Annotated in this window: 52 protein-coding genes and 1 rRNA gene (1 of these 53 running past the window's edge); 50 read left to right on the forward strand and 3 right to left on the reverse strand. The window is 39.4% G+C overall.

The genetic code is table 11. The features are described 5' to 3' along the window. From rrf to VCHSUH03_RS08560, 8 genes are all read left to right on the forward strand, one after another. Positions 1-94: ribosomal RNA gene (gene rrf / locus VCHSUH03_RS08525) — 5S ribosomal RNA — on the forward strand; the annotation flags it as partial. A 673-nt stretch (positions 95-767) separates the two neighbouring features. Next, the gene (locus VCHSUH03_RS08530) at positions 768-1,628 is read left to right on the forward strand and encodes a polysaccharide deacetylase family protein (RefSeq protein ID WP_105094732.1); all 861 of its coding nucleotides are present in this window, start codon (positions 768-770) and stop codon (positions 1,626-1,628) included. An 8-nt stretch (positions 1,629-1,636) separates the two neighbouring features. Next, positions 1,637-2,131 (forward strand): MogA/MoaB family molybdenum cofactor biosynthesis protein, encoded by a 495-nt coding sequence (locus VCHSUH03_RS08535; protein ID WP_105094733.1) that lies wholly within the window; start codon positions 1,637-1,639, stop codon positions 2,129-2,131. A gap of 221 nt (positions 2,132-2,352) precedes the next feature. Continuing rightward, positions 2,353-2,805: an RrF2 family transcriptional regulator gene (locus VCHSUH03_RS08540; RefSeq protein WP_105094734.1), complete on the forward strand. Its 453-nt coding sequence runs from the start codon at positions 2,353-2,355 to the stop codon at positions 2,803-2,805. A gap of 63 nt (positions 2,806-2,868) precedes the next feature. Then, positions 2,869-4,257, forward strand: a complete 1,389-nt coding sequence (locus tag VCHSUH03_RS08545; RefSeq protein WP_005387190.1) for a cytochrome ubiquinol oxidase subunit I — start codon at positions 2,869-2,871, stop codon at positions 4,255-4,257. Further along, positions 4,248-5,267 carry a cytochrome d ubiquinol oxidase subunit II gene (cydB, locus tag VCHSUH03_RS08550; protein WP_005387191.1) on the forward strand — a complete coding sequence of 340 codons (1,020 nt, stop codon included), beginning with the start codon at positions 4,248-4,250 and terminating at the stop codon, positions 5,265-5,267. The genes VCHSUH03_RS08545 and cydB overlap by 10 nt, the downstream gene beginning before the upstream one ends. Before the next feature lie 189 nt (positions 5,268-5,456). Next, positions 5,457-9,041: a thiol reductant ABC exporter subunit CydD gene (gene cydD / locus VCHSUH03_RS08555; protein ID WP_105094735.1), complete on the forward strand. Its 3,585-nt coding sequence runs from the start codon at positions 5,457-5,459 to the stop codon at positions 9,039-9,041. Positions 9,042-9,253: 212 nt separating this feature from the next. Further along, positions 9,254-10,426: a hypothetical protein gene (locus tag VCHSUH03_RS08560; protein WP_105094736.1), complete on the forward strand. Its 1,173-nt coding sequence runs from the start codon at positions 9,254-9,256 to the stop codon at positions 10,424-10,426. 93 nt (positions 10,427-10,519) lie between these two features. Here the strand turns inward: VCHSUH03_RS08560 and VCHSUH03_RS08565 are convergent, their stop codons facing one another. Together VCHSUH03_RS08565 and VCHSUH03_RS08570 are read right to left on the reverse strand one after the other, a co-directional pair. Continuing rightward, complete coding sequence (locus VCHSUH03_RS08565) at positions 10,520-11,104, reverse strand: DUF805 domain-containing protein (RefSeq protein WP_105090270.1); 585 nt, start codon at positions 11,102-11,104, stop codon at positions 10,520-10,522. Positions 11,105-11,125: 21 nt separating this feature from the next. Beyond that, positions 11,126-11,959, reverse strand: coding sequence for a pyridoxamine kinase (locus VCHSUH03_RS08570; protein WP_005387198.1), 834 nt, complete (start codon positions 11,957-11,959; stop codon positions 11,126-11,128). A 135-nt stretch (positions 11,960-12,094) separates the two neighbouring features. On the opposite strand from VCHSUH03_RS08570, the gene VCHSUH03_RS08575 reads away from it, so the two are divergent. The 22 genes from VCHSUH03_RS08575 to ftsH all read left to right on the forward strand — a co-directional run bounded on the left by VCHSUH03_RS08575 (position 12,095) and on the right by ftsH (position 32,327). Beyond that, on the forward strand, positions 12,095-13,027 hold the full coding sequence (locus VCHSUH03_RS08575; RefSeq protein ID WP_105094737.1) for an ABC transporter permease: 933 nt from the start codon (positions 12,095-12,097) through the stop codon (positions 13,025-13,027). Beyond that, the gene (locus tag VCHSUH03_RS08580) at positions 13,020-13,919 is read left to right on the forward strand and encodes an ABC transporter permease (RefSeq protein ID WP_005387203.1); all 900 of its coding nucleotides are present in this window, start codon (positions 13,020-13,022) and stop codon (positions 13,917-13,919) included. Before VCHSUH03_RS08575 ends, VCHSUH03_RS08580 begins: the two co-directional genes overlap by 8 nt. After that, positions 13,919-14,899 carry an ABC transporter ATP-binding protein gene (locus VCHSUH03_RS08585; RefSeq protein WP_105094738.1) on the forward strand — a complete coding sequence of 327 codons (981 nt, stop codon included), beginning with the start codon at positions 13,919-13,921 and terminating at the stop codon, positions 14,897-14,899. Before VCHSUH03_RS08580 ends, VCHSUH03_RS08585 begins: the two co-directional genes overlap by 1 nt. Then, positions 14,899-15,846 carry an ABC transporter ATP-binding protein gene (locus VCHSUH03_RS08590; RefSeq protein ID WP_105086142.1) on the forward strand — a complete coding sequence of 316 codons (948 nt, stop codon included), beginning with the start codon at positions 14,899-14,901 and terminating at the stop codon, positions 15,844-15,846. Before VCHSUH03_RS08585 ends, VCHSUH03_RS08590 begins: the two co-directional genes overlap by 1 nt. 12 nt (positions 15,847-15,858) lie before the next feature. Then, a complete protein-coding gene (locus tag VCHSUH03_RS08595) occupies positions 15,859-16,677 on the forward strand; it encodes a serine hydrolase (protein WP_105094739.1) in 819 nt (272 codons plus the stop codon). Then, positions 16,674-18,275: a peptide ABC transporter substrate-binding protein gene (locus tag VCHSUH03_RS08600; RefSeq protein ID WP_105094740.1), complete on the forward strand. Its 1,602-nt coding sequence runs from the start codon at positions 16,674-16,676 to the stop codon at positions 18,273-18,275. Before VCHSUH03_RS08595 ends, VCHSUH03_RS08600 begins: the two co-directional genes overlap by 4 nt. Positions 18,276-18,331: 56 nt before the next feature. Beyond that, entirely contained in the window at positions 18,332-19,270 is a 939-nt protein-coding gene (locus tag VCHSUH03_RS08605) for a S66 peptidase family protein (protein WP_105094741.1), read from the forward strand. 104 nt (positions 19,271-19,374) lie between these two features. Then, on the forward strand, positions 19,375-20,514 hold the full coding sequence (locus VCHSUH03_RS08610) for an amidohydrolase (RefSeq protein ID WP_105094742.1): 1,140 nt from the start codon (positions 19,375-19,377) through the stop codon (positions 20,512-20,514). Between the two features lie 111 nt (positions 20,515-20,625). Continuing rightward, positions 20,626-22,182, forward strand: a complete 1,557-nt coding sequence (locus VCHSUH03_RS08615; RefSeq protein WP_105094743.1) for an ABC-F family ATP-binding cassette domain-containing protein — start codon at positions 20,626-20,628, stop codon at positions 22,180-22,182. 8 nt (positions 22,183-22,190) lie between these two features. Further along, positions 22,191-22,760: a GTP cyclohydrolase I gene (gene folE, locus VCHSUH03_RS08620; RefSeq protein ID WP_105094744.1), complete on the forward strand. Its 570-nt coding sequence runs from the start codon at positions 22,191-22,193 to the stop codon at positions 22,758-22,760. Continuing rightward, positions 22,753-23,589: a dihydropteroate synthase gene (gene folP / locus VCHSUH03_RS08625; RefSeq protein ID WP_105086148.1), complete on the forward strand. Its 837-nt coding sequence runs from the start codon at positions 22,753-22,755 to the stop codon at positions 23,587-23,589. Before folE ends, folP begins: the two co-directional genes overlap by 8 nt. Then, positions 23,589-23,951 (forward strand): dihydroneopterin aldolase, encoded by a 363-nt coding sequence (gene folB / locus VCHSUH03_RS08630; RefSeq protein ID WP_105086149.1) that lies wholly within the window; start codon positions 23,589-23,591, stop codon positions 23,949-23,951. The genes folP and folB overlap by 1 nt, the downstream gene beginning before the upstream one ends. Next, positions 23,951-24,424 (forward strand): 2-amino-4-hydroxy-6-hydroxymethyldihydropteridine diphosphokinase, encoded by a 474-nt coding sequence (folK, locus tag VCHSUH03_RS08635; protein ID WP_105086150.1) that lies wholly within the window; start codon positions 23,951-23,953, stop codon positions 24,422-24,424. The genes folB and folK overlap by 1 nt, the downstream gene beginning before the upstream one ends. Positions 24,425-24,547: 123 nt before the next feature. Then, positions 24,548-25,354 carry a hypothetical protein gene (locus VCHSUH03_RS08640; RefSeq protein ID WP_005387227.1) on the forward strand — a complete coding sequence of 269 codons (807 nt, stop codon included), beginning with the start codon at positions 24,548-24,550 and terminating at the stop codon, positions 25,352-25,354. A gap of 10 nt (positions 25,355-25,364) precedes the next feature. Further along, positions 25,365-25,601, forward strand: a complete 237-nt coding sequence (locus tag VCHSUH03_RS08645; RefSeq protein ID WP_005387228.1) for a GlsB/YeaQ/YmgE family stress response membrane protein — start codon at positions 25,365-25,367, stop codon at positions 25,599-25,601. A 232-nt stretch (positions 25,602-25,833) separates the two neighbouring features. Beyond that, positions 25,834-26,781, forward strand: a complete 948-nt coding sequence (locus tag VCHSUH03_RS08650; protein ID WP_105094745.1) for an L-lactate dehydrogenase — start codon at positions 25,834-25,836, stop codon at positions 26,779-26,781. Positions 26,782-26,979: 198 nt separating this feature from the next. Next, positions 26,980-27,312, forward strand: coding sequence for an FtsB family cell division protein (locus VCHSUH03_RS08655; RefSeq protein ID WP_005387230.1), 333 nt, complete (start codon positions 26,980-26,982; stop codon positions 27,310-27,312). Positions 27,313-27,381: 69 nt separating this feature from the next. Then, a complete protein-coding gene (locus VCHSUH03_RS08660) occupies positions 27,382-27,783 on the forward strand; it encodes a S1 RNA-binding domain-containing protein (RefSeq protein ID WP_105094746.1) in 402 nt (133 codons plus the stop codon). Between the two features lie 94 nt (positions 27,784-27,877). Beyond that, on the forward strand, positions 27,878-28,774 hold the full coding sequence (locus VCHSUH03_RS08665) for a Ppx/GppA phosphatase family protein (RefSeq protein WP_105094747.1): 897 nt from the start codon (positions 27,878-27,880) through the stop codon (positions 28,772-28,774). After that, positions 28,743-29,741 carry a tRNA lysidine(34) synthetase TilS gene (tilS, locus tag VCHSUH03_RS08670; RefSeq protein WP_105094748.1) on the forward strand — a complete coding sequence of 333 codons (999 nt, stop codon included), beginning with the start codon at positions 28,743-28,745 and terminating at the stop codon, positions 29,739-29,741. The genes VCHSUH03_RS08665 and tilS overlap by 32 nt, the downstream gene beginning before the upstream one ends. Positions 29,742-29,764: 23 nt before the next feature. Next, positions 29,765-30,310 carry a hypoxanthine phosphoribosyltransferase gene (gene hpt / locus VCHSUH03_RS08675; RefSeq protein ID WP_105086156.1) on the forward strand — a complete coding sequence of 182 codons (546 nt, stop codon included), beginning with the start codon at positions 29,765-29,767 and terminating at the stop codon, positions 30,308-30,310. Between the two features lie 88 nt (positions 30,311-30,398). Next, positions 30,399-32,327, forward strand: a complete 1,929-nt coding sequence (gene ftsH / locus VCHSUH03_RS08680) for an ATP-dependent zinc metalloprotease FtsH (protein ID WP_105094749.1) — start codon at positions 30,399-30,401, stop codon at positions 32,325-32,327. A 145-nt stretch (positions 32,328-32,472) separates the two neighbouring features. Here ftsH and VCHSUH03_RS08685 read toward each other — a convergent pair whose 3' ends face one another. Next, complete coding sequence (locus VCHSUH03_RS08685) at positions 32,473-33,816, reverse strand: threonine/serine exporter family protein (protein ID WP_105094750.1); 1,344 nt, start codon at positions 33,814-33,816, stop codon at positions 32,473-32,475. A 171-nt stretch (positions 33,817-33,987) separates the two neighbouring features. Here VCHSUH03_RS08685 and VCHSUH03_RS08690 point away from each other — a divergent pair, with 171 nt between their 5' ends. The 20 genes from VCHSUH03_RS08690 to VCHSUH03_RS08785 form a co-directional block, all read left to right on the forward strand. Continuing rightward, positions 33,988-34,962 carry a biotin--[acetyl-CoA-carboxylase] ligase gene (locus tag VCHSUH03_RS08690; protein ID WP_105094751.1) on the forward strand — a complete coding sequence of 325 codons (975 nt, stop codon included), beginning with the start codon at positions 33,988-33,990 and terminating at the stop codon, positions 34,960-34,962. A 9-nt stretch (positions 34,963-34,971) separates the two neighbouring features. Continuing rightward, a complete protein-coding gene (locus VCHSUH03_RS08695) occupies positions 34,972-35,739 on the forward strand; it encodes a type III pantothenate kinase (protein ID WP_105094752.1) in 768 nt (255 codons plus the stop codon). An 88-nt stretch (positions 35,740-35,827) separates the two neighbouring features. Then, positions 35,828-36,814 carry a tRNA dihydrouridine synthase DusB gene (dusB, locus tag VCHSUH03_RS08700; RefSeq protein ID WP_105094753.1) on the forward strand — a complete coding sequence of 329 codons (987 nt, stop codon included), beginning with the start codon at positions 35,828-35,830 and terminating at the stop codon, positions 36,812-36,814. 126 nt (positions 36,815-36,940) lie between these two features. Further along, entirely contained in the window at positions 36,941-37,414 is a 474-nt protein-coding gene (gene greA / locus VCHSUH03_RS08705; RefSeq protein ID WP_105090289.1) for a transcription elongation factor GreA, read from the forward strand. A 29-nt stretch (positions 37,415-37,443) separates the two neighbouring features. Continuing rightward, on the forward strand, positions 37,444-38,967 hold the full coding sequence (gene lysS, locus VCHSUH03_RS08710; RefSeq protein ID WP_105086163.1) for a lysine--tRNA ligase: 1,524 nt from the start codon (positions 37,444-37,446) through the stop codon (positions 38,965-38,967). A 168-nt stretch (positions 38,968-39,135) separates the two neighbouring features. Further along, the gene (gene speC / locus VCHSUH03_RS08715) at positions 39,136-41,304 is read left to right on the forward strand and encodes an ornithine decarboxylase (RefSeq protein WP_105094754.1); all 2,169 of its coding nucleotides are present in this window, start codon (positions 39,136-39,138) and stop codon (positions 41,302-41,304) included. 62 nt (positions 41,305-41,366) lie between these two features. Continuing rightward, on the forward strand, positions 41,367-42,650 hold the full coding sequence (guaD, locus tag VCHSUH03_RS08720) for a guanine deaminase (RefSeq protein WP_105094755.1): 1,284 nt from the start codon (positions 41,367-41,369) through the stop codon (positions 42,648-42,650). Positions 42,651-42,823: 173 nt separating this feature from the next. Further along, positions 42,824-43,777 carry a cation diffusion facilitator family transporter gene (locus VCHSUH03_RS08725; RefSeq protein WP_105086166.1) on the forward strand — a complete coding sequence of 318 codons (954 nt, stop codon included), beginning with the start codon at positions 42,824-42,826 and terminating at the stop codon, positions 43,775-43,777. Between the two features lie 124 nt (positions 43,778-43,901). Beyond that, a complete protein-coding gene (serS, locus tag VCHSUH03_RS08730) occupies positions 43,902-45,182 on the forward strand; it encodes a serine--tRNA ligase (RefSeq protein WP_105094756.1) in 1,281 nt (426 codons plus the stop codon). Between the two features lie 13 nt (positions 45,183-45,195). Continuing rightward, complete coding sequence (gene fsa / locus VCHSUH03_RS08735) at positions 45,196-45,840, forward strand: fructose-6-phosphate aldolase (protein WP_005387248.1); 645 nt, start codon at positions 45,196-45,198, stop codon at positions 45,838-45,840. 66 nt (positions 45,841-45,906) lie between these two features. After that, complete coding sequence (gene glpX, locus VCHSUH03_RS08740; protein ID WP_005387249.1) at positions 45,907-46,869, forward strand: class II fructose-bisphosphatase; 963 nt, start codon at positions 45,907-45,909, stop codon at positions 46,867-46,869. 219 nt (positions 46,870-47,088) lie between these two features. Continuing rightward, the gene (murA, locus tag VCHSUH03_RS08745) at positions 47,089-48,354 is read left to right on the forward strand and encodes a UDP-N-acetylglucosamine 1-carboxyvinyltransferase (protein WP_105094757.1); all 1,266 of its coding nucleotides are present in this window, start codon (positions 47,089-47,091) and stop codon (positions 48,352-48,354) included. Further along, on the forward strand, positions 48,335-49,720 hold the full coding sequence (mreB, locus tag VCHSUH03_RS08750; RefSeq protein WP_105090296.1) for a rod shape-determining protein: 1,386 nt from the start codon (positions 48,335-48,337) through the stop codon (positions 49,718-49,720). Before murA ends, mreB begins: the two co-directional genes overlap by 20 nt. Positions 49,721-49,934: 214 nt before the next feature. Beyond that, positions 49,935-51,278, forward strand: a complete 1,344-nt coding sequence (locus VCHSUH03_RS08755; protein WP_105094758.1) for a phosphodiester glycosidase family protein — start codon at positions 49,935-49,937, stop codon at positions 51,276-51,278. Positions 51,279-51,366: 88 nt separating this feature from the next. Then, positions 51,367-51,651, forward strand: a complete 285-nt coding sequence (locus tag VCHSUH03_RS08760; protein WP_005387253.1) for a biotin/lipoyl-containing protein — start codon at positions 51,367-51,369, stop codon at positions 51,649-51,651. A 12-nt stretch (positions 51,652-51,663) separates the two neighbouring features. Continuing rightward, entirely contained in the window at positions 51,664-53,646 is a 1,983-nt protein-coding gene (locus VCHSUH03_RS08765; RefSeq protein WP_105094759.1) for a SpoIVB peptidase S55 domain-containing protein, read from the forward strand. 31 nt (positions 53,647-53,677) lie between these two features. Next, on the forward strand, positions 53,678-54,439 hold the full coding sequence (locus tag VCHSUH03_RS08770; RefSeq protein ID WP_105086174.1) for an MlaE family ABC transporter permease: 762 nt from the start codon (positions 53,678-53,680) through the stop codon (positions 54,437-54,439). Between the two features lie 20 nt (positions 54,440-54,459). Next, positions 54,460-55,218: an ABC transporter ATP-binding protein gene (locus VCHSUH03_RS08775; RefSeq protein ID WP_105086175.1), complete on the forward strand. Its 759-nt coding sequence runs from the start codon at positions 54,460-54,462 to the stop codon at positions 55,216-55,218. Beyond that, positions 55,218-56,477 (forward strand): MlaD family protein, encoded by a 1,260-nt coding sequence (locus tag VCHSUH03_RS08780; protein ID WP_105094760.1) that lies wholly within the window; start codon positions 55,218-55,220, stop codon positions 56,475-56,477. The genes VCHSUH03_RS08775 and VCHSUH03_RS08780 overlap by 1 nt, the downstream gene beginning before the upstream one ends. Positions 56,478-56,519: 42 nt before the next feature. Beyond that, positions 56,520-57,671, forward strand: the 5' portion of a protein-coding gene (locus VCHSUH03_RS08785) for a TolC family protein (protein ID WP_105094761.1). 309 nt of this gene lie beyond the right edge of the window; only the first 1,152 of its 1,461 coding nucleotides appear in the window; the start codon lies at positions 56,520-56,522; its stop codon lies beyond the right edge, outside the window.

Consider the following 57,671-nt stretch of genomic DNA (forward strand, 5'->3'; position numbering starts at 1 on the left):
TCCACCTGTTCCCATCTCGAACACAGTAGTTAAGCTCATAAACGCCGAAAGTACTTGGCTGGAGACGGCCTGGGAGGATAGGAAGCCGCTGATTAACGAAAAGAAAAAGGTCTACCTAAAGGTAGGCCTTTTTCTTTTTGCTAGTCTTCGACTAGCTAACCCTACTAGAGTCGTCTCTAGCCAAGGTTGTAGAGGTTGTATCTATGTACGTGTCCATGTAAGACGGCCCTGGGAAAAGCAGGGCAGTAGAAGATGGAGGAGTGAAACGACGACAGATTCACTGCATCGCTTTCTTCCGAACGTAAGATTTACCGAACTGCGGAGCAGAGAAGGGAAATCCACAGTGAGGAAGCAAGTAGGGCAACCGAAGAGGACTTAGAACTAAGCGACGCAAATGACCCATATGAGTGCTTCCGAACGTAAGATTTACCGAGCTGCGGAGCAGAGAAGGGAAATCCACAGTGAGGATTGATAGGAAGCCGCGGCTAGTGGTAGTATCCAACTCTATCCATACGGTAACGCGGCACAACGTGCCAATGTTACCGAACCGTAAAGCCGCTGTATAACTTTAAATATATGTAAATAACGATCCCTATACTCTTGATCTCCAAGTTTATAGGGCTTTTTTATGTCTATTTTTGCATATTACTAATAAATATTTTCATTCATAGATTAATATGAATATCTTGTGAGGGATTTTCTTGATAATACTAGGTATGTGTGATATTCTCATTATATGCTTAAGTGGATTGGAGTGATTAGTTTATATGTATAAATATGGCAAGAGCTGTATTAAAAAATTATTATGTTTTCTCGCAATATGTATTGCAATTTTAGCTATCTCTTTTGGTGTTATGTGGGGGCTGTCTACTGATTATAAAATCTATGGTGTACCAGTTCTTAATTACCATCAAGTAAACGATGAAAAGCATTCAGCTTTGACTCTTCATGTTGATCAGTTTAGAGAGCAGATGGAGTATTTACATAATCAGGGATACAACACGATTACATTAGATCAATTATATGATTATTTAGAAAATGGTACTGAATTACCGAATAAGCCAATTGTTATTACCTTTGATGATGGCTATGTTGATAACTATAATAATGCATTGCCTATTTTAAAGGAATACAATATGAAGGCTACCTTGTTTATGATTAGTGATGCTGCTAATACGCCTGGTTTTGTTTCTACAGAACAAATGCATAAAATGGAAGCAGGTGGCTTTGATATTCAAGGTCATACTAATCATCATAAGATCTTAACAAAAATTGACCCTACTGAGTTGCCAGATGCTCTGCTTGGAGGGAAGACTTCATTAGAGGGGATTTTAGGTGAGCCCATTGAATATTTAGCATATCCTGGTGGGTTTAACGATATGCTCGTTCAATATGTAACTAAACAGTCTGGTTATAAAATGGCTTTCACAGTACAACCAGGTACAGTACAGCCAGGAGATAATCTATATGCCTTAAATCGATTGGCTATATTCCAAGGTGATACACCATATCTATCGTTCTGGATGCGCCTACATTGTGCACCATTTATTCACTACACATGGGGATTACGTGATTTTTTACGCGATAATGGATGGCCGAGATTAGCATCTATTATTCCGTTATTCTAGGAGGAACTATGTCTTACGAAGTTGTAGCAAGACCTTTACGCGTTGCTGTTTTAACAGTTTCTGATACTCGTACCTTTGAAACCGATAAAGGCGGTAATAAAGTACAAGAGTTTTTAGAACAAGCAGACCATATTGTGGCAGATCGTAAAATTGTTATTGATGATTACGATGAAATTAGAAATGCTATGATCCCATGGTGTAATGATGAAAATATTGATGTTATCATTTCTACAGGTGGCACTGGCATTGCTAAGCGAGATGTGACAATTGAAGCTGCGAATAGCCTCTATGAGAAACATATTCCTGGATTTGGTGAAATCTTTAGATATTTGTCCTATACAGAGGATATTGGTACTAAGGCGATGGCGTCTCGTGCTGAAGCAGGGGTCAACAATAACACCTTGATGTTCTCTGTGCCAGGCTCTGTAGGTGCCGTTACATTAGCTATGAGTAAACTTATCATTCCTGAAATAGCCCATCTCGTTCGAGAAATTACAAAATAATATATTTAGACTGCTCATTCGTGGGCAGTCTTTTTTTGATAATAGAATTCATAATGCTATTTAAGGGACATAAAAATATTCAGATAATACCTTATTAATGGGTATAAAATCTATATATGCTAATTCTCAATATATAAAACAATACCATTGCAGTATTGTTTTATTTCGATTATACTAGATTTAGTAATACGTTTGTCCGAGTGCACGAGAAAGGAGACCTTATGAAGTTAAATCAGGCCACGGATTATGCATTTCGCATGGTCTTGCATATGGCGCTATTACCTTCGGGAATGAAGATAACTGGCTCTGTATTGGCTGAGCAGGAATTGATTCCAGAACGATTTTTGCTTAAGATTATGCGTAGTCTCATTGCAGCTGGGATTATGAAATCCTTTCGCGGTGTAGATGGTGGGTTTGCCCTCAATCGAGATCCTCAAGAGATTTCATTGCTCGATGTAATTAGAGCGGTAGAAGGGGATGCGTATTTACAACGGTGTTTATATGATGTAGGTTCTTGCTCTAAGTCTTGTATGGGGCATTGTGCTATCAATGAGGCTATGGGGACGATTCAGGACCAATTAATTAATCAGTTGGAGCAGGTTAACTTTAAAACGCTTGCTCAACGTGAACAGTTGATTGAGGCTGAAGCGTTGCCATATTCACAAGCGCAATGATACAAGGTTTTTAGTAAAAGCTCATCAAGTGATGTAGGTATTTAATTCTAAGGAGGAAAACACATGTTTGAAGCTGTAGATTTAGCTCGATTACAATTTGCGCTAACATCTATCTATCACTGGTTGTTTGTGCCGTTCACACTAGGCATGACAGTGACTGTAGCTATCTTAGAGTGGACATATGTGTCTACAGGTAAAGAAGTTTACAAAAAAATGGCAAAATTCTGGGGCAAATTGTTCCTAATTAACTTTGCTATGGGTGTGGTAACTGGTATTGTTCAGGAATTCCATTTCGGTATGAACTGGGCAGAATATTCTCGTTTTATGGGTGACATTTTCGGCGCTCCATTGGCCCTTGAAGCATTAATGGCATTTTTCTTGGAATCTACATTCATGGGTGTATGGATCTTCGGCTGGGATCGTTTAAATAAAACTGTTCATGCCCTTGTAGCTACGTTGGTAGCATTAGGTACAAACCTATCTGCATTCTGGATTCTCGTAGCGAACTCCTTCATGCAACATCCTGTAGGTTATGTAATTCGCAATGGCCGTGCAGAAATGGACAATTTCTTAACAATTGTTCAAAACGGCTATGTACCAGGTCAATTCTTCCATATCGTGTTGAATGGTTTATTAACAGCAGGCGTAATTATCATGGCTATCAGTGCATGGCACTTATTGCGCAACAATGCGACAGACTTCTACCGTCGTTCCGCTAAATGGGGCATGGTTATTGCTCTTGTATTTGGTACTTTAGGTGCTTTGGCAGGTCATCATCAAGGTCAATACATTACAAAAGTACAACCTATGAAAATGGCTGCTATGGAAGCATTGTGGGAAACACAAGATCCAGCTCCATTCTCTTTGGTAGCTAATATTGATACTAAAGCTCAAAAGAACACTGGTGCACTTGAAATCCCTGGTGGTTTGTCCTTCTTGACTCAAAACTCCTTTACTTCTGGTAAAGTAGAAGGTATCAAAGATCTTCAAGCTAAATCCGAGGCTCAATATGGTCCTGGTAACTATATTCCAGATGTTCCAGCAATCTTCTGGACATTCCGTATCATGGTTGCAGCTGGTTCCATTATGTTACTTGTTGCATTCGTAGGTCTTATCCTTAATGCAAAAGACAAATTAGTTGGCAATCGCACATTCTTGAAAATTATGTTCTGGACATTGCCATTGCCATTTATCGCTCATTCCACAGGTTGGTTTGTAGCAGAAGCAGGCCGTCAACCATGGCTTGTATATGGCTTGCAATTAACTGCAGACGGTGCTTCTAAAGCCGTTACAGCTCCAGAAATTATGACTACTATCATCGGCTTTACAGTTGTGTACATCGTAGCAGCTATTGCAGCTCTCTACCTTGCTGTAGAACACATCAAAAAAGGTCCAGATGGCAATCCATCTCACGATGTAGTTGAAAAAGAGGAGGCGAGATTATGGAATTAATTTTTAATAACCTTGAAGTGGTATGGTTTATTTTAATTACTGTACTATTCGCTGGCTTCTTCTTATTAGAAGGTTTTGACTATGGTACTGGTATTTTATTACCATTCATCGGTAAAACTGACGTTGAACGTCGTCAAATGATTAATGCCTTGGGTCCTGTTTGGGATGGTAACGAGGTATGGATGATTACCGCAGGTGGTGCATTATTTGCATCCTTCCCTCATGTATATGCTACATTGTTTAGTGGTTTCTATTTAGCGTTATTCTTAATGCTTGCGGCTCTTATTATCCGCGGTGTATCTTTTGAATTCCGCTCCAAGAGCCCTAACTTGTTATGGCGTAAAACTTTTGACTACTGCATCTTCTTCGGTTCCTTGATTCCTGCATTATTGTGGGGCGTTACAGTTGGTAACTTGATTCAAGGTACTCCAATCGATGCAAGCATGACATATGTAGGCACATTCTTTGATTTATTAAGCCCATACACAGTACTTTGCGGTATTGCGTTTATCTTGGTATTCACATATCATGGTGGCTTGTTCACTTCTATTAAAACAGCTGGTGCTGTTTCTGAACGCGCTCGTGCAGCTTCTTTGGTAGTTGGTGTTCCTACTGCAATCGGTGCTTTAGTATTGGTTGCTGCTACATATGTATGTACAGATTTGTTCAACTCTGTATTAGCAATCGTGTGCTTCGCATTAGCAATCGTGTTCTTCCTCATTTCTTGGGGTGCTGCACGTACTCGTAATACAAAATGGGGCTTTGTATTTAGCTCCTTAACTGTTATTTCTGTAACAGCTGCTTACTTTGCAGGTTTGTTCCCTCGCATCATGGTTTCTTCTTTGAATCCTGACTGGAGCTTAACTATTGCAAATGCAGGTAACTCTACTTACACATTGACGTTGATGACTTGTGTAGCCTTCGTATTTGTGCCAATCGTATTGGCTTACCAAATCTGGGTATACTGGACATTCCGTCATCGTGTATCTGAAAAAGACTTACACTATTAATAGAATAGCTTTATAACTCTAGTGAGTTATAAAATTTAGGTCTCAATGTGAGGCGTGTCGTAGCGGCACGCCTCTTTTTTGTGGTAAGATGAATATAATATTGATAAATTTAGATTCATTTGATCGTATATATTGGATTCTAAATTCATATGATTTTTTATATTAACTATATTTACCATAGGGGATACTATGATACAGCGTACCGCCTTTAAAGCGTTGCTAGAACATAAAGGTCAGCTTTTATTACTAGGTTTAACTTGTTTAGTTGAAAGTCTATCCATTGTTGGGCAAGCTTGGTTCTTTGGAACCTTAATTAATAATTTTATATTTTCAGAGAATACCTTACATGATGAAAGGTATTCTATTATCTATTTAGGAATTGCTATTATTGTAAGATTGCTTGCACATTATATACAAGAATCCGTAGCAAATCGATTAGGTAGTGCAGTAAAAGCAACCTTTAGAGAACGGGCCTTAGAGCATATGTTTAAACTTGGTGTGCAACATAAGGAACGCCATGGCGATGTGATACATATGCTTACTGATGGATTAGAGCAAGTAGATGCTTATGTAGCTCGTTATATTCCTCAAATTCTATATGCTATTATGATTCCTCTTATTATGGGTATTGCTATTGTAGATACATTACCTATTATTGGTATCATTCTAATTATCACCGTACCATTAATTCCATTCTTTATGATCTTAATTGGTAAGCAAGCGGATCGTCTTAATAAAGAACAGTGGGAGCGTATGAGTTTCTTATCTGGTCATTTTCTTGATGTATTGCAAGGTATTACAACATTAAAACTTTTTGGCCGTGCGAAGGATCAAATCAAGGTCATTGGTCGTTTATCTGAAGAGTTTAAAGACTCTACTTTGCGTGTGTTGCGTGTGGCGTTCTTATCTGCATTGGTTCTTGAACTTGTAAGTACTATTAGTACGGCTTTGATTGCTGTATACCTGGGCTTAACATTATTGGATGGGGAGATTCCATTCTTTTCCGCCTTCTTTATTTTGTTATTAGCACCAGAGTTCTATACGCCATTTAGACAACTGGGGGCTGCATTCCATACGGGAATGGCAGGGAAGACCTCCATTTTAAAATACGAAGAGTTTATGAATCGCCAGCCATCGTTACCTGTAGGTGGGAAATCTAAACTTCAAGGACCTATACAAGATATTGAAATTAAGGATTTAACCTTTACCTATGAAGATAGTGAAAATGGGGTACAACATATTTCATTAGAGGCTAAACGCAATTCTCCGATAATGCTTGTTGGTGAAAGTGGAGCCGGGAAATCTACAATCGCTCATATTATTGGAGGCTTTTTGACGGCTCCTAAAGGTGCTGTTGTCATTGATGGTCTTGATGTTTGTGACATCGATGTTGAGTGGTGGCGCCACCAAATTACCTATGTATCCCAGCATCCTCATATTATGAAAGGAACCTTACGTGATGTATTATCCTTTGGAATGAATGTAAGTGATGAAGAGATTATAGCGGCATGTAAAGAAGTACAGCTACTGGATGTGATCAATAGACAACAAGAAGGTCTTGATACGGTTATTGGTGAAGGTGGCTTAGGTCTTAGTGGTGGCGAACGTCAACGGGTGGCGTTAGCACGTGCGTTCTTACGAAAAGGACAAGTGTTAATTCTCGATGAGGTAACAGCACATCTTGATGTAAAAACAGAATCTATCATAAGTAGTGCTATCCAACGTTTGATGGAGAATAAAATTGTTATTATTATTGGCCATCGCCTACAAACGATGCACTGGGCTTCTACGTTATACGTTTTAAAACAGGGGCGCATTATTCAACAAGGTTCTTATGAAGAGCTTATTGCGGTAGATGGATATTTTAAAGACCTAGTCATCTCTGGTTTAGGCGAATTTTCTTCAACTATTGAAGAGCAGTTGCAAACAGGAAAATCATTTGATATTCAAGATAGAGATGACCTAGATCATTCAATTCCTGTTGATAAAAAAGGTGCTTATGTACGCGGAAACGATACACATACATCTGAAGTGTCAACGGCTAATATGGGCTTACAAGGATGGCGTTTATTATTCTCTGTATTAAGTCCTGCAAAGTGGTCTTTAGTATTAGCTTTGATTTTTACATTTTTAACGGTATTCATGAATGTAGGGCTTTTAACTGTGTCTGCATGGTTATTGGCTTCAGCTGCATTGCAACCAGGCCTTACTTATTTGAGCCTTGCCATTGTAGGGGTTCGATTCTTCGGCGTTAGCCGTGCCGTATGTCGCTATTTTGAGCGCTATACCTCTCATCGGATGGCATTCCAAGGATTATATGGTTTGCGTGTATGGTTCTATGCTCATTTGGAACCATTAGCACCAGCTATTCTTAAACGCTTTGGTGCGGGGGATATGTTAGGCCGTATTATGGGGGATATAGAAGTATTACAATTCTTCTATTTGCGCACATTAATTCCTCCTGTAGCAGCCATTGCTTTAACTGTTTTAGTAGCCTATGGCGTTTCTACGATTGATAGCACTTTGGTTACGCCTATAGTTTTGGCAGCTTTACTATTAGGTTTGATATTGCCTTTAGTTGTATATGCTCATAATAAACAATCGTTGAAAGCGATTGGACCGCAACAAGGGGAATATAAATCACTATTAAGTGATACTATGGATAGCTTAGAGGATGTCATTAGCTATGGCAATGAAGATTTAGTCTATCATCGTATTCAACATATGATGCATACTGTGGACGCTAATAAGGGTGTTATTGAGCGCGGCATGAACTTAGGAAATACGCTGTTCCTAGGTGGTGTGCAAATTACTGTTGTTATTGTAGCCATATTGGCTGCTAATGCTTTGACAGGTGCTTGGGCTAGTGTTATGGTAGCGGTTGCTGCTATTGGTACACAAGCTTGGTTTGAGGCATTACAACCTATGATTGCTGCCGTTCACCATGGTGCTGAAAGCAAGGTAGCTACGAGTCGTCTCATGGCACTCGCCAATGAGCCAATGCCTGTGGTAGACCCAAAGGCACCAAAACCATTCAATGCTAATCGAGACATTACCTTTACCGATGTATCCTTTGGTTATAATCAGGATCGTTGTATTTATGAACATCTTAGATTAGGCATTAAACAAGGGCAATCAGTTGCCATCGTTGGGGCTAGTGGCTCTGGTAAGACTACATTATTCAATATGCTTGAGCGTTTATATGATTATGGTGGTTCCATCTATGTAGGTGACGTAGAATTAAAGGATATTTCTATCGATACATGGCGTAATGCGTTAGGCACTATTACGCAAGATACATATATCTTCCATGCATCCTTTGAGGATAATATTCGACTAGCAAGGCCGGATGCTTCAGCTACTGATTTAGAGCGTGCTATCGACCGTGCTTCCTTGCGCTCTGTAGTGGATAGATTGCTGGTTGGTCTTAATACGATTGTTGGTAGTGGTGGTCATGGCTTAAGTGGTGGTGAACGCCAAAGGGTTGCATTAGCTCGATTATTCTTGCGAAATCCACAAATCGTTTTATTGGATGAACCATTGGAAGGTTTAGATCAAGTAACGAGAAAGGCTTTACATCGTGATTTGATGGAATATGTAAAGGATAAAACATGCTTATACATTACCCATCAGTTAGAAGGATTAGAGCAAATGGACCGTATCTTATTTATGGATAAAGGTCAAATTATAGAAGATGGAACTTATGAAGAGTTAATTGCGCTTCGTGGTCATTTCTACGAATATTGCTACCTATCTATGGCAAGTATTCAATAAAAATAAATATCAGTTAAATTATCTATTATAGCTATTAACTTATAATAGGCTAAATATTAAACTACAGTAATAAAGCCCCTTTTACTATGTAAAAGGGACTTTATGTATGCCTATATTTAATAGTATATGTAGTAGTCTTTTATCGATAAATCATGCAATATATGGTATAATTTGTATGTCAAAAGCTATTTTTTGTTGCCCTTGGAGGGGTTATGACTAAGATCTTCACCAAAATACGAGCGTTGGTGGATGAAGCATTATCTGATCGTGATACAGCGGTGGATAAGGTGCCTACTATAGAAAAAGCACCTGTAGAACAAGATTTATTCGACCACCGTTTACTATATATAGAAGAAGATACAGTCAATCGTATGTTGCGGGCTGCTCTTCGCAATCATTGGTTATTTTACGCTGTAACATTTGAATTTGAACCAAATAACCAAATATTCCTATCCATTATTACGAAATGGGGGAATGTGATCAATGTGGAATTCACCTTAGAGGATTTATGGTTTGATGATTATTCATCATCCTTTGCGATTCGTCTCGATACAAATAATATAGATACAGGTGGGTTTATTTTAAACTCTATCCTACACTTACTAGGTAACTGGTGCCTCAGTCTCTTTGGTATATTCTTCAATCCTATTGCGCTAGGTGAGAAGGGGTCTACTATGCGTTTTGAGAAAAAGGGGATTATCCAGTTTGATTTATTACCAAATACTCAAGTAAAGAAATTCATACCTTTACCAGAGCGACATATCGGCAGTAATGGCCCTGTGTTGTTGGGGAACCCTCGTACTAGTCAATCCGTTTTACAGTTAGATTACTATGCGTTTCACGATCCAGTAGACACATTTACTGTACCAGATGTACCAACCCGTACTAGCTGGCTTCGCTCTATTGATATTGCGGCAGTTCTCTTATTGCCAATCGGCGTGTGGATTACCTTTATTATCTTGCATCACTACTTACCTACAGAAACGTTAGAGTTCTCATTCTCTACATATTTCTTGATTTCTTTAGGGATTTTTATCATTTCCTTCTTGGTTATGAATATTCCTAGATATCTGTATATGTACTTTGATTCTCGGAAACAGTGGCAAAGTGCCTTTGTACATAATAATATTAAGATTCAAATGCGCAAATTACATCGTCGTATTTTCATGCAGCAAGCTACACTCACATCTGATTGTGACGAATGTACTGCTAATGAAAGCCAAGAGCGCATTAAGCATTTGTTATTGCAAATTCGGGATAAGCGGTTCCTTGCAAATCGACTCAAAATTGCTGATGATGATAGAATGCGCAAGCAGAAGGTTAAGTTTATTATCGCCTATATTGGTTGTACATTAATTGAATTGATGCTGCTCATGAATTACTAGGCATTGATTATTAAATAACAGCATATGTTATGGTATAAATAAAAAACGTATCTCTTAATAGAGATACGTTTTTTATTATGTTTGTTTTATGTTTTACCGTTTTTTACGACGTTTTCGAACGGTTTTTCTAATTTCTCGTTCTGATTCAGATCCTGGTTGTTGCATTGACTCGTAAGTTGGTCGATTGACAGGCATAAAAGGAGGATTTCCGTATTGGTTTGGTTCCGGTTGTCCCGGCAATACCCAGAAGAGGAAACCGATGAGCCATACGAAAAGCTCCAGTAAGTAATTGAATGGAGATACAGCAGAGTAAGTATTGATGAAAATAATAATTACTGACCAGAGAATCCCGGCCCATGCATTAAAGCCGATATCGTGAATACGACGGCCAAATAAGATGCAGGACAATGGGAAGAGTGTTGCTAATAAAATCCATATGATGACCCGTGTAAACCAATAAGCTGGTAAGGATACGACAAAGTCTAAGAATAGATCATCGATGTAATGAACGATGTGGAATAAAATCATTAGTACGATAAAACATATGATAAATTGAAGTCGATTTAATCGTCCCGTTAGATTAAAAATCGATAGGCCCATACGTCGACCTTGGAATGCGATGAGCAAACCTACAGTACATATGAGCAGTGTTCGTAATACAACATAGAGTAAATCCATAAGTTCCCCTTTATTTATAGCTTATAGTTGAGTTAATTCTGGCAAGACTAGCTCAAATGCTACACCTTGTTTCATAGATTTTACAGTATCTACTGTGGCTTGAATCGCCTTGGTAGTAAAATTCATTGCTAACTCTGCCGCATCATAAGGTGAATATCCCCTCATTACTGCACCGGATAATACAGCAGTAAAGATATCCCCAGTTCCTGTAGCTTTCACAGGGATAAGAGGAATATCATAAGTTTTTAAATAATCAGTTGGCCCATCATAGACAGCGATAACCGCATGCGTTTCCGATGGTACGCTGGTCATGATAACCATGTCAGGCCCCATTTGGTACAGCCTTTTGCAACGATCACGCAATTCATCATCGCTAATAGGATCTGTAGAAAATGGAATATCTAATAAGAAACAAGCCTCCGTGTAATTAGGCTTTACAATATGAGCCTTGGAAACAAGTTGGCGCATAGCTACTACCATATCAGGTGTATAAATAGAATAGAGGCGACCATCATCCGCCATAGCTGGATCGACGATAATCATTTGTCCCTTATTACCGAAACGATCGATGGCTTCTTCCACGAGATGAATTTGTTCTGGTGATGCCAAGAAACCACTTACAATAGCGTGAAAGTCGATTTCGTTTTTATCCCAGCAGTCCATAAAATCTCTCATATGTGCCGATAAATCTACAAACTCGTAGTGTGGATATTCTAAGTGATTACTCAATACAGCTGTTGCCAATGGAACCGCTTGGCAACGCATAGCGCTGATGATTGGAATCATAACGGTTAGGGCACAACGGCCGATGGAGCTCATGTCTTGAATTGTTAAGACTCTAGGTACTTCTGTCATAGACACCTCCAAAATACTATATATTTTATTGTACGTTATGTAGGGCGTTCTGTAAATGTAATGATGTTATTCATGAAATTAACTTCATAATGTAGTATAATAAAACAGATAGACTTTTTATGGAGGATAGTGACAATGACAAGGTATGTATTTCGACGTCTAGGTGGCGCAATCATAATCTTATGGGTCATCATTACCGTAACGTTTGCATTAATGCATGCAATACCGGGGGGACCTTTTACGACTGAAAAGAAATTACCACCTCAGGTGAAAGCAAGTATTGAAGCAAAGTATCATCTTGATGATCCTGTATGGAAACAGTATGGTGATTATTTAGGTGGTGTTATTACCGGCGATTTGGGACCATCATATAAGTATGAAGGTCGTAGTGTGAACGATATTATCAGTGATGCATTCCCAATTTCTGCGCAGCTCGGTTTATTATCATTAATGGTGGCTGTAGTAGGTGGTATTGCAGCGGGTGCTATTAGTGCTATGCGCCCTAATGGTATCGTTGATTATGCGGTTACCGTATTATCTACCATTGGTATTTCTGTGCCTACATTTATTATAGGTGCCGTTCTTGTATATGTGGTGGGCTTTGAACTGGGATGGTTCCCAGTGGCCTTATGGCGTGGTCCATCTTATATGGTTCTACCAGTGTTGACGTTAGCAGCACAACCTATGGCATTCATTGCACGCTTAACGCGCAGTGGCTTGCTAGATGTGTACCAACAAGAATATATCCGTACAGCTCGCGCCAAAGGTTTGGGTTCTTGGACTATTTTGACTCGTCATGCATTAGGCAATGCTATTTTGCCAGTTATTACGTACTTGGGACCATTGGCTGCTAGCCTTTTGACAGGTAGCTTTATCGTAGAAACAATCTTTGCTATTCCGGGCCTTGGACAGTATTTTGTAACGTCCATTTACAACCGCGACTATACGGTTATCCTTGGCATTACGATTTTCTATAGTGCTCTTGTAGTATTTCTTAATATTTTGGTGGATATGATTTATCCGTTAATTGATCCACGTGTTACGACAGAGGAGGGGACAGATGAATAAGGAAGATTTTTTACCTATTGAACGAACTCCTCAAGAAGAAATTACAAGCTTTATAAAACGTCCTAGTAAATGGGCGAGATTTAAGGTGAATCGCTTAGCTGTAGTAGGTGCAACCATCATTTTGGTTATGATTGTGTTGGCTATTTTAGGCCCCCTTATTTCTCCGTATACTTATGCGGATCAATCCCTAATCGATGCGAACCAAAGTCCGAGCTTTAGTCATTGGTTTGGCACAGATACATTGGGCCGCGATATTTATACGCGCGTTATGTACGGCGCTCGCATTTCCTTAACTATCGGTTTTGTAGCGGCTTTCATCAATCTTGTTATTGGTGTTACCTATGGCGGTATTGCAGGTTACCTTGGTGGCAAGGTTGACCGCATCATGATGGGCATCGTGGATGTTTTGTACGGTATTCCACTTTTACTTTACGTAATTTTGTTGATGGTTGTACTTGGCCCTGGTTTAACGTCTATTTTCGTAGCATTGGGCATTGCGTACTGGCTCAATATGGCCCGTATCGTACGTAGCCAAATTTTGAAAGTTAAAAATGAAGAATACATCATTGCTGCTGAAGCGATGGGTATTCCCAAATATCGCATTTTATTGCGTCATATTTTGCCAAACTGCGTGGGACCAATCATCATTACATTGACATTGGCCATCCCAGAGGCTATTTTTACAGAAGCATTCCTTAGTTTCATCGGTTTAGGTGTTAATGCACCTATGGCGAGCTGGGGTGTACTCGCTTCTGAAGGGATTAGTAGCATGCGCTCTTATCCATTCCAATTGATTTTCCCTGCTGTTGCCATTAGCGTTACCATGCTTGGTTTCGCATTCCTTGGCGATGGCTTACGTAATGTGTTAGACCCTAAGGAAGGAGATAGATAATGAATAACGCAATTGTTGATGTGCGCAATGTGTCCATTACGATCGATACCTTCCAAGGCCCTTTACGGGTTATTCGCAATCAAGATATCTCCTTACAGCCAGGTGAGATTTTAGGTATTGTTGGTGAATCAGGCTGTGGTAAATCTGTACTAGTTAATTCCTTAATGGGATTGCTACCATATGGTAAAACAAAAATTAAAGCCGATACATTTATGATAGATGGCAATGATTGCCTTGAATTTACTGAAGATGACTGGAATGAACTCCGCGGTACTACTGTTGCCATGGTATTCCAAGACCCTATGACATCTTTGAATCCAATCATGACGATTGGGGAACAAATGTATGAGGTTATCCATCGTACCAATGCGTATGGTGACGATTATGATGAACGAGCGATTGCCATCGACTTATTAAAGAAGATGGGCCTTTCAACACCGGAAAGACGATTATCTCAATATCCTCATGAGTTGAGCGGTGGTATGCGCCAACGCGTATGTATCGCCATGGCTGTCGCTGGTCGTCCAAAGGTTTTGATTTGTGATGAACCGACAACGGCTCTAGATATTACAACAGAGGCTCAAATCTTGCGCCTTATGCAAACTTTAGCTGTAGAAGCTGGTATTGGCATTATCTTTATTTCTCATAACCTCCGCGTTATTGCTCAAATCTGCGATCGTGTTATGGTTATGTATGCTGGCAAATGTGTTGAATCTGCTACGGTAGAAGGTATCTTTAATGAACCTCGTCATCCGTATACATTGGGCTTGTTACTCGCTTTACCACAAGGTAAATGGCATGGTGAATTAAAAGCCGTTGAAGGTCAACCGCCAGATCTGTTTGATTTACCACGAGGGTGTGCATTTAATCCACGGTGTAAGTGGGCTATGCGTATCTGTGGTAATCGTATTCCTATGGTTACAAATGTTGGTGAAAATCATCAATTTACATGTTGGTTAGCTAAGTTGGAGGGACTTTAATGAGTTACGTATGGGAAACTGACAACCTCGTTAAAGAGTTCACTCTGTCAGGTGGTTTATTTAAGCCAAAACACACGGTACACGCTGTACAAGGCGTGAGTCTATATCAATCACCAGGGGAAACCCTCGGTATCGTAGGTGAGTCAGGTTGTGGTAAATCCACATTTGGCTACACGTTGATGGGCTTACATCAAGCTACATCAGGTTCTATTTATATGAATGGGCGCCAAATTGATCCCTACGTGGATCGTAAAGCTGTTCATCCTGTGATGCAAATGGTATTCCAAAACCCTTATGCATCTCTTAATCCACGTCTTACGGTTAATGCGATTCTAGAGGAACCATTGGAGCTAGATCCAAAATATACACCTCGCGATCGTGTTATTCGTGTAAAAGAAGTGCTTGATCAAGTTGGTTTGAACATGTCCTTTGGTGAGCGTTATGCTCATGAATTGTCAGGTGGCCAACGTCAACGTATCGGTATTGCACGGGCTCTCATTATGCAGCCACAGTGTATCATCTGTGATGAACCGATTTCAGCACTAGATGTATCCATTCAAGTACAAATTATGACCTTGCTTGAGAGATTACAAGAACAACATGGTATTTCGTACCTCTTTATTTCTCATGATTTAAATATGGTGCGATACATTAGTCATCGCATGGTGGTTATGTACTTAGGTGCTGTTATGGAAGAAGGTCCAGCGTTGGATTTATACGAATTCCCACAACATCCGTATACTCGTGCTTTGACCGCCTTAAACGGTCCTGTTATACCGCATGCTCCAATTGGAGCACCGCTTAAAGGGGACCCACCAAATCCACTAAATCCACCAAAAGGTTGTTTGTTTAGTGGTCGATGCCCAGAGGCAGAGGGGCGTTGCTTTACTGAACGTCCGCCTCTTCGTGATTGGGCAGATCGCCGCATCGCATGCTGGCACATATAATGGGAGAATAGTATGGAAAAGTTACTTGTTGGCAAGTCCTTAGAACATCAACTCGATACAGTTATCAAAGAATTAGCACCAAAGGGGAACATATCCTATGTAGTGCTTCAATTTGACGACGAAGAGGAACCGACTATTATCGCTTCTAAAGGGGAAGATACGGTACACTCTAGTGCAAGTTTGATTAAGGTACTCATTATGGAGTATGTATTCCATTTAGCTCGTACAGAGCAGTTGGACCTTAATGATACAGTTCCTCTATCTAGAACACCGCGTGTTGAAGGCGGTGGTGCATTACAAGAATTGATAGCAAAGCATAGCTTTACGTATCTTGAGTTATGCCGTCTTATGATGGTTCTCAGCGATAATATTGCAACAAATTTGCTCATTACAGTTCTTGGAATGGAAAATATCAATGCTCGTGCAGAACAGCTTGGTGTAGATGAGATAGAACTTAATCGCATGATGATGGACTTTGAAGCTCTCGCCGAAGGCCGTGATAATCGTATGACTGCTATGGCGTTAGCTCGCCTTTATAAACACATTTTTGAATGTCGCGATAGAGATGCTTATGGCCGAGAAATGTGGAATATTTTAGGTCGCCAACAATTCCGTGATATCTTGCCATTTTATTGGGGTGAAGATACCCGCTTTCACCATAAAACAGGATCCCTTGATCGTGTAGAGCACGATGGGGGCGTATTAGAAACATTTAGAGGTCATTTCTGCTTTATCCTCTTGATGAGCGATATCGATAATGACCGAGGTAAAGAGTTAGGCGCTCGAGTAGGGCGTATCATGAAAGAATTTGTAGAGGAAGCATTGCCATGATGGATAAACGAAATTTGTTAAAACTCATGGTCCTTGCTCTTGGGGTGAGTGTGCTCTTATTTGTATTTGGTTATCCTCGCGGGGAACAACCAATTGATGAGCATACCATTCGATATGTTATTGAGCAGGAACCATCCACATTGGATCCAGCAAAGTCTACTACCTCTCCGGAGCATACAGTTCAACTTCAATTATTTGACGGTTTAGTTCGTTTAAATGATGAAAGTGAACCAGAGGCAGCACTTGCTAAAAGCTGGGATATTTCTGATGATGGTCGCGAGTATACCTTCCATTTACGACCTGATTTGAAATGGTCTAATGGAGAGCCTTTGACGGCTCATGACTTTGAATACGCGTGGAAACGCGTATTAGACCCTGAAGTCCATGCGGACAATGCATATATGTTATATGTATTAAAAAATGGCGAAGCCTTTAATAATGGTGATACTACAGCTGATGATGTTGGCGTTAAGGCCACTGATGATAATACATTAGTAGTTACTTTAGAGAATCCAACAGCGTATTTCTTAAAATTACTAGCTTCTCATAGCTATTATCCAGTGAGTCAAAAAGCTGTAGAGGCTCATGAAAACTGGGCTGCCAATGCAGATACATTTGTATCTAATGGTCCATACCGCTTACTATCCTGGAAGCATAATGGAGAAATGGATTTCATTAAGAATCCTGACTATTGGGATGCAGATTCTGTAAAAACAGAGAAAATGAATTGGCCTATTAGTGAATCCCAAAGCACACGCCTTACATTGGTTGAAGGTGGCGAAGCAGATATGACGGTTGAGCCTCCTGTAGCGGACCAAAAACGCTTAGAAGAGGCAGGTCTATTACATATTGGACCTATGCTTGGTAACTATTATTACGTATTCAATGTAAAAGCAGAACCGTTCACAGATCCTGAGGTACGTAAAGCTTTCTCCATGGTTATCAACCGTGCTAACATCGTTAACAATATTGTTCGCGGTGGTAAAGAGGCGGCCTATGCCTTTGTTCCTTACGGCATGCTTGAAAGTAATGGACGTGAAGACTTCCGTGAAGCGGGTAGCTATCTTGTTTATGAAGATGTAGAACAAGCTAAAGAAATCTTGAAAAACGCTGGCTATGATAAAAATCATCCATTGCCTCCAATTACGATTTTGTATAATACAAGTGAATTACATAAAGCGATTGCCGAAGCTGTACAAGATGCTTGGGTCAATGCATTTGGTGCAGATGTGCGCTTACAAAATCAAGAGACAAAGGTATTCTTAGCCGACCGCGAAGCTGGTAAATACCAAGTTGCTCGTGCTTCTTGGGTTGCGGATTACAGTGATCCACAAAACTTCTTAGAAGTATTCTCTGCTGAAGACAATGATAGTCAGTACCATAGTGATGATTATAACGAGTTAATCGCTCGTATTCGTACGACACCAAATGGGGCTGAACGGGATGCGTTGATGCATAAAGCAGAACAGATGATTTTTGATGAATCTCTAGTAATGCCATTGTATTTCACAACACAACCATATGTAACAAATGGAAGTATTCAAAATTATTTCTGGACTACATTGGGCCTTGTTGACTTTAAAAAAGCATACAAATAAGATACACTTAAGACGTACACTATGTGTACGTCTTTTGTTGTATTTTATGAGGACATATGAACTGGATTGAACCAAAGCGCTTAGCACCGGGCCTGACTATAGGAATCATGGCACCTGCCAGTGCAAGCAATGAAGATTTACATAGAATAGAAGAAATTTGTAACCTCAGGGGCTATAATGTGCTCTTTGGTGAAAGTGCACATCGTAAAGGACTCTATGGTGGTACACCAGAGGAGCAAGCCCAAGAGTTTCAATATATGATGACCACCGCACCTTGTGATGCGGTGCTAGCTTTGCGCGGTGGTTACGGAACGATGCGTTATCTAGATTTGTTAGATTATAAGGCCATACGTAAATATCGTAAGGCTTTTATAGGGTATAGTGATTGTACAGCTCTTCATATGGCTATTAATCGATATAGCCGACTTATTACCTATCACGGGCCGATGGGCGTCGACTTTAAAGAAGAACGTAAGGCAGATATAGATGCTTTATTTGTAGCTGTAGAAGGTAAATTACAAGTCATAGAACCATTACCTGAACCGCCGCGTGGTGCCATTGGTACTGAGCTAGGGGAAGGGATTTTACAGGGCGGCAATATGACGATGCTATCAATGTTGTGCGGAACACCTTATTTTTTAGAGGAGAAATCTTGGGAGGATACCTTACTATTCATTGAAGATGTAGGGGAAGCACCGTATAAGCTAGATCGCATGTTACAACAATTTCGCCTCAGTGGTTTGTTGAGTCGCATAAAAGGACTGGTCATCGGTACATTTACAGATTGCGAAGGTGACGAAGATGAACGGGATTATGATTTAGGCTATGAAGCACTACGATATATGGAAGATAATCGAGATCCTAAATTACCAGAACCTTTTGTATGCTATGTACCAACAGGTCATGGAACGCCGCATCAAACACTACCATTAGGTGCAACGATTAACTTTAGATACATTTCAAACACTATCATTATTCATCCCTATTCGAAATAGACGGACTCTTCTTAGATAGAATACATAATAAATAGAATACATAGTAAACACTATAGATAGAATATTTCATAGACAGTATAGACTAGATATTATAAAGGGGAGTTATGACATTACAAGAACGAGAAGCGCAAGCTTGTGCCATTATAGATGCTATGGCACATGAGTTGCGTAAGCTTTCATTATATTTACACGATAATCCAGAATTGGGGTTAGAAGAGCATAAAGCAGTTAATGTAATTAATCAATTTTTAGAGAACCATAATTTTACATCTCAAGTGGGTTTAACTGATCTGCCAGAGTTACAAACTGCATTACGGAGCGACTATAATTGTGAGGCACCACATAAAATGGCCTTTTTAGGCGAGTATGATGCATTACCTGAACTAGGGCATGGCTGTGGTCATAATCTCATCGCTATGATGAGTTTAGGTGCTGCTGTTGCTTTTAGTCAAAGTGCACCACAGGATTGGGGTGTGACATTCTTTGGCTGCCCTGCAGAGGAGACCATTGGTGGTAAGGTGTATATGGCTGAGGCGGGACTTTTTAAGGGCTATGAGGCAGCACTTATCATTCATCCGGGCGGTGAAAATGAGGTAGGTGGCACATCATTAGCAACACATCCCCTAGAGGTTACCTTCCACGGGCGGTCTTGTCATATAGCTTCACTTACTGACACTGGTATTAATGCGTTAGACTGCGGGGTAGATTTATATCAAAGAATCAAAGAGCTAAAGAAAACATTCCCTAAGGGGGCTATTGTAGGTGCCATCTTTACCGAAGCTGGTACGGCGCCGAACGTAGTAACTCCTAAGGCGACAATTCGTATGACTGTTCGCGGTAGAACGGTAGATGATTTAGAAGGTATTATTTTGCCTGCTATTAAAGAGGCTGCTCAAGAGATTGCAGTTTCTTATGGTGCTCAAGTTGAAATGCATCACTATGAGCCACTCTTTAAGGATATGCGTCAAGATAAACGGTTATTAGATCTCTTTACAGAGGTAATGACCGAGTTTGATGAAGCGCCTCGTATCTTGCCTGATGATGAGGCAGATGGTAGCACTGATGTAGGGAATGTATCTTATGAAGTACCAACAGCGCAACCTACATTACAGATTGGATTAGGTTTAGAAGCGCATACGCCAGAGTTTACATGTGCAGCTGGTTCTGACTATGGATTGGCACAAGCGATTAAGGGCGCTAAGATTATGGCTGTTGTAGCCTTGCGTTATGCGATGCATAAGTGATGTTCAATTTTTGACATATAGAGGTCAAAAAGGTACAATAGATATAATATTTAAGTAAGTATGAAACAAGCCGTCTTCAACAAGACGGCTTTTATTCCGGTGGAGATAGATATGAGTGTTTTAACCGTTTCAAATGTAACCCATGGTTTTGGAGCGCGACAAATTTTAGATGATGCATCATTTCGTTTGTTAAAAGGCGAACACGTAGGCCTTATTGGGGCTAATGGTGAAGGTAAGTCTACGTTCCTAAATATCATTACAGGTAAAATACCGCCTGACGAAGGTAAAATTGAATGGTCCAACCAAGTAACAGTAGGTTATTTGGATCAACATGCAGTGCTCGAAAAGGGCATGACTATTCGCGATGTATTACAACGGGCTTTCGATGATTTGTTCGTTATGGAGCAAAATATTAACGATGCCTACAATCGCATGGGTGATGTGTCCGAAGATGAAATGAATAAGCTTCTCGAGCAAGTTGGGGAATGGCAAGAAATTCTTGAACAACGTGGGTTCTATGAAATTGACGCGGTTATTGAGCGTACAGCTTCTGGTTTGGGCCTTACAGATATCGGCTTAGATCGAGATGTTACAGAGCTCAGTGGTGGTCAACGTACTAAAGTGTTACTTACTAAACTGTTACTAGAGAAACCGACAATTTTATTGTTGGACGAACCTACAAACTATCTTGATGTGGAGCATATTCAATGGTTGCAAAACTATTTGCAGAACTATGAAAATGCGTTCATCTTGATTTCTCATGATATGGAGTTCTTAAATTCCGTAGTTAATGTCATTTATCATATTGAGCAAGCAGTACTTACTCGATATACTGGTGATTATCATCAGTTCCAAGCTGCTTACGAAGTGAAAAAGGCACAAGCTGCCAAGGCTTATGAGCGTCAACAACAAGAGATTGAGCGTATGGAGGACTTTATTCAACGTAATAAAGCTCGTGTAGCAACGCGTGGTATGGCAAATTCTCGAGCTAAACGGTTAGAGAAAATGGAAATTTTGGAAAAGCCAAAAGAGTACATTAAACCAAGTTTTGGTTTTAAAGAAGGCCGTACGCCAAGTCGTTTTATTGTAGAGGCCTTTGGTTTGGAATTAGGCTATGATGAACCGTTGACTCGACCAGTGGATTTTCAAATTGAAAGAAATAAAAAAATCGCTATTCGTGGCGTTAATGGTCTAGGTAAGACAACATTGTTGAAAACAATTTTAGGTTTATTAAAGCCTGTAAGTGGTGAGTTGGTAAAAGGTGAATTCTTACAAATAGGCTATTTCGCTCAAGAGGATACACCATCCAATTCTGAAACTGCACTAGACTATATTTGGAACGAATATCCGGCAATGACTAATGCAGAGGTGCGTGCAGCGCTTGCTCGTTGTGGCCTTACTAACGAGCATATTACATCGCAAATGCGCGTGTTATCTGGTGGTGAGAATGCAAAGGTTCGCTTATGTAAACTGATGCAAAATAAGTACAATGTACTCGTATTAGACGAACCAACGAATCACTTGGACATTTATGCAAAAGAAGAACTGAGTCGTGCTTTGCGTGAGTTCAAAGGAACTATCGTTTTAGTAAGTCATGAACCTGAATTTTATAAAGATTGGGTTACGGATATTTGGAATATTGAGGATTGGACGACGAAAATCGTTTAGGAGGACCGATGAATCAACGTGCAAAGGACGGGATAAAGCAATTTTTAGCGGCTTTATCTGTTGATACTGAGGCGCCAGAGCTAGAGAAAACACCAAGTCGTGTAACAGAATTATATAGTGAATTATTCAGTGGCGTAGGATTAGATACAAAGTCAGCCTGGGGTGAAACATTTAGTACTGATTATAAGGGTCTTGTAGCGGTTACAGGAATTCCTTTTTATTCTATGTGTGAGCACCACTTGTTGCCATTCTTTGGAACCGTAGATATTGTGTACCAACCTAAGGATGGGTGTGTGGCAGGGCTTAGTAAGTTTCAAGATATTGTTAATATCCTTAGCCGGAGGCCGCAATTACAAGAGCGGTTAGCATCAGAATTAGCAGATGCAATTATGAATGATTTATCTGCTCATGGTGTATTCGTACGCATTACATCAACTCAGTTGTGTATGCTTATCAAAGGGACCATGCAGCAAGATTCAAAGGTTATTACATTAGAAAGCCGTGGTGTGCTAGCAGAGAATGGCACATTACGAGATGAAGCGTTGGCAATGTTAGGTGGAGGACAGGCAAATGTTTAAACGTAGAAATTACACATGGAATGATGGCAAAAGTTTATCTTTGTGCGATCGTACCCTTATTATGGGGATACTAAATGGTACGCCTGACTCTTTCTCTGATGGTGGTAAATTCAATACTCCAGAAGCGGCAGCAGCACATGTAACGCAAATGATTGAAGATGGTGCTGATATCATTGATTTAGGCGTAGAATCTACGCGCCCTGGTTGCACACCATTGACAGCAGATGAAGAAATTGAACGCTTAGCCCAATTGATAGACCCTGTACTACATGCATCTACAGTACCTGTATCTATCGATACCTATCATGCTAAAACTGCTGATTATGCACTTTCAAAGGGCGCTCATATTTTAAATGATATTTGGGGCTTACACTATGATCCTGATATGGCAGCAATAGCCGCAAAATACAAGGTACCTGTAATCATCATGCACAATAGTAATGATACAAACTATGGTGACATCATTGAAGATATGAAGGCATACTTCTTCTTTGCTGTAGATAAAGCCTTAAAGGTTGGTGTAACACCACAACAAATTTGGCTTGATCCAGGTATCGGATTTTTTGGTAAAACAGAAGAACAAAATATTGAAGTTATGCAACGTTTAGGCGAATTAACGGCTTATGAATACCCTATTTTACTTGCGCCTAGCCGTAAGGGTTTTATCGGTTCTATGTTGGGCGGTTTACCTCCAGAAGAACGCGATGAAGGCACGGTAGCGGCTTGTATTACGGGTGTATTCCAAGGTGTTGATATGGTGCGTGTTCATAATGTGAAAATGCACAAACGCGCCTTGGCCGTAGCAGATGGCCTATTACGAGGTGAATAATGGATAAAATCGTTTTAAAAAACATGGCATTTTATGGATACCATGGCAATTTGACATCTGAACAAGCGCAAGGACAGCGCTTTTTTGTAGATGTTGAAATTACTACGGATCTTACAAAGGCCGGTCAAAGTGACCAGTTAGAGGATTCTATCAATTATGTAGAAGTATATGAGCTTGTAGAATCTGTTATGACTGGAGAAAAACATAATTTATTAGAGCGTTTAGGTGCACTTATTGCCGACTCTTTATACCAACATTATCAAGGTATCGTTGGCTTATCTGTAACGGTGCGCAAACCATCTGTACCTATTGCTGGTATCCTAGATTATGTTGAGGTTGTCACTACAAGAGGTCAAATTTGATGTATACCTATTACATCAGTGTAGGTTCAAATATAGGTGATAAAAGAGGCTATATTAATTCCGCTTTTCACCTATTACAAGGGCATGAGGCCGTTTCAGAGGTTATTAGTTCTTCTTTGATAGAAACGGAACCTTGGGGATATACAGATCAGGCGTCATTTATTAATGGCATGTGGTCTTGTAAAAGTACTTTGAATCCTCATGAAATGTTAAGTGTCCTTCAGTCCTTAGAACAAGAGGCTGGTCGTGAACGACTCATTCACTGGGGACCACGTACATTAGATTTAGATATTATTTTGGCTTTTGATGAAGCCGGTTCTATGATTTCCATTTGTGCTGAAACTCTAACTATACCGCATCCTTATTTTTGGGATAGAACCTTTGTCTTAGAACCTTTACATGAGTTGTTACCAACTTTTACCTATAAGGGTATCTCAATTAGCGAGCGACTAGCTACATTAAGTTTGGCATAGAAGTCCACAAAGATATTAAAAAAATTTACAGTTATACCTAGAATTGGGATTATATTAATAGGGACTTACTGTAATGGCAATATATTATTACGTTTTATGCCTGGGGATTCATAGGGAGTATAAATGAATATAAAACGTATCGGTTTATGCATACTAGCATTAATTGTAGTGGGGCTCTCCTATTGGCTTGCAGTAGGTGGCAATTACGACAGTAAAACAGTACGCATAGACCCAGAAGAGCATACATTAGTAAATTCTAGTGATGCCATCATTTCAAAACGAATATTAGCGATGAAGTCTATCGACTCACAAGTGTACTTTCTAGGTTATGAAGGGTATGGTATTTATAATTTAGCTGATAATACACTTCGGTTGATGCCTATTACCTTTCGTGGCCAACATATTGAGCCACCGAAGACCGAGAATTACCAACGTGGTTTACGAGAGATTACTATGGTAAAAACTTTCTCTGATTTTAGTGGGCCAGAACAATCCGTACTCAAGGATTTGTTGGAATCTACAGATAGAGGAGCTCATTATTATGGGGACTTTTACCATTCAGGTTATGAGTCATCCCTCATTGACATGAAGGATCAATATTTTATAACGAATACGGTACGAGCTTTAAAGCGTATAAATCATACATTGTATGTATATGATGCGTCAGGGTTTATTATCATTGATTTAGATAGTCGTCGTATTCAAGGGTTCTTTAATAATCGTCTAGGTGGAGAAGGACCCAAAGGAGTACCTGATAGCTTGCGTGGCCATTATGGTTCAGATTTTACGATGATATATGCATTGTCCAAGTTAGATCCAAAGGATTTAGAGATTTTATGGTCAATGCGAAAACAATATTTAGAAAAGTCACCACAAGTGATGGAGAATAAGGATTTATTCCCTCTTAATCTTGATGAGATGACTTTATAGGAGGTATATTATGCTTTGGTCAATTATTGTAGGCGGATTCATTGGTTTTGTAGCTGGTCGTATTACTAAAAAGGCGCAAAGCATGGGGATTATTCTTCGTGTTATTGCTGGTTTAGTAGGGGCTTCTGTAGGTCAAGCTTTGCTTGGTACTTGGGGCCCAAGTCTTGCAGGCATGGCATTAATTCCGTCCATCGTTGGTGCAGTTATAGTGATTGCTGTAGTAAGCTTCTTTACTGGACGAGACTAACTATATAATAGAAGGACTATTATAGGGGTTCCTATAATAGTCTTTTTTTATCGCTATAAATCTATTTTCTTATATACCTATGAGAAAATAGGTATATAATAGTTTATGTATTTTACAAGCAATATGTTTTAATATAACTTAACATTGTCGATTCATATAATGGCAATCGCTGGTTTAAGTGGAATTGTATTAGAAGATGTATATCTTTTAGTGCGAATCGTAGGAGGCCCTTATGAAATTACGTAAAGTAGGTATTATTGGCACTGGACATGTAGGTTCTCATGTAGCATTTTCTCTTGCTCTACAAGGTGAAGTAGATGAACTATATATGATGGATATTGACGAGAAAAAAGCTAAAGCACAAGCAATGGATATAAATGATGCTGTAAGCTATATTCCTCATAAAGTAACAGCTACTGCAGGTCCTATTGAAGATTGTGGGGATTGTGATATTCTCGTATTTAGCGCTGGTCCTTTACCAAATTTATATCAAGATCGTTTAGAAAGTCTTGGTGATACAGTAGAGGTTTTAAAGGATGTTATTCCTCGAATTAAAAAGTCCGGCTTTGATGGTTTTATTATTTCTATTTCTAATCCTGCTGATGTTGTTGCTACTTATTTATGTAAACATTTAAATTGGAATCCAAAACGTATTATTTCCAGTGGTACAGCTTTAGATTCAGCGCGATTACAAAAAGAATTGGCGCGCATTTTTAATATTAGTAACCGTACAATTACAGCCTATTGTTTAGGTGAACATGGCGGTAGTGCTATGGTGCCATGGTCTCATGTTTATGTACAAGGAAAACCGTTAGTACAATTACAACAAGAATTGCCTCATAGATTCCCTACACTTGATCATACTCAAGTGCTAGATGATGTAAAAATTGGTGGTTACCATGTATTGGCTGGTAAAGGCTCCACAGAATTTGGTATTGCTAGTGCAACAACAGAATTAATTCGTGCTGTATTCCATGACGAAAAGAAAGTGTTGCCATGTTCTTGTTATCTAGATGGTCAATATGGTGAAGAAGGAATCTTTGCATCGACTCCAGCAGTTATTGGCAAAGATGGTATCGAAGATGTATTTGAATTGAAGCTCGCTAAAGATGAATTAGCTTTGTTTAAAAAATCTTGCGCAGTTATTCGTGAATATGCTCATAAAGCAGAGTCATTGTAAGGTGCTGCTATCTGTTATATAAGTCTATTAATGATAAAAATAAATATCTATTTATAGAGAGAATATATATTTAAATGCAAACTAGAGAATATATATTTAAATGCAAACTATAGATAATTTTATTTAGTCCCTAATAAGGTTCTGTGATATAATTAAAAAATGACAGTATACAGATGATGAATATTTTTGGGGGAGATTATGACTCAAGACACTATGGAAGTACAACGTCCAAAAAAGCCGCGCAAACGGGTTAGACCTAATCGCAAAGCGCAGGATCAACGTATTATCCTCATGTGGATCAAGCGAATTGGTATAGGGATTATGGTGCTGCTATTATTAGGGCAAGCCTATCGCTTGGTGGCTGTATATCAAGAAAAACAACATATTGAGCAACAATTGCAAGAATTAAAACAGCGAAATGAAGAATTAGAACAGGAAAAGGCTAAGTTGCAAGATCCAAAGACCATTGAGGGGGTGGCTCGTGAGGAGCTCGGCCTTGTAAAACCTGGTGAAGTACCTTATGTAAAATAGGTTTGACTGTAGTAATTTTGATTCGCATCAGTTTGTAGTTTGAGGTTTCCGCATTAATTAGGAGGTTGCATGGCAATCGAAGTTGGTAACATTATTGATGGTACCGTATCTGGTATTACAAAATTCGGCGTATTTGTTGATTTAGGAGAGAAGCAAACAGGTCTAGTTCATATTTCTGAAGTAGCTCATGGGTATGTCGAAGATATTAATACCGTATTAAAGGTTGAAGATCCAGTAAAGGTTAAGGTTTTATCTATTGAAGGTAATAAAATTGGCCTTTCTATTCGTCAAACACAGCCTAAAGAGACAACAAGTGAAGAGCGACGTCCTCGTCGTGTTCAATCTAAACAAAGCACAGAGGCTTTTGAAGCAAAGATGAAATCATTCTTGCGCGATAGCAATGAACGCTTACACGATTTAAAACGCAATACAGAAGGTAAACGCGGAGGCCGAGGCGGTCGTCGAGATTAATAGTGAGAGATGGCATTGAGCCATCTCTTTACTTATGTATAGGCCTTAACAGTATAATAGTGTTAGAGGCATACTAATTATGTAAGGAGCAATTATGAAGTTAGCTATTATTGATATTGGATCAAATTCAGTACGCTTATTATTGGCTACTTATGAAAATAATATATGGTACTATGAGCCGAAACAGTTGTGGACTACTCGTTTAGGCCAACGTAATTCAGATGGTACATTGCGCACTGAATCGATGGAAGCATCCTATCAAGCTTTTACAGAAATAAAAAAACTAGCAGACCAATATGGGGTGGAATGCTGCTTTGGTTTTGCAACGAGCGCTGTTCGTGAAGCATATAATGGCCTTGAATTTATGGAGCACATTAGCGAACATTGTCCGATGGAATGGCGTATTCTCACGGGCGATGAAGAGGCTATTTATGGCTTTAATGGTGCCTTAGGAGATCAGTTGAATGATGGTCGTCACTATACAACTATCGATATCGGTGGCGGTAGTACAGAGCTAGCATTAGGCAATAAGGACGGCGTTTACTGGAGCCGATCTTATCCTGTAGGGGCTGTACGCCTTCAATCTATGTCTGATGAAGGTCCTCAACGAGTATGGGAAGAAACTCGATTCCTTTGGGATCCCATGATGATTCAAGGTGAATTTGGTGAATTCATTGGTATCGGTGGTACGCTAACGACGCTAGCGGCCATTGATTTAGGCCTTGAAAACTATGATGGTACGAAGGTACAAGGTCATAAATTAAGTCGTGAAACAGTAGAGGGCATCATTCTAAACTTACGTTACATGAGTCGCGATGAGCGATTACACGTAAAAGGTTTACCTGCAGGACGTGCCGATATCATCGTAGCTGGTGCAGAAATTTTGACGTCCTTTATGGATGCTTATGAGGTTCCTCATGTATTTGTGAGCGACCAAGATGGTATGGAGGCGATGGCTCGTGAATGTGAAAGAACTTATTCGAACCATTAATCACACCTTAAAATCACATAATCTATTTCCTGAAAATAGTCGAATTCTAGTAGCTTGCTCTGGTGGCCCCGATTCAATGGCTCTATTGTATTTGTTACAAGATATTGCTACGCATCGTCATACAACGTACAAAATAGGTGTAGCCATTGTGGATCACTGTATTCGCCCTGAAAGTAAGGAGGAGGTCTTGTGGCTCCAACATCAAGTGGAAGAATTAGGTCTGCCATTTTATTCCGCTACCTTTGATGTACCGCGCCTAAGTAAGGAACATAAAAAATCTGAAGAAACTATAGGCCGCCAAGTACGTTATCAATGGTTAAATGAAATTGCCCAGTCTGAGGGGTATGATTATATTTCAGTAGCTCACCACAAAGATGATCAAGCAGAATCGATTTTGGCACATATCATTAGGGGTTCTGGTCTAAATGGTTTAACTGGCATGTCTGTAGTACAATCTGAATATGCTATTCCTGTAGTTAGACCGCTGTTAGACGTAACAAAAGAAGACTTACTAGCCTATATAGGGACAAAACATATTTCGTATTGTGTAGATTCTACGAATGAGGATGTACGATACCAACGAAATAGGATTCGTCATCGCATTATACCTGAATTGGAAGCCGTTAACCCTGCTGTGGTAGATGCCATAGTTCGACTAGGAAGTTCTGTAAATGAAGATGTAATGGTTATCTCTGATTTAACGTCTAGAACCTTTGATAAATTAGTATCGATTGGTGATGACGAGGTGAGAATCTCTCGCCGTGCCTTGAGACAGGAGCCACTGGCAATACAGCGGAGATTATGGCAGCGTTTAGTAAGTACCATTGACTCTGATCTAACGCTTACATCAGCTCATCAAGAGCAATTACTGGACATTGTTAACACAGGGGAAAAGAAAACTTTCACTATAAAAAGTATAAAAGTAATCGCTCAATGTGATACAATAAAGGTATATTGCAAACATTAATATGAATCGTGGAGGTCATATAGATGCATCAAGACGCAAAAGAGATTTTATATACAGCAGAACAATTACAGGCTCGTGTAGCCGAGTTAGGTAAAGCAATTAGCGAAGACTATAAAAATGAATCTGTAGTGCTCGTAGGGGTGTTAAAGGGAGCCATCGTTTTCTTTACAGACTTAGCTCGCGCTATTGATGATAGCGTAGATGTAAGTTTTGATTTTATTTCTTGCTCTAGCTATGGTAGTGGCACAACTAGTACAGGGGTAGTTCGAATTCTAAAAGATTTGGATCGCTCTGTAGAGGGTAAGCATGTGCTTGTTGTGGAAGATATCGTAGATACAGGCACAACATTGCATTACTTATTAGAAAATTTACATGCTCGTGGTGCTAAAAGCGTACGCCTCGCTGCATTATTGAATAAACCAGATCGCCGTAAGATGGACGTAGACGTTGACTATGTGGGCTTTATTATTCCTGATTATTTTGTTATCGGTTATGGTTTAGACTACGCAGAAAAATATCGTCACTTACCATATATCGGTATTTTAAAGGAAGAAATGTATCAAAATTAAAAATATGATATAATATATGAGTGCATCTCTTAATGAGATGTACTCAATTCGTTTATACAAGTAAATTATTATTGAAAGGGGTAATCTTTTGGGTCGATTTACAAAAAATATCGTCCTTTACTTACTTATCATTGCCGCTTTCGTTATCGCCATTGACGCTTTCTCTGGTCAAAGTGCGAATAAATCTGAACTAAGTTACACAGGATTTATTCAACAAGTACAACAGAAAAAGGTTGAGTCCGTAACGATTACCAATGATCATGGTATTAAAGGTAAACTAAAAAATGGAACAGAGTTCAATTCTTATGCGCCAAGTGATGAAACATTAATTAAAACATTACAAGATAATGGCGTAGAAATTACAGCAGCTCCACCTGAGCAACCAGCTTGGTGGATGAGCCTGTTAGGTTCTGCTATTCCTATCATCATCTTGGTGGTGTTGTTCTTCTTTATCATGCAACAAACTCAAGGTGGCGGTGGCCGAGTGATGAACTTTGGTAAAAGCCGTGCTAAATTGATGGGTGAAGGTAACGTAAAGGTTAGCTTTAAAGATGTAGCAGGTGCTGAAGAAGCAAAACAAGAATTAGAAGAAGTAGTAGAATTCTTGAAGGATCCAGGTAAATTTACAACAATCGGTGCTAAAATTCCGAAAGGTGTATTATTAGCAGGACCTCCAGGTACAGGTAAAACTTTGCTTGCTAAAGCCGTTGCTGGTGAAGCCGGGGTACCATTCTTTACGATTTCTGGTTCTGACTTCGTAGAAATGTTCGTAGGTGTTGGTGCTTCTCGTGTGCGTGATCTTTTCACACAAGCAAAAAAGAATGCGCCATGTATCATCTTTATCGATGAAATTGATGCGGTAGGTCGCCAACGTGGCGCTGGTCTTGGTGGTGGTCACGATGAACGTGAACAAACATTGAACCAATTGCTCGTTGAAATGGATGGTTTCGGTGCCAACGAAGGTATTATTACCATCGCTGCCACAAACCGCCCAGATATTCTTGACCCAGCGCTATTGCGTCCAGGTCGTTTTGACCGTCAAGTTATCGTAGGTCGTCCAGACTTACGCGGTCGTGAAGCAATCTTAAAAGTACATGCTCGTAACAAGCCATTAGCTGACGATGTAGACTTGAAAACAATTGCGAAGAAAACTCCAGGTTTTACTGGTGCTGACTTGAACAACTTGTTAAACGAAGCCGCTTTATTGGCAGCTCGCCTTAACAAAAAAGTTATCACTATGGCTGAAGTGGAAGAAGCTAGTGAAAAGGTTAGCATGGGTCCTGAACGTCGCAGTCATATTGTGAGTGAGAAAGACCGTAAGTTAACAGCGTACCATGAATCTGGTCATGCCATCGTGGCACATTTGTTGCCTCATGCAGATCCTGTTCATAAGGTAACAATCATTCCTCGTGGCGCAGCAGGTGGTTACACCATGATGCTTCCTACAGAGGAACAAAACTACAAAACAAAATCTCAATTATTAGCGGATATTCGCGTAGCCCTTGGTGGTCGAATTGCAGAGGCTTTGATTTTAGATGAAATCAGCACAGGTGCTTCTGGGGACCTTCAAAGTGTAACGAATACAGCACGCGCTATGGTAACGCGTTGGGGCATGAGTGATGAGCTTGGTCCTATCGTATTTGGTGAACAACAAGAACAAGTATTCTTGGGTAAAAACCTTGGCCATGAACGCAACTACAGTGAAGAAATTGCTGCAAAAATCGACTCTGAAATTCATCGTATTGTAGAAGAAGCGTACAAAGATGTAACAAAACTTCTCAGTGAAAATGAAAAATTCTTACATGATATGGCAAATGCTTTATTAGAGGAAGAAACCATCGATGCAAAAGCGGTAGATAATCTTTACAAATATGGTACAACGAAAGCCCCTGAAGTTGAGGAGCCTAAAGAAGCTCTAGAAGCGGCAGGTATTGTAGTACCAGAGGTGGTTGAAGCTAAAGAAAACACTGCTACAGTGGATGCTCCTAGTGAAACACCTTCTAATGAAATCAAATAATGAGATATCTAAATAAAAGAGCTGGCCTCGTTGAGGGCCAGCTCTTTTTATATATGTTCTTTTGATTATAATTACCTATTACTAGCTATAGTACTTAGTATTCTATCTATATTGTGAAGCTCGTAATGTAGTTGGTGAGGATTAGCTATTGGCCATCGTTAATGTGACGTGTTGCCAAGTACTGTTGAATTCTACGCTCTTTTCGGGCTTTTAAATATTTTTGAGCCAGTACATTTGGAATTGCTACACCAACCGCAATACTAACAATAGTGAGGATGCCTGTTACACCGTTTTGGACCATATGAAGTAAGCCAGACTCTGATAGTGCGTTGATATGAAGTATATCAAAGAGGAATCTGTAATATAAAATACCAGGCATTAAGGCTATAGCAGATGGGACGATGATAATTGTGCTAGATGTTCTCAGCCAAGTAGAAACTTTTACATAGATCACGCTCATTACAGCAGCGCCTACAAAGGTAGCACCTGGTATGGAGAAGCCAAATTCAACAGCTAATAAATTGCGGATAAATACGCATAATACACCACCAATACCAATGGATACTAGTAACCGTACAGGAGCGTTAAATAGTACTGCAAAGGATGCGGCTGCTGTAAAAGCCCCTATAATTTGCTCAATGGATAATACATGAGGCTTAATATCTACAAAGCTAAAGGCCGGCATAGGGCTAAAGTATAATGCCATGGCCATGCCTAAGGTCATGCTACCAACGATAAGGATCGTTCTAATAGCTCTTGTAATTCCCGATAAAATATGGTTGTTGATGGTATCGATAACGGAGTTTATAAGCGGTACACCAGGTATCATAAATAAGGTACAACAAACAAGAACGTAAACTAACGAATCTTGTTCAATATGTGAATAGAAACCATAGGCAGAAACCATGGCGGCAAAGCCGCCAATTGCAATGCCTACATATTCATTGCAACCAAAGCGTACCGATAAGGTACGACCAAAATAACCGATTAGAGAACAAATAACAGTTACAATAAAAGCTATCATATCGCCACTATACAAAAAGGCAAGGCCTGCTGATCCGAGGGCACAAGCAATACCCTTTATCCAATCAGGATATACTGGAATAGTGGAATCTAATTTTGAAATTAACTGTTCATAAGTTGTAAGTGAATAATGTCGTTCAAAGGCTCGCCAAGTTAGTTTAGATACGGCATTGATCATGGCCATATTGGGTACATGGACAGGTGTTTTTCTAAATACGGTAATAGATCGTTCTTTATGCAGTAAATTGACCATAATCGTAGTATAGGAAATATGTATATTTAAATAATCATGAGGTATCCCCATGAAAGTGGCTGATTTTAACATCTCTTCAATAATTCGATTTGTATCTGCACCACATTCCATGAGTAGTTTGCCTATGTTTAATAGGACATCAAGTTTTCTATGAATATGGATAAAGGGATTCTCTAGAACCTCATTTTTTTCTTCTAATGTAAATTGTCGCATATATCTCCCTAGATAATGATAGACCATACTATTGTTATCTTTTGCATAAGGTATAACTTAATACTACATGTATTATACCATTAATTCTTTTAAATAACCCTTGCATTTTACAGGGTACACTTGTACAATCGAATTGTAAACCTAGGTTGACAAAGAAAGGGGCTCTAAACTATGCGTGATGAAGTATTAGAATTCTTGAGACAAAACCAAGGTGGTTTCGTATCGGGACAGGATATGTCGGAAGCGTGTCATGTTTCGCGTACAGCTATTTGGAAGCATATCAAGGCATTACGTCAAAAAGGCTACAAAATAGAATCTTATACCAAGAGGGGGTATCGATTATTGGAGGAACCTGATTTGTTGAGTCCATTAGCAATGAAGCAAATCTTAAAAACAGATGTATTTGGAAAACGGTATGTCTATATGGACACTACCGAATCTACTAACCTAGAAGCTCGTCGCTTAGCACAACAAGGTGCAGAAGAAGGTACTGTTGTTGTAACAGAGGAACAGGCTGCTGGCCGAGGTCGTTTATCGCGGGGCTGGTATTCTCCATTTGGGAAAGGTCTATGGTTTAGTCTCATTTTGCGCCCTGACTTTGCACCTGTAGAAGCACCAAAATGTACATTGATGGCAGCCGTAGCCTTAACAAAAGCGTTCCATAAAATGGGACTCACCGATGCAGGCATTAAATGGCCTAATGATATTTTAGTGAATGGTCGTAAACTAGTTGGCATCTTGACCGAAATGTCTGGCTCTATGGAGGAAATTTCCTATATTGTTATGGGCATAGGTGTCAATGTAAAGACTAAACAAGAAGAGCTCCCGGAAGAATTGAAGTTGATCGCTACATCCTTAACTATGGAAGGCATTGATATTGAACGGACGGAAGCTTTTAAAATTATATTAGAATCCCTAGAACATCAATATTATGAAGTCCTCGATAGTGGTTTTGAGGAAACTCTCAATGAATGGCGCCAATTATCGGTAACACTTGGTGAGGAAATTGAAGTAAGAGCACCAGGAAATACCTATGAAGGGGTAGCTACAGATATTGATGAAGATGGTAACTTATTAGTAAGAATTCCAGATGGGACAGTTAAACGTGTTATGGCAGGGGACGTATCAATTCGTCCGCGCAAATAGGAGGCATTCATGTTATTAGTAATTGATGTGGGGAACACCAATATTGTTCTCGGTGTATACGACAAGACGGAGCTTGTAGGTCACTGGCGTATTTCCACGGATCGCGTGCGGACCACCGATGAATATGGCATGTTGATGATGAACCTATTCTTCCATGACCGTAAGGTTGATGTGAAGGATATTAAAGATATCATCATTTCCTCAGTTGTGCCACCATTGATGCCTACATTAGAGCGCGTTTGTTTACGTTATTTCAATGTAAATCCTCTTATTGTTGGGCCTGGCACTAAGACTGGTATCGCCATTAAGTATGATAATCCTCGTGAAGTAGGTGCTGACCGTATCGTAAATGCTGTAGCAGCACATGAGCGTTATAAAGGTGATTTAATCATTATCGACTTTGGTACGGCTACTACCTATTGTGCTGTTAAAGGTAATGGCGATTATATGGGTGGTGTTATCTCACCAGGTGTTACCATTTCTGCAGAGGCTCTATTCCAACGGGCTGCTAAATTACCACGTATTGATGTAAGAGATCCAGGTCAAGTCATTTGCCGGAATACCGTATCCTCTATGCAGGCTGGTATGTTCTATGGTTATGTAGGTCAAGTGGAAGGCCTTGTATCTCGTATGAAAGCTGAAATGGGTGATAATGTAACTGTCGTAGCTACAGGCGGTTTAGCACAACTCATTAGCAGTGCTACGGACTGCATTGACCATGTAGAACCTATGCTTACATTAGAAGGTTTACGCCTTATTTACGAAAGAAATAAATAATGCTACTATAATATAGTTACGAATATGTAACAAAGTAGTGTACATTCGGGTACAGCTTATGCTGTACCCTTTTTATTAGGGGATATATATGAATAATAAACAATGGCAAATTGGAGCTGTCAAAATTGACGGACAAGCCATATTAGCGCCAATGGCAGGGGTCAGCGATATTGCTTATCGCTTACTTGCTAAAGAGCATGGGGCCGCCTTGGTTTGCACCGAAATGGTCAGCGCCATGGGCATTAAATATAAAAATGAACGCACCCATGAATTGTTGCGTATTGAAGAGGTAGAACGGCCTGTTTCTATGCAAATCTTTGGTTCTAATCCAGAGGCTATTGCCATTGGTGCAAAGGTTGTAGCTGATGCAGGTGCCGATATTGTAGACATCAATATGGGCTGTCCTGTTAAAAAAGTTGTTTCCTCCGGTGATGGCTCTGCACTTATGAAGAATCCTGACTTAGCCGCGCGCGTAGCAGAGGCTGCGGTTAAGGCTGTGGATGTGCCTGTAACCGTGAAAATGCGCATCGGTTGGGATAGTGATTCCATCAATGTTGTGGACTTTGCTAAACGCATCGAATCTACAGGTGTGGCGGCTATTGCAGTACATGGCCGTACTAAGGAGCAAATGTACAGTGGACATGCTGATTGGTCTTATATTAAGGCTGTAAAAGAAGCCGTGGCTGTACCCGTTATGGGCAATGGGGATATAGTGGAACCAGAGGATGCAAAGTGCATGCTCGATGAAACAGGATGTGATGCGGTGATGGTAGGCCGTGGTGCACAGGGAAATCCATGGATCTTTAATCGTATTCATCACTATTTAGCGACTGGTGAAGTATTGGCGGCGCCGAGCGATATTGAACGTCTCGACATGTTGTTAAAGCATTTTGATCTCTTATGTCAATATAAGGGTGAAAGTATGGCCGTTAAGGAAATACGAACTCATGCAGGCTGGTATATGAAGGGCCTCCCTGAATCAGCATACTGGCGCAATCGTGTGAATACAATTCATACTGTAACAAGCTTTCACAATGAGCTAGAATCATACCGTAAAATATTGTCTGAAATGTAGTCAGATTGACAAATGTACAGTATTTTTATATAATGGTTGAGATAATTTAGAAATAAAAGATAAGGTGTCATCTTATTATGGCACTTTTTTCTTATTTAATTTATATGTAGAAAGAGTGGGGTACCCATGGCAGACGTAAAAGAAACATTACTTACCGCCGACGGTTTAAAGAAATTAGAAGAAGAATTAACGTATTATAAATCTGTACGTCGTATTGAAGTGTCTGAACGTATTAAGACTGCTATTGAATATGGCGATATTAGTGAAAACTCTGAATATGATGATGCAAAAAATGAACAAGCTTTCATCGAAGGTCATATTGTAGAGCTTGAAAATAAAATTAACACTGCGAAAATCATCGACGAATCCGTAAAAGGTGATGTTGTATCCGTAGGTAGTAAAGTAACGGTACTAGATACAATGTACAATGATGAATTAGAATATGTTATCGTTGGTTCCTCTGAAGCGGATCCATTCAACAATCGTATCTCTAACGAATCTCCTGTAGGTAAAGCTATTTTGGGCAAACGTAAAGGTGATGAAGTAGAAGTTTCCACACCAGATGGTCCTGTTACATTCAAAGTGTTAGCAATCCAATAATTTACATTTACTGACGAAGAGGCGATAACATGAGTGAAGAAATTAAAAATGTACAAGAAGAGCTGAATGAGCAAATGCAAATTCGCCGCGATAAATTGGCTGAATACGAAGCGGATGGCATCTATCCATTTGGTCAACGTTTTGTTGTAAAAGATAATGCAAAAGAAATTAAAGATGACTTCTTCTTGAAATATGATGGTCAACCTGTAGTTATTGCAGGGCGTTTGATGACAATCCGTTCCCATGGTAAAACAGCATTTGCCAATATTCGTGATAAATCTGGGGATATTCAAGTATATTTCCGTAAAGATGTATTGGGCGAAGATGCTTATAAATACGTAAAAATGCTTGATATCGGTGATATCATCGGTGTAGAAGGTCATGTATTTAAAACTCATACAGGTGAAGTTACAATTAAAGTTAACAAATTAACTTTGTTATCTAAATCTTTACGTCCATTGCCAGAAAAATGGCATGGTTTAAAGGATACAGAACTTCGTTACCGTCAACGTTATGTTGATTTGATTGTAAATCCTGAAGTGCGTGATACATTTGTAAAACGTTCCCAAATCGTTGCTAAAATTCGCGAATACATGATGCGTGATGGTTTCATGGAAGTAGAAACACCAATGATGCATGCTATTCCTGGTGGTGCTGCAGCTCGTCCATTCATCACTCACCACAATGCGCTTGATATCGATATTTACATGCGTATTGCACCAGAATTATACCTTAAACGCTTGATCGTTGGTGGTATGGACCGCGTATTCGAAATGAACCGTTGCTTCCGTAACGAAGGTATCGACAACCGTCATAATCCAGAATTCACTACTATCGAATCTTACCAAGCTTATGGCGATGTTGAGGATGCTATTCGCTTAACAGAAAATCTTGTGTCCTACTGTGCTCAAGAGGTTCTAGGTACACAAGAAATCACATACCAAGGTACAGAAATCAATTTGACTCCACCTTGGAATCGTATCACAATGGCTGAAGGTGTAAAAAAATACACTGGTGAAGACTTTGATGCAGTTACTACTGTAGAAGAAGCTCGTGCTATTGCAGATCGTTTAAATGTAGAATATACAGAAAATGATGGTATTGGTAAAATCTTAAATCTTTGCTTCGAAGATTATGTAGAAGAAAACTTGATTCAACCAACTATCGTATATGGTCATCCAAAAGAAATTTCTCCACTTGCGAAAGCAAGTCGTGAAAATCCATTGGCTACAGAACGTTTTGAAGCGTTCATTTATGGCCGTGAATTGGCAAATGGCTTCTCCGAGTTAAATGACCCAATCGACCAAAAACAACGTTTCTTGGATCAATTGAAAGAACGCGAAGCTGGCGATGATGAAGCTCACCGTATGGATGAAGACTTCGTTACAGCTCTTGAATACGGTTTACCTCCAACAGCAGGTTTAGGTGTTGGTATTGACCGTCTCGTTATGTTCTTAACAGACTCTGCATCCATCCGCGATGTATTGTTGTTCCCATTGATGAAACCAGAAGCTCCTAAGCATATTGAAGCTGAAGAAGAAGCGGCTGAATAATCTAAAACCAAAAGGCTCTCTATTCTTTGAGTAGAGAGCCTTTTTATTCGTTATATGATATGAATATTATGTTTTATGATTATTGTATTCTATGAATATTATATTTATTCTATATATGGTGTTGTAGTATATGTTGACTATGATATTTAGTTACGAAAGGAGAAGACTGTGAAACATTTAAAGGTTGCTTTATCTGATTCCGTGCAATCCAAAATTAAATCCATAGCAGGACGCACATGTGTTGGCGTTTTTGAAACAGATTTTACAGATGTAGGTGCCGTTGTTATCGACGATGGTGAGCTAGATCTTGTGAATAATAATCAAATTAGCTCCTTTGGTATACCTGTTATTGTCTTAAGACTTGATGCATCTAAAGATATATCTCTTTACGGAAATCGTATCACGTCCATTATAGAGCTCTTATCTATGAGTATCGACGACTGTACATCAGAGATAGAGAACGTTGTAGCAAACTATGAAGCATCTATTTTACCACCATTTTTCAGGGCCTTGTCTGATTATGTAGGGGATGAAAATTCACAGTTTGACTGTCCAGGTCATCAAGGGGGCCAATTCTTCTATAAACATCCTACAGGTCGTGCCTTTTACAATTTCTTTGGAGAGAATATATTTAGAGCTGACCTTTGCAATGCAGATGTAAAATTAGGGGATCTCTTAATTCATGAAGGCTATGCGTATGATGCTCAAGCACATGCAGCTAAGGTCTACAATGCGGATAAAACCTATTTTGTATTGAATGGTACATCTTCTGCGAATAAGGTAGTGCTTAATGCTCTTTTAACACCAGGGGATATTATTTTATATGATCGTAATAATCATAAATCTATCTGCCATGGTGGACTCGTTATGTCTGGTGCTACGCCTATATATCTTGAAACAGCACGTAATCCTTTTGGCTCCATTGGCGGTATTTTAGATCATTGCTTTGATGAAAGTTATATACGTCAAATAGTGGCAGAAAAATCACCTGAAAAAGCAAATGCAAAACGTCCCATTCGATTAGCAGTTATTCAACTAGGAACCTATGATGGTACGATTTATAATGCACGGCAAGTAGTAGATAAAATAGGACATCTTTGCGACTATATTTTCTTTGATTCTGCTTGGGTTGGGTATGAACAGTTTATTCCTATGATGAAAGACTGCAGTCCATTGTTGCTAGAATTGGGCCCAAATGACCCTGGTATTTTAGTTACTCAATCAGTACATAAGCAACAAGCTGGCTTTTCACAAACATCCCAAATTCATAAAAAAGACAGTCATATAAAAGGACAAGAACGCTATGTGGATCATAAACGTTTTAATAACTCTTTTATGATGCATGCATCTACATCTCCGTTTTATCCATTGTTTGCATCGCTTGATGTTAATGCGAAAATTCATGAAGGCGAGTTGGGACAAACATTATGGCGCGAATGTGTTGAGGTAGCTATTGATGCGCGTAAAGCCGTATTGAAACAATGTAAATATTTACGCCCCTTAGTACCTCCAATTGTTCATGGTAAGCCATGGGAAGAGGGAAATACCCATGAGATGGCTTGTGATGTAAAATATTTTGCTTTTGAGCCAGAAGCCAAGTGGCATTCTTTTAACGGCTATGGTGAAGGACAGTATTTCATTGATCCATGTAAATTTCAACTGATTACACCAGGAATCAATGTGGGAACTGGAGAATATGAAGAATTTGGTATCCCTGCGAATATTCTTGCTAATTATTTACGAGAAAATCGAATTATTCCTGAAAAATGTGATTTAAATACAATCTTATTCCTCATGACACCAGCAGAATCTAAGCAGAAGATGGATGCGCTGGTGGCGGAACTCGTTCGGTTTGAAGAACTCATAGATCGCGATGTACCGATGGAAGAGGTATTGCCATCGATTTACTATAGTTATATAGACAAATATAAAGGCTATCACATTCGTCAGTTATGCCAAGAAATGCATGACTTTTATAAGTCTAGAAATGTAAGCCTTCTGCAACAGCGATTATTCTTGGGTGAATACTTCCCTGACTATGTAATGAATCCACAAGAAGCTAACTTTGAGTTTCAACGTAACAAAGGAGAATTAGTTCCTTTATGTGAGGCAAAAGGGCGTATTGCTCTTGAAGGGGCTCTTCCGTATCCGCCAGGTGTAATATGTGTTCAGCCAGGGGAGCGTTGGTCCAAGACTGCGTGTGACTATTTCTTAGCCTTAGAAGAAGGCATTAATCAACTGCCTGGTTTTGCGCCGGAAATACAAGGTGTATACATTACTGAACAATCAAATGGATATAAACAAGCCTATGGCTATGTATTGAAAAAAGAATATTAAAGAAAATCTAGCGTGTTATTCGAGCATAGTGTTTTAGGGCTCTCATCACGCGAGGAGGTTATATGAATTCGACACTTATTTTAAAAGGAAATATATTATATACACCGCGGCCTTCAGAATTTATATCTATTCCACATGGCTATATCATCGCCGTAGATGGCGTGGTCGTATATTGTGGTGAAAGTATTCCACCAGCCTATGCAGATTGCGAGGTTACTGATTATGGTGATAATCTCATCATTCCAGGCTTTGTAGACACACATGCTCATGCTCCGCAGTATTGTAATCGTGGTCTTGGCATGGACAAAGAATTGCTGCCGTGGTTAGAAACCTATACATTTCCTGAAGAGGCAAAGTTTAGTGATTCAGATTATGCACGGTTAGTATATGGCGCCTTTGTGCAGGATTTATGGCGCAATGGGACTACTAGAAGTATACTATTTGGTACCATCCATAAAGAAAGCACATTAGTATTGATGGAGCTTTTACAAAAAGCAGGACTATCAGCCTATGTAGGTAAGGTAAATATGGACCGTAATAGTCCAGAATTCTTGATTGAGAAAACAGAACAGTCCTTGATTGATACAAAAGAATGGCTGGATGCATCATCGCAGTTTGGTCCATTGGTTAAACCAATTATTACACCTAGATTTGTACCATCTTGTACAAGTGAATTAATGAGTGGACTAGGGAAATTAGCAGAAAAATATAATGTACCAATTCAATCTCACTTGTCCGAAAATCATGGTGAAATTGATTGGGTTGCATCATTACATCCAGAGTCACCAAATTATACAGATGTGTACTATGAACACCGCTTAATGGGACAGGTACCGACAGTGATGGCTCATTGCATTCATTTAAGCGATGTAGAAATGGATCGTATGTCAGAAACTCAAACTATGGTATCGCATTGTCCATATTCCAATGTAAACCTATCAAGTGGTATTGCACCGATTCGTAAGCTAATGAAACGGAATATACCGATTGGTTTGGGCTCCGATATCTCTGGTGGTCATATTGTATCGATGGCGAAGGTTCTTACGGAAGCCATTGGATTATCAAAAATGAAATGGGTAGAAGTTGATCAAACATATGCGCCCCTTGCATTAAGTGAAGCTTTCTATATGGCTACAAAGGGCGGCGGCAAGTTCTTTGGTAAGGTTGGTAGCTTTGAAAAAGGTTGTGAACTAGATGCCCTTGTCATTAACGATACATCACTATTTGATCCTAATGAACGTACCTTAGAAGAACGATTAGAGCGTTGGTTATATGTTGGTGATGACCGCCATATTGTTGAGCGCTATGTAGCGGGACAGGTATTATCGAATCCTCAAGGTTTTTAAGGTTAATAGTTAACCTGTATTAAAGCTGGCAATAAAAAAAGAATTTACATAGTATCCATAGCAGGTAGTTTGTATATAAGGCAAACTACCTGTTTTGATTTGGCCTCGTGTTGCGCATCAATACCCTTGGTGTATAATAAAATAATGTATAAATTAAGAAAGTGGGGTACTTGATGGATATATTAGGGGCAAGGCGCTCTATAGAGCAGAAGTTACTTATGCAATCCGTTGGCCTGATGGCTCTAGTAGCGGTAAGCGGTACTATAATGGGGATTGTGACGGGTTCTAGTGCGGTCTTATTAGATGGTGTATTTTCCTTTGTCGATGTTGTTATTAAAATCATGATGTTAATGACCGCCAAATTAATAGCGCGTGAAACGAGTAAGCGCTTTCAGTTTGGGTATTGGCAGTTTGAACCTTTAGTGTTGGCCGTAGAAGGATTTTTTATATTACTAATTGTAATTTATGCCTTATCTAGTGGTATTACAGATCTTATATCGGGTGGTCGTCATGTAGATTTTGGACCCGCTATTTACTATGCTATCTTCTTTACAGTGGCGGACACAATATATTACTTATATGTGCGTCGCATTAATAAGAGTCTACAGTCCAACTTAATCAAATTTGATAATGTAAGTTGGTATGTAGATGCTTTGTTAGAAGCAGCTATCTTAATCAGTTTCGTCGTAGCTATCATGTTAGAAGGAACTGAATATGCTGATTGGGCATCTTATATTGACCCGATAGTTCTCGTTGTATTAGCGGTGCAAATGATACCGTCTGCGTTCCGCATTATCATCCCATCTGTAAAACAAGTGTTGGGGTGGGCACCAACTTCATTACATAATGAAGTGCAGGAAATTATGGATCGTTTTATGGAAAAGTACAATTTCAAGGATTATGTTTCTAGCGTACAAGTATATGGCAACACTCGAATTATTGAGATTGATATTTTAGTTCGCAAGAATTTTCCCTATCAAACGATTGCTGAAATCGATGCGATTCGCAATGAAATTGACCAAGAAATCGGAGGAAACCCTTCGGAAAAATGGGTTACCATTTCTTTCACCGGCACCCGAAAATGGATGGCAAAAGATTATTTACTAGAGGAAGATGATGATGAATAGTATAAAAATTAACGACAAAACTAGTAGATATCTTATAATTTAATGATAAATACACCAATATATGGTATACTTAAACGTATTGAATATATTGTTCGTAGCATAGTTGGAAGATGAGGTTCATAGTATGTTAGACTTGAAATTTGTCCGTGAAAATATTGATTTAGTGCAACAAAACTTAGATAATCGTCACACAAAAGGCGATTTGGAAACCTTTGTATCCGCTTATGATGAACGCCGTCAGTTGATTGGTAAAGTTGAGGAGTTAAAAGCTCTTCGCAACTCTGTAACTGAAGAAATTAGCCAATTAAAACGCAATAAAGAAAATGCGGATGATAAAATCGCAGAAATGAAAAAAGTAGGCGATGATATTGCTGAGCTTGATAATCGTATTCGCGATGTAGAAGCAAAATTACGTGATGCGGCATTGATGTTGCCAAACATGTGTGATGCATCTGTTCCTGTTGGTGCTGATGAAGATGAAAATGTAGAACAACGCAAATGGTGCGAACCACGTCAATTCGACTTTGATGTACAAGCTCATTGGGATTTAGGTGAAAATCTCGATATTCTTGATTTCAATCGCGCTGGTAAAATGAGCGGTGCTCGTTTCACTGTATATAAAGGTTTGGGTGCTCGTTTAGAACGTGCTCTCATTAATTTCATGGTTGATCTTCATGTAGATAAACAAGGCTACACTGAAATGATGACTCCATACATGGTAACTCGCGAAACTTTGACAGGTACTGGTCAATTACCTAAATTTGCTGAAGATATGTACCATGTAGAAGATACTGAATATTTCTTGATTCCTACCGCAGAGGTTACATTGACTAACTATCATAGTGGCGAAATTTTGAGTGAAGAGGAATTGCCAAAATATTATACTGCATTTACTGCATGCTTCCGTGCTGAAGCAGGTTCTGCAGGTCGTGATACTCGTGGTCTTATCCGTCAACATCAATTTAACAAAGTTGAAATGGTTAAATTAGCTAAACCTGAAGATTCTTACAAAGAATTAGAAACATTGACTGATAATGCAGAAGAAGTATTGCGCTTATTGGAGTTGCCATTCCGTGTAATTACACTTTGTACAGGTGATATTGGCTTTGGTTCTGCTAAAACATATGATGTAGAGGTATGGATGCCAGCTCAAGGCAAGTATAGAGAGATTTCTTCTTGCTCTAATATGACTGATTTCCAAGCTCGTCGTGCAAACATTAAATTCCGTCGTGGTCCTAAAGGTAAACCAGAATTCGTTCATACATTAAATGGCTCTGGTCTTGCTGTAGGTCGTACAGTAGCAGCTATCTTGGAAAACTATCAACAAGCTGATGGCTCTGTTGTGATTCCTAAAGTACTTGTACCTTACATGGGCGGCGTAGAAGTAATTAAGGCTGGAAAATAAGAGGGGGCATTCTATGAAGTTCTTTATTGATACAGCAGAATTTGATGAGATTAAAGAGGCGTATGCTTTTGGTTTTATCGATGGTGTTACTACTAATCCATCCCTTATCGTGAAAGCTAAACGCGATTTAAAACAAGTTATTTCTGAAATCGCTAATTTGGTAGAGGGCCCTGTGAGTGCAGAGGTTATTGCTTCTGATGCAGAAGGTATGATCGGGGAAGCTCATGAGCTTGTAAAATTAGGCTCTAATGTAGTTATTAAAGTGCCTATGACTCCAGAAGGTCTTAAAGCTGTTGCAGTTTTAAGCAAAGAAGGCATTAAAACTAATGTAACCTTAATCTTCTCTGCCAACCAAGCCTTATTAGCAGCTCGTGCAGGTGCTACCTATGTGAGCCCATTTGTTGGCCGTATTGATGATATCAGTATGGATGGTCTTACATTAATTCAAGATATTGCAGATATATTTGCTATTCATGGTATTGAAACTGAAATTATCGCGGCTAGTGTGAGAACACCATTGCATATCATTCAATGTGCAAAAGCTGGTGCTCATATTGCAACTGTGCCATTTAAAGTGCTTATGCAAGCTATGAAACATCCGCTAACAGATGCAGGGCTTGAAAAGTTTATGGCAGATTGGAAACAAGCTAATCAATAAGTTAAGTATTCGGCTCGATGTAAGGGTCATATTACAATACACACAGGACTTATAAGGAGGCCTATTATGGATCGTACATTATCTTTGGAATTTGCTCGTGTCGTTGAAGCGGCTGCTTTGCGCAGTGGTCGTTTACTTGGTCGCGGTCAAAAGGATGCAGCGGATGGTCTTGCTGTAGACGCAATGCGTCAAGCATTTGACTCTGTTCGTATTTCTGGTACAGTTGTTATCGGCGAAGGCGAAATTGATGAAGCACCTATGCTTTATATTGGTGAACATGTAGGTGCGGGTGGCCCAGAAGTAGACATCGCAGTTGACCCTATTGAAGGCACAAACTTGATTGCAAAAGGCCAAAATGGTGCGATTGCAGTTATGGCTATTGCTGAAAAAGGTGGCTTGTTACATGCGCCAGATATGTACATGGAAAAACTTTGTGTTGGTCCTCGTGGTGCAGGTGCTATCGATATTACAAAATCTTTAACAGAAAATATTAAAAATGTAGCTGCAAAAATGAATCGCAATGTTGATGAAATTACACTTGTAATGCTTGATCGTGAGCGTCATCATGGTTTGATGAAAGAAGCGCGTGATCTTGGCGCACGTATTATGTTAATTTCTGATGGCGATGTTAACCCAGCTATGGAATGTTGTATCGAAGGTTCTGGTGTGCACATGGTTGTTGGTACTGGTGGTGCACCAGAAGGCGTATTGGCTGCAGCAGCTTTAAAATGCGTAGGTGGCGATATGCAAGCGCGCTTGAAACCAGAAACAGAAGAAGAAATTCGTCGTTGTCATGAAATGGGTATTACCGATGTAAATCAAGTACTTACATTGGATGATTTAGTTCGTACAGATGATGTTATCTTTGCGGCTACTGCTATTACTCGCGGTAACTTATTGAATGCTATTCAATACTTCCCTGGTGGTGCGCGTACACATACTATCGTAATGCGTTCTAAAACAGGTACTGTTCGTTTCTTAGATACAGTGCATATGGATGAGAAACTAAAATCCTTAAAAGCAAAATAAAAATAATTAAGCCCCTCATTTGATATGTACCCCCTTTACCGGTTGTCCAGCAAAGGGGTACATATCAAAAATGAGGGGCTTTTTTTCTCAGTATTTTCTCACAGTCTCTTGATGAGATATATCGAAAAATAGTATAATAACATTTAGTATATGACGTTATAAATACAACGTCTTGTAGTTCATACAAGATGATCGATATAAAGTGTAGGAGGAATTCTGTTGGAAAAGCTAATCATTCAAGGTGGCAACCGGTTGGAAGGCCGTGTACGTGTTAGTAGTGCTAAAAATGCGGTACTCCCTATTATTGCCGGTACTTTGCTAGCATCAACACCTAGTAAATTACTTGAAATTCCAAATTTGGAAGATGTAGGTACAATTTGCCAAGTTATCGAGTCTTTGGGGGTTAAAATTACTCGTAATAAAGCAGATGATGAAATTATTTTCGATGCGTCTACATTGACTGCTACGGAAGCTCCTTATGAGCTTGTACGCAAAATGCGTGCATCTTTCCTCGTAATGGGTCCACTTTTGGCGCGTAAAGGGGAGGCTAAAATCTCCATGCCAGGTGGTTGTGCGATTGGTGCACGTCCTATTGATCTTCACCTAAAAGCTTTCGAAGCGTTAGGTGCTAAAATTGAAATTACTGAAGATTATGTATATGCACATGCTCCAGAAGGCCTTAAAGGCACTCAAATCTACTTGGATTTCCCAAGTGTAGGGGCTACAGAAAATGTAATTATGGCCGCTTCTATGGCGGAAGGTAAAACTGTTATCGAAAATGCTGCGGAAGAACCTGAAATCGTTGATTTAGCGACATTCTTAAATGCAATGGGCGCTAATATCCGCGGTGCTGGTACTAATGTAATTCGCATTGAAGGTGTGCCTCAATTACATGGTGCAATTCATACGGTTATTCCTGACCGTATCGAAGCTGGTACATACTTGATTGCAGCTGCTATGGCTGGTGGTGACGTATTTGTAGAAAATGCATTGCCTGAACATTTGAAACCAGTAGTAGCTAAATTAAAAGAAGCTGGCGTTACTGTAGAGGAAGAAATTGATGGCATTCGCGTTATCAGCACTGGTAAAGGTATCAAAGCTGTTGATATCAAAACGTTACCATACCCAGGCTTCCCAACAGATATGCAAGCTCAATTTATGGCGCTTACTACAATCGCTGAAGGCACAAGTACAGTAACAGAAACTGTATTTGAAAACCGCTTTATGCATGTTGCTGAACTTCGCAAAATGGGTGCTCATATCGATATCGACAATCGTCAAGCGATTGTAGAAGGTATGCCACGCTTACATGGTGCTGTAGTTAATGCCACAGACTTGCGTGCAGGTGCAGCTCTTGTTTGTGCTGCGTTGACTGCAGAAGGTAGTACAGAAGTTGGTCGTCTACATCATATCGATCGTGGTTATGAAGATTTCGTAGGTAAATTGCAAAGGTTAGGTGCTGATATTGTTCGGGTTGACGAATAAAAGTACAGAGCCAAAACAGAATAAAAAGAAACGAAGCCGGCGCTCAAAAGGGCCGGCTTTATACAACGAGCAACAAAACCTAGGTGCTGCAAAGGTTGAAAACTCTAAGGCGAGCACGACTCGTAAGCCTTTGCGTAGAACAAAGCGTAAGTCTACGAAACTTTCAGAAGGTGTAGCTAAACAAGCGAATCACTTAGCTTCTAATATGCGGGAGGCCATGGTTAAAGTGACGAAGATGCGCCGTGTTGAGCGTCGTAATCGTGAAACTGTTGCCATAGCGAAAACTACACCTGCTATGACATTAAAGCGTTTAGTTCGTCCTGAACAAGTAGGCGATTTAATGGGACGATTGAATCGTTCATTGAATTTTGACTTAGGTATAGATTTGGGAACTGCCAATATTCTTATCTTTGCTAAAGGAAAAGGGCTAGTCTTAGATGAGCCAGCTTATATTGCGAAAGATGATAAAACAGGGGATATTCTTGCCTTAGGCGAAGCTGCACGTACTATGATAGGACGTACACCTAAAGGCATATCTGTTATTCGTCCTGTTCAAGCGGGTGTTATCGCAGATTACGATATGACCGAATTTATGTTAAAATACTTTATTCGTTCCGTTGTGCCTGCTTCTAGATTGATGAAAACGCGTATTATTGTATGTGTGCCATCTGGAATTACGCCTGTTGAAAAACGTGCTATTTTAGAGGCTTTACTTAGAACAGGCGCTAAAAAGACTGTTCTTATAGAGGAACCATTAGCAGCTGCTATGGGTACAGGTCTCAATGATGCTGACCAAGTTGGAGCTATGGTTGTCGATGTAGGTGGCGGTACTACTGATATTGCCGTTCTTTGTGATACTGGCGTTGTTGTGAGTGAATCCCTTCGCATTGGAGGAGATTCCTTCAATGAATCTATTATTCGCTATATACGTCGTAAAAAGCGACTTGTTATTGGACCTTTAACAGCAGAAAAGATAAAGATTTCTGTTGGTACCGTAGATCGACGTGCTAAAGAACGAACTATAGAGGTTAGAGGGCGTGATGCCAGCTCTGGACTACCTAAGATGGTTGCTGTTAATTCCTTAGAAATTCAACGTGCCTTAGAGGCGCAAGTGATGAATATTCTAGAAGGCATTAAATCGATTTTAGAAAAAACACCTCCAGAACTTGTAGCAGCCATTAATGATCATGGTATCATTCTGACAGGTGGCGGTGCTCTCATCGATGGTTTAGATCGTGTTATTACACGTTCTGTTGGTATTGCATCTTATTTAGTTGAGTCTCCGCGATATGCTGTTATCAAAGGGGTTGCAAAAGCTCTTGATGAAATGTCACAATTGCGTGATACATTGGATGAATTACAATAAAATATTTTATTGAAATAATGTAAAATTTGAGGAAGTTACTATTTATAGAGGTGCCATTGAAGAATGGCATAACTCTAGATAGTAACTTCTTTTTTTGATTTATATTTTTGAAATTTTCATCTTTATGATGTATACTATAGTAAAAGTATATTGCATAAAATTTATATGAAATATATGACCATTGATATGGTTTATCGTTGTAGAGGAATTATATATGAAACGATATTTATATATGACGTTTGCTGTTTTAGGTTTCTTAGGCAGTACAATACCTTATGTTGAAGCTGGAAATTTAACCGGCGTACGTGTATCTAATCACGAAGGTACAAGTCGAATCGTATTAGATGTGTCTGAAATGCCTGTATCTTGGACTAAATCTTATAATGAGTCCACACATGCTCTTACCCTTAACCTAGGTGGTACCACAAATGGATTGACTGGACCTGTAGCTCAAAATAACACGAAAACAGGTGTTTTAAAAGGTATTGGTTTACAACCTGTTAATGGCGCTTTACAAGTAACATTGACGGCTAATAAGGATGTACAACACCATGAGTTTACATTGGAAAAGCCATCGCGTATTGTAGTGGATTTATTTTCTAGCTATGCTCAACAAACAACAAAAGATGTAAATAAATCCGTTACGTATAGCAAGATTAATAACACTGTAGCAGAAGGTAAGATTCAAGCCTTTGCGTTATCTGTTGATAATGATTCACCTATGGTAGTAGCCCATGTTCCAGAAGGAAAAACCTTATCATCTGTGATTCAATCACATACTGCCATCATTGGAGCAAAAGTAAAGGGCGGAAGTTTTGATCGTCCTTATTCAGTAGCTAGTGATGGAACGATTGATTTAGAGCGTATTTCTAATCGTGGCACCTTGCGATATACACCAAATCGGGGATATTTTATTGAAGAAAAGAGACCATTATTACAAGCTAAAACACAAAAAGATACCTTCCTAATTACATCTGTTAATACAGGACGTAAAGAAAATGCCTTGACTCTATATACATCAGCTTATGGGCCTTCTACAAAAACTAATGACTTCGGCTATGAAGTGACTGTAGCCAATGGCAAGGTCGTTAGTGGTCAAAAAGGAAATTCTAAAATTGGAGAAAACCAATATGTATTATCTGGGCATGGAGAATCAAGAGATGCACTGCGTAAATTAAAAGTGGGCACACCGATTACGATTCAAAATAGACCGGAGTTAGCACAAGTTAGCACTACTGGTGGTGCAGCGCTACAAGCGGGTACTATGGTATTGAAGAATGGCAATTATGTAGGTGCTGATGGGACCCATAATAAAGCTCGTAGTTTCATAGGAACTACAAAAGATCATAATTTAGTGGTCCTTACTGTTGATAAAGCGGGCCTTCAATCTGTAGGGGTCACACAACAAGAAGGGGCCAAACTGTTATCTAATCTAGGTGTCGTAGATGGTGCTGAATTATCAAATCAAGGTAGCGTTGATTTAGTGGTTAATGATACGTACGTACATAAAGCTACTCCAAATCCTACGACCTATGAGGATATTGTAATTATAAAATGAATTCGTTGCATACAATTTTGTTTGAAAAATTACTAATAATTTAGTATACTATACATACATAACTAATTTTGTAAAAGGAGGGATCGTTATGAAAAGAGTAGTGTTGGCCTTAGCTGCTTTAGGCATTTTAAGTGTTAGCTCTGTAATGGCGGCCCCTGTATCATACCAAAGTGTATTAACAGGTAAAGTTGCTTCTACAGTTTCTGTTGGCTCTGCTGTAACAGAAGGTCAAACATTGGTAACTGTAGAGACATTGGCTGGCCCTATGGCTGCTGCTAAATCTACTGTAACTGGTACTGTAACGGCGGTTAATGTTACAGTGGGTTCAGACGTTTCTCGTGATCAAATCGTTGTCACAGTAGAAAGTAAATAAAGGAGAGAAGGAATGAAGTTTTCTCATTCTTGGCGTCGGTATAGAAAAGCGATACTGGCGCTTTTCTTCTGTACTTCAATTACAGCTGCACAGGCTGTTGATTTCATGCCTGTCAATGATGTAACTACAGGTATGGAAGGTATTGCAAAAACTGTAATTGTAGGAGATACCATTTCAACCTTTGATGTAAAGGTACTGGGTGTCATGAAGGATAAGGGGCCATCTGGTCATCTTATTTTGGCAAAGTTCTCTGGTCCTGTTATGGAAAAAACTGGAGGCATTGCTCATGGCATGAGTGGTAGTCCTGTATATATAAATGGCAAGCTCGTTGGTGCTGTAGCCTATGGATGGGGCTTCGCAGATGGTACGATTGGGATGATTACTCCTATCGAAGATATGGTGAAGTTATGGAATATTCCATATGAGAAGAATCTATCTAGACCATGGGACGATAAACAATTGATCCCTCTTGGAACCCCACTTATGGCTTATGGCTTTGATGCAGCGTCCATGGATTACTTCAAATCTAAGTTGCCACAATATAAATATGAAACATATGATACTGCCAGCGCTAGTGGTGATGAAATTACTAAACCATTAGAGGCTGGTGGATCTGTAGCAGCATTATTAGTTGATGGAGATCTTAAATTAGGGGCTATTGGTACTGTTACTTATGTAGATGGTGAAAAAATCGTAGCCTTTGGTCATCCATTCTTGAAACATGGCTCTTCAAACTACTTCATGCACAATGCAAGTATCTTTACGGTAGTCAAAAGTTATGATGCTGCTTTCAAATTAGGTTCTATGGGCAAGGAAGTAGGCTCAGTAACTGAAGATAGAGGTGCTGGTATTGCTGGCGTATCTGGAGTGATTTCTCCAGGCATTCCTATGCGCTTCCATTTGAAAGACCTTGATATGGGGCGTGATAAGACTAGCTCTGTTAAGGTCATTGAAGATAGTGAAATGACACCAACCTTAGCGGCTACATCTCTATATAATATGTTGAATAAAACATTAGATCGTAGTGGCGCTGGTACAGCTACAATTTCTTATACGATTACACCAAGAGGTAAAGAACATAAACCATTGACACGAACTAATATGTTCTATAGTTCTGACTCTATATCAGAGAAGGCTGTTGATGAGTTCTACAATGTTATCGATGTTCTTATGAATAACCGATTCATTAATTATGAAATCTCTGATATCTCTGTAGAAACTGAAGTAACACAAGATAAGAAAACTGCGAAGCTTATTGATGCGTCTGCATCTTCTACCATTGTTTCTCCTGGGGATACAATCGTTGTAGATGTAACATTGGAGCCATTCCGCGGGGAGAAGGTTGTTAAACAAATCTTCTTTAAAGTTCCTGAGAATCAGGCTGTTGGCAAGTATACCTTAGAGGTACGTGGGGGAGGCGAAATCCCATTACCTTATGTATTAGAAAAACAAAAATATAATTTAACTGATGAAATTTTACGTCGATTAAAAGTTCATAAAGATTTTAATGAGCTTTATGATGAAATTCAAAAGACTGATACAAATAATCAAATTGTTGTAGAGTTTTTAGAAGATGGCATTAGTCTGGTTGATGAAGATGGTTCTAAATCAGTTAAAAAAGCTAAACTTAAAGATGTAGAATCAAAACCTATGCCAGGGGATGTAAAGAAAAAAACAGGGCAAGAAGATTTGAGCTCTGGTAAGGACGATGATAATCAAATTGAAAAAACTGCTATTGATACAGAATACATCGTTCAAGGTGATGGTCAATTTACAATTCATGTTATGAAACCAGCTGATCGTGATAAAGCATTAGCTAAACGCGTAAGAGAAGTTAAAAATCAAGTTAAGATGGAACATAAATTAGAATTGGAAGATCAATCTAAGAAGGATAAATCCAGTAAAAAAGATGTGAAAAAGTCTGATAAACAAGACAAAAAAACACCTGATAAAAAGGATGAATCTAAAGTAAATGATACTAATACAGCTGAATAAGCTGAAAGCGTAAGGGGAAAGGGCTAGACTGTTGAATTGGCTAGAATCGATAGGCCGAGCTGTAATAAAAGGCCTATCACAGATGGGTAGTGCTACATTGTTAGTGTGGCAAACAATAAAACAACTGAAAATGATTAATCTATGGCATGTATTTCAGCAGATGGCTCACCTAGGCGTGGATTCATTGCCAATTATCAGTTTAACGTTGCTATTTGCTGGTGCAGTTATGACCTTACAGATTACAGACGTATTGATTACATATGGTGCTCAAAGCACTGTGGGTGGTCTTATGGCTGTTGCTATGGGGCGAGAGTTAGGACCTATTTTGGTAGGCGTTGTATTGGCTGGCCGTGTTGGTGCTGCTATCACGGCTGAAATTGGTACAATGAAGGTGACAGAACAAATTGATGCGCTACGTGTTATGGCTGTTGATCCTGTTGGTTATCTTGTAGTACCTCGTGTAGTGGCTTGTATGGTAATGGTTCCAATCTTGGCTTTTTACGGTGTGGTAATTGGCATTGCTGGTGGTTACTTTGTAGCTACTGCTATTAAAGGTTTGGCACCAAGTACATATTTAGATTCCATTCAAATGTTCTCTACTATTTCTGATTTTACATTAGGTTTAATTAAATCTAGTGTATTCGGCGCGGTCATTGCGTTGGTAGGTGCATATAAGGGGATGGAAACTAAAATGGGCGCAGAAGCAGTAGGCTTCTCCACAACTAGTTCTGTAGTGACTAGTATCATTTTAGTATTTGTATTAAATTATTTTTTATCTACCTTATTATATTAGTAGATACATTAGAGGGATTTATGATAGAACTACGCAATGTTGTAGTTGCCTATGAGTCGCGTGTGATTTTAGACTCTATTAATCTCACTATCGATGATGGGGAGACGTTAGTCATATTAGGTGGTAGTGGTAGTGGTAAAAGTACACTACTTCGCTTATTGATTGGCTTGCAGCGTCCTACATCGGGACAGATTATAGTAGATGGCACAGATATTACAACATTATCTGAAGATGAATTTAATACAGTACGAAGAAAAATGGGGATGGTATTCCAATACTCTGCATTATTTGATTCTATGTCAGTAGGTGAAAATGTAGCCTTTGGCTTACGTCAGCATACGGACTTAGGAGATGATGAAATAAAACGCATTGTAGCAGAGCGTCTCGATTGGGTCGGTTTAAAAGGGTATGAATCCTATATGCCTAACGAATTATCTGGGGGCATGAAGAAACGTGTTAGCTTAGCTCGTGCCATAGCGTTAGATCCGAGTTTAATTCTCTATGATGAACCTTCATCTGGGTTAGATCCTATTACATCAGGTACGATTAGTATGCTGATTAAGGGAATGCAGCAACGGCTCGGTTGTACATCTATCGTGGTAACACATGATATGCAATCTGCATTTTATGTAGCAGACCGCATAGCTTTACTTGATAAGGGGAAATTTGTGGAAATTTCTGATACAATAGACTTTAAGAATTCTACAAATAAAAAGGTACAACAGTTTATTCATGGCGAAGCAGAACCAATTAACGTATCTGCGATGGGAGAGGTATAATGAAGTGGACGACGGAGGCCAAGGTAGGGGCTTTCACGATAATAGGTATAGCATTATTTATTGCGGGCATACTGTTTGTAGGACGCATTGATATATGGGCTAAACCGCAAATGACGATTACTGGGGATTTTGCTCAAGTTAATGGCCTAAAAAATGGTAATCAAGTTAAATACTCTGGGGTAGCTATCGGTAATGTTTCCGATATTGAAATTACACCGCATGGTGTTGTAGTAAAAATGAAGCTTGATGAAAAGACACAAATTCCAAGTGATTCTACTTTCACATTAGGGTCAGATGGTTTTTTAGGTGATAAATTTATTCAAATATCACCAGGTCAATCTAAAGTATTTTTACAAGATGGCGACACTGTTAAGGGCGAAGGCGCAGATGCTATGGAGAAAGCCATGCAAAGTGCTCAGAAATTAATGGATGGCACAGAGAAAATGTTGCAGTCTATCAATAATATTATTGGTGATCCTACAACGCAAAATGCACTTAAGCACTCCTTGCAATCTACTGCAACGATGGCTGATAATGCTGTAGCGATTACACAAAATATGGCTGATGTAACAGCACAGTTAAATCAGGCAGCGCAGCAATTTAATGCAGATGGTAATGCAGGCAATGATATGCGTGCTATTTTGACTAACTTAAAACAAACTACGGATCGGGTAGATAATATGGCTCGTTCCATGGAATCTACTGTAACAGATCCTAAAGCACAGGAAAATATTAAGGAAACATTACATAATACGGCACAAATTTCTGCTCGTATCAATAAATTGATGGGTGGTAAACCGTATCAAACTGATGCAAATGGAAATATTGTAGACGAAATTAACGTTGAAAAAAAGTCGTCTACTAAAATTGAGCCATCTGTAGATTTGTTGTATAACACAACAGATGATGAGTTCCGCATCAATGGTCGTGTTCGTGCTTTTAATGATAAAGGGATGGCTGAGCTTGGTCTTTCCAATATTGGAGACGGCACTAAATTTGACTTGAATGCAGGTCGATTCGTTAGTTCTAAATGGTTAGTGCGCGGTGGTATATTTGAAAGTGAATTGGGTCTAGGTGTTGATTATAATTTAGGTAGTCCAATTTCCTTGTCCGCAGCTATATATGATCTTAACAATCGTAAATATCGTATTCGTAGTGATATACGTTTACATAAAGATACTTATGGGGTTATTCAAATGACCAGACCGTTCAGTTCCACGAACGGTGGTACCTACTTTGGTATTAAACAAGTATTCTAAAGACTAGTACATTCACTTTAGGTGAATATGGAGGTACATATTATGAACAAAAAGGTTTTATCCTTGGGGGTAATGCTCTCCTTGGCTACTACAGGTGCAATGGCTGCTGATGTAGTTACAACTTCCGTTAATAATGGAGATCAATTAAGTAAATATCAAAAAGAAGCCATTCAATTAACACAAAAGCAATTAGCTGAAAAATCTGTGCAAGATAGCAAAACTTATGAGAGCAAATTGGACCTTGATGAGTCTCGTACGATTGAGTTAGCATTAGCGAATAACCGCACTGCAAAACAAACTAAATGGGGTTATGAAGCTGCTAAATCTGCAGTTAGCCAGGTGGCTGCGGCTAAAAATCCGACTGTTAAATATGGTTGGGAAGCTCAAAAAACAGGTGGTGATACTGGTCGCGGTAAAACTGGTAGTCATAACTTCTCCATAAGTGCGCCTGTATTTAATCCTCAACTTGATGCAAGCATTGATTCTGCACGTTATACACGTGAAGGTACTGGTGCTAGCTATGAAGAAGCATTACAACAAGCAAAATATGATGCTATTAGTGGCTATTATACATTGATTATGAACCGTAATCTTGTTGATGTAGCCCAACAAGCAGTTAAAGATTACCAAGGTCATGTAACAAATGTGCAAGCTCAATACAATGTTGGTTTAGTAGCTAGTTCTGATGTGTTGGCTGCTAAAACAAATCTTGCTGACTCTGAAACGAGCCTTGTTAAAGCTCAAAATGCTGCAAATTTAGCAGAAGCTAGTTTAAATCAAGTCATTGCATATCCTGTACAAACAGCTATTAATACGGCAGAACATGATTTACAATATAAACCTTATAATGTTACATTGGAACAAGCTAAGGCATATGCTTTACTTCATCGTTCTGCTCTTGTAAAATCTGCCCTTGATGTAAAATCTGCAGAAGAAGCTGTAAGATCTGCTAAAGCTGGCTACTTACCGACTGTAGCAGTAAAAGCTGGTCGTGGTTATATTGATCCAGATGGTTATTTTGGAACAAGTACAAAATCCTGGAGCGTAGGTGCTAGTGCATCTTGGAGTTTATGGGATGGCGGTGCTACACAAAATGCCATTAAAAAAGCAAATGCGCAACTTGAACAAGCTAAAGAAGCTAACTTAGCAACTGTAGATGCTGTATTATTAGCAGTACAAAAAGCATACTTGAAT

It is taken from the genome of Veillonella infantium, from assembly GCF_002959895.1.
GTDB lineage: Bacteria > Bacillota > Negativicutes > Veillonellales > Veillonellaceae > Veillonella > Veillonella infantium.

What these genes read in the sequence shown, in the direction of transcription:
- VCHSUH03_RS08530 (WP_105094732.1), top strand. Translation starts at nt 768, where the DNA reads ATGTATAAATATGGCAAGAGCTGTATTAAAAAATTATTATGTTTTCTC.
- VCHSUH03_RS08535 (WP_105094733.1), top strand. Translation starts at nt 1,637, where the DNA reads ATGTCTTACGAAGTTGTAGCAAGACCTTTACGCGTTGCTGTTTTAACA.
- VCHSUH03_RS08540 (WP_105094734.1), top strand. Translation starts at nt 2,353, where the DNA reads ATGAAGTTAAATCAGGCCACGGATTATGCATTTCGCATGGTCTTGCAT.
- VCHSUH03_RS08545 (WP_005387190.1), top strand. Translation starts at nt 2,869, where the DNA reads ATGTTTGAAGCTGTAGATTTAGCTCGATTACAATTTGCGCTAACATCT.
- cydB (WP_005387191.1), top strand. Translation starts at nt 4,248, where the DNA reads ATGGAATTAATTTTTAATAACCTTGAAGTGGTATGGTTTATTTTAATT.
- cydD (WP_105094735.1), top strand. Translation starts at nt 5,457, where the DNA reads ATGATACAGCGTACCGCCTTTAAAGCGTTGCTAGAACATAAAGGTCAG.
- VCHSUH03_RS08560 (WP_105094736.1), top strand. Translation starts at nt 9,254, where the DNA reads ATGACTAAGATCTTCACCAAAATACGAGCGTTGGTGGATGAAGCATTA.
- VCHSUH03_RS08565 (WP_105090270.1), bottom strand. Translation starts at nt 11,104, where the DNA reads ATGGATTTACTCTATGTTGTATTACGAACACTGCTCATATGTACTGTA.
- VCHSUH03_RS08570 (WP_005387198.1), bottom strand. Translation starts at nt 11,959, where the DNA reads ATGACAGAAGTACCTAGAGTCTTAACAATTCAAGACATGAGCTCCATC.
- VCHSUH03_RS08575 (WP_105094737.1), top strand. Translation starts at nt 12,095, where the DNA reads ATGACAAGGTATGTATTTCGACGTCTAGGTGGCGCAATCATAATCTTA.
- VCHSUH03_RS08580 (WP_005387203.1), top strand. Translation starts at nt 13,020, where the DNA reads ATGAATAAGGAAGATTTTTTACCTATTGAACGAACTCCTCAAGAAGAA.
- VCHSUH03_RS08585 (WP_105094738.1), top strand. Translation starts at nt 13,919, where the DNA reads ATGAATAACGCAATTGTTGATGTGCGCAATGTGTCCATTACGATCGAT.
- VCHSUH03_RS08590 (WP_105086142.1), top strand. Translation starts at nt 14,899, where the DNA reads ATGAGTTACGTATGGGAAACTGACAACCTCGTTAAAGAGTTCACTCTG.
- VCHSUH03_RS08595 (WP_105094739.1), top strand. Translation starts at nt 15,859, where the DNA reads ATGGAAAAGTTACTTGTTGGCAAGTCCTTAGAACATCAACTCGATACA.
- VCHSUH03_RS08600 (WP_105094740.1), top strand. Translation starts at nt 16,674, where the DNA reads ATGATGGATAAACGAAATTTGTTAAAACTCATGGTCCTTGCTCTTGGG.
- VCHSUH03_RS08605 (WP_105094741.1), top strand. Translation starts at nt 18,332, where the DNA reads ATGAACTGGATTGAACCAAAGCGCTTAGCACCGGGCCTGACTATAGGA.
- VCHSUH03_RS08610 (WP_105094742.1), top strand. Translation starts at nt 19,375, where the DNA reads ATGACATTACAAGAACGAGAAGCGCAAGCTTGTGCCATTATAGATGCT.
- VCHSUH03_RS08615 (WP_105094743.1), top strand. Translation starts at nt 20,626, where the DNA reads ATGAGTGTTTTAACCGTTTCAAATGTAACCCATGGTTTTGGAGCGCGA.
- folE (WP_105094744.1), top strand. Translation starts at nt 22,191, where the DNA reads ATGAATCAACGTGCAAAGGACGGGATAAAGCAATTTTTAGCGGCTTTA.
- folP (WP_105086148.1), top strand. Translation starts at nt 22,753, where the DNA reads ATGTTTAAACGTAGAAATTACACATGGAATGATGGCAAAAGTTTATCT.
- folB (WP_105086149.1), top strand. Translation starts at nt 23,589, where the DNA reads ATGGATAAAATCGTTTTAAAAAACATGGCATTTTATGGATACCATGGC.
- folK (WP_105086150.1), top strand. Translation starts at nt 23,951, where the DNA reads ATGTATACCTATTACATCAGTGTAGGTTCAAATATAGGTGATAAAAGA.
- VCHSUH03_RS08640 (WP_005387227.1), top strand. Translation starts at nt 24,548, where the DNA reads ATGAATATAAAACGTATCGGTTTATGCATACTAGCATTAATTGTAGTG.
- VCHSUH03_RS08645 (WP_005387228.1), top strand. Translation starts at nt 25,365, where the DNA reads ATGCTTTGGTCAATTATTGTAGGCGGATTCATTGGTTTTGTAGCTGGT.
- VCHSUH03_RS08650 (WP_105094745.1), top strand. Translation starts at nt 25,834, where the DNA reads ATGAAATTACGTAAAGTAGGTATTATTGGCACTGGACATGTAGGTTCT.
- VCHSUH03_RS08655 (WP_005387230.1), top strand. Translation starts at nt 26,980, where the DNA reads ATGACTCAAGACACTATGGAAGTACAACGTCCAAAAAAGCCGCGCAAA.
- VCHSUH03_RS08660 (WP_105094746.1), top strand. Translation starts at nt 27,382, where the DNA reads ATGGCAATCGAAGTTGGTAACATTATTGATGGTACCGTATCTGGTATT.
- VCHSUH03_RS08665 (WP_105094747.1), top strand. Translation starts at nt 27,878, where the DNA reads ATGAAGTTAGCTATTATTGATATTGGATCAAATTCAGTACGCTTATTA.
- hpt (WP_105086156.1), top strand. Translation starts at nt 29,765, where the DNA reads ATGCATCAAGACGCAAAAGAGATTTTATATACAGCAGAACAATTACAG.
- VCHSUH03_RS08685 (WP_105094750.1), bottom strand. Translation starts at nt 33,816, where the DNA reads ATGCGACAATTTACATTAGAAGAAAAAAATGAGGTTCTAGAGAATCCC.
- VCHSUH03_RS08690 (WP_105094751.1), top strand. Translation starts at nt 33,988, where the DNA reads ATGCGTGATGAAGTATTAGAATTCTTGAGACAAAACCAAGGTGGTTTC.
- VCHSUH03_RS08695 (WP_105094752.1), top strand. Translation starts at nt 34,972, where the DNA reads ATGTTATTAGTAATTGATGTGGGGAACACCAATATTGTTCTCGGTGTA.
- dusB (WP_105094753.1), top strand. Translation starts at nt 35,828, where the DNA reads ATGAATAATAAACAATGGCAAATTGGAGCTGTCAAAATTGACGGACAA.
- greA (WP_105090289.1), top strand. Translation starts at nt 36,941, where the DNA reads ATGGCAGACGTAAAAGAAACATTACTTACCGCCGACGGTTTAAAGAAA.
- lysS (WP_105086163.1), top strand. Translation starts at nt 37,444, where the DNA reads ATGAGTGAAGAAATTAAAAATGTACAAGAAGAGCTGAATGAGCAAATG.
- guaD (WP_105094755.1), top strand. Translation starts at nt 41,367, where the DNA reads ATGAATTCGACACTTATTTTAAAAGGAAATATATTATATACACCGCGG.
- VCHSUH03_RS08725 (WP_105086166.1), top strand. Translation starts at nt 42,824, where the DNA reads ATGGATATATTAGGGGCAAGGCGCTCTATAGAGCAGAAGTTACTTATG.
- serS (WP_105094756.1), top strand. Translation starts at nt 43,902, where the DNA reads ATGTTAGACTTGAAATTTGTCCGTGAAAATATTGATTTAGTGCAACAA.
- fsa (WP_005387248.1), top strand. Translation starts at nt 45,196, where the DNA reads ATGAAGTTCTTTATTGATACAGCAGAATTTGATGAGATTAAAGAGGCG.
- glpX (WP_005387249.1), top strand. Translation starts at nt 45,907, where the DNA reads ATGGATCGTACATTATCTTTGGAATTTGCTCGTGTCGTTGAAGCGGCT.
- VCHSUH03_RS08755 (WP_105094758.1), top strand. Translation starts at nt 49,935, where the DNA reads ATGAAACGATATTTATATATGACGTTTGCTGTTTTAGGTTTCTTAGGC.
- VCHSUH03_RS08760 (WP_005387253.1), top strand. Translation starts at nt 51,367, where the DNA reads ATGAAAAGAGTAGTGTTGGCCTTAGCTGCTTTAGGCATTTTAAGTGTT.
- VCHSUH03_RS08765 (WP_105094759.1), top strand. Translation starts at nt 51,664, where the DNA reads ATGAAGTTTTCTCATTCTTGGCGTCGGTATAGAAAAGCGATACTGGCG.
- VCHSUH03_RS08775 (WP_105086175.1), top strand. Translation starts at nt 54,460, where the DNA reads ATGATAGAACTACGCAATGTTGTAGTTGCCTATGAGTCGCGTGTGATT.
- VCHSUH03_RS08780 (WP_105094760.1), top strand. Translation starts at nt 55,218, where the DNA reads ATGAAGTGGACGACGGAGGCCAAGGTAGGGGCTTTCACGATAATAGGT.